This window comes from Staphylococcus sp. HL28, assembly GCF_021117155.1.
Taxonomy (GTDB): domain Bacteria; phylum Bacillota; class Bacilli; order Staphylococcales; family Staphylococcaceae; genus Staphylococcus; species Staphylococcus warneri.
This window is the reverse complement of sequence record NZ_CP088218.1, coordinates 115,344-173,014: the sequence shown is the minus strand read 5'-3', so window position 1 is coordinate 173,014 and position 57,671 is coordinate 115,344. Positions and strand designations below refer to the sequence as shown.

Below are 57,671 nucleotides of genomic sequence, written 5' to 3'. Positions count from 1 at the left end.
AACTAATATTAAGCAAATGTAAATAATTTGTAAAGATTTAATGGATCATTTCATGAATGATTACTCTTTTCGCTTAAAAAGATTTTGTGATATAGCATATTTCACCAATACACTACTTTAAGTCCTTTTTTAAAGTATTTTTTAAAATATCGTTGGCGATGAATTCCAGTTTTTGAAGTTTCAAATTCAAGTTTAGACATTGGGTTTTTCAAACTGTCTTTTAAAACTTTTTCTCCTTCTATGCTATTAGGTACCATATCCTTGACTCTCATAGTATGTTTTATACCCTCTTTAAGCCCTACATACCAATAGACATTCACCCTATGAGAAATCGTACGATGCATTTTCATAAAACTTAAAAATTCTGGATACCATAAGGAAGGTGAAATTAATATATAATTTCCAAAATAATAAGGCATTTTGTATAAAGCATATATTGAAACTAATGCACCAAAAGAAGCACCAGATATTCCCAAATCCTTATTATCTAATGATATTCTATATTGTTTACGTAAAATGGGTATTAGTTGTTGTGTAAGCCAAGCTAAATATTGATCCGCTTGACCTTCATTGTAGCGACTCCCTATTGTTGCTTCCCAAGGTGTAAAATCAACTGTACGTTTTTCGGATTCAACGCCAATAAATATTATATTTTTTTCTATCTTTTTAAATAAATAGTCTCCATCATGAACGATAAGCGCAGGATAGCGTTTATCTATATTCTTAAAATAATCTTTAGGAAGTTTTATAGTGATACAATAATGATCTACTTCAAACTTTTCTATCAATCGCTTCATTTTCATCCTCCATATTTAAAAAACACATTTTTTAAATAGTCAAAATATCTAATTGAATACGTTTACAATTATGCTATACTTGATAACGATTATCAATATCAATTATAGGAGTGTGCTATTTTATGAAAAGAATATTTATTGTCGTTTTATGTTTATTATTATTTTTAGCTTCGTGTGGAAATTGTAAACAAAACCAAGCTTCAAAAGATACGGGAAACAAGTCAAAAGACACTAATAAAGAGACAACATTCACTACAGATGATGGTAATAAAGTTAAAGTACCTCAAAATCCGAAAAGAATCGTAGTCTTACACCCTACATATGTCGGCGCTTTAGTTAAATTTGGACATAAACCTGTAGCTGTTCCAAAATTTATCGAACAAAATAAAGTACTTAATGATGTTACTAAAAATAGTAAAAAAATTGATAATACAAGTGTAGAGCAAGTTGCCAAAGAAAAACCAGATTTAATTATAACGACCGCAGAAGACAAAAATGTTAAAAAATTGGAAAAGATAGCGCCTACTGTTACATTTAATGCTAAAAAATCAAATTACAAAGATAATACTAGAAAGCTTGGCCAATTAGTCAATGAAGAAAGTAAAGCAAACAAATGGATCAAAGATTGGGATAAACAATTATCTAAAGATAAAAAAGAACTAGCACCTTTAATCAAAGGAAAAACTGCTTCTGTACTACAACAAACACCTAAGGGTATCATGGCATTTAGCGATCATATGGGTCGTGGAACTGAAATTATTTATCAAGGCTATGGTATGAAACAACCAAAAGCTTTAAAAGAAGCAACACAATCTGAATTTGCGACACCAATCAATCAAGAACAATTCCAAGATTTCATTGGAGATTTTGCAATTATCGCTCAACAAGGTGACAAAAAACCTCAATTCCAACAAACTGCAAATTGGAAAAATTTACCTGCAGTAAAAAAACATCATGTTATTACATTTGATGTTTCAGAAACACAATATAATGACCCTATTTCATTAGAAAAACAAAGAGATATTTTTTATAAAGCATTTAAAAATATGAAATAAACATAAGAAACATAATTAAAAGAGGTTATTTCTGATTTGGAAATAACCTCTTTTTCAATAATATTATACGTCGAGTCTTCTACTTGTTAATGCTTTAATCATTTCTGGATCGGCATGTGAGAAGAATTGACTATCGTTACTATCTAATGTTGCGATTTGTGCTTTATCTTCATCTGTTAGTTCAAAATCAAAAATATCTAAGTTTTGTTTCATTCTTTCTGGATTAACTGATTTTGCTAAGACAACAATGTCTCTTTCTACTAACCAACGTAGTACAACTTGTGCGATTGATTTACCGTATTTGTCACCAATATTTTGTAACGTTTCGTTACTAAATAAATTGTTTTTCCCTTCAGCAAATGGTGCCCAAGCTTCAACAAGTACACCTTCTTTTTGAAGTGATTGTACTTCATCTTCTTGTTGATGGAACGGATTAATTTCAATTTGGTTCACTTGAGGTTGCACTTTGTTATGAATACCTAGATCAACAACGCGATCAACACCAAAATTAGATACCCCAATCGCTTTGATTTTTCCATTTTCTTGTAGCTCTTCTAACGCTTTCCAAGATCCGTAAACATCATTATATGGTTGGTGAATTAATACTAAATCAATATAATCTAGTTGCAATCTTTCTAAAGAACGTTCGATTGATTTTAATGTATCTTCATAGTTTACATTTTCAATCCATACTTTTGTAGTAACAAATAATTCGCTTCTATCAATACCGGATGCTTTAATACCTTCGCCTACTTCTGTTTCATTCATATAACTTTGTGCTGTATCTATATGGCGGTAGCCTGCTTGAATCGCATTAACTACGGCGTCTTTTGTTTGTTCTTGTGGAATTTGAAACACACCAAATCCTAATGCTGGTATTTCAATTGTTTCGTTTAGTTTAATTGTTTTCATATGAAAACCTCCTACTATTTATAACGACACCTTACACTATAGAGACCACTCTATAGCAAATTTATTGTCTTTTATTTTCCCAAATCTTTTTCAAATTATATTCTTGAGCCGCTTCATCATTGATTTTGGCAATATGGTCATCATACGTTTCAATTTTATATTTTAATAATTCTCTTGTATTATGAATGGTCTTCAAATGTTCATCTAATTCTTCAAGTTGTTTGTTGAGTACTTCTTTCTGTTGGTTTTGAACCGTCTCATCTTTAGGTAACTGACCTAACCTACAAAATTCAACGAGCAATTCAATCGTTACACCAGCTTGTCTTAAATGCTTAACTAAGTATATCCAATTTAAATCTTTCATTTGATAAATGCGATATCCATTTTTATCACGTTCAACTGGTGGAATCACGCCTACCTTTTCATAGTATCTTAAAGTATCTTGAGAAATATCCATCAATTCGACAACTTCTTTTGTATTCATGACTACGACCTCCACTTCTGTTACAAACATTGTAAACCATAGAGTGTGCTCAATGGCAAACCTTTTTCATACAAATAGCCATATCATAGTGAATCGTATTCACTACAATATGGCTCAATCAATTTTATAAATCCAAGTCGAGTCTCTGACCCTTAAAATAATCTATCACGTAAGGATCGTGTGAGATGATAATCATTTGAATTTGTGTTAATTCCTTTAGCATGTTGAGAATCGTTTCTTCATTAATAATGTCTAAATTCGTAGTTGCTTCATCAAGTATTAATATTTGCGGCTCTATAATAAGTGCTTTAGCAATCCAAAGTCGTTGAAATTGGCCACCACTCAATGTACTTACACGTTGATCTAAAATCGACTGAGGTAAAATACATTGTTTAAGCACTGTCGTGATTCTCTCTTGATAAGTTGACGGATCAAAATGATAATTTTTTAACGGCGCTAATAAGATATCACGTACTCTTTTTCGATGATCTAATGTATTACTTTGATATTGTGGTACATATTGAATCTTTTTCATCCATCTTTTCGTTTGAGTGTCTGTTCTTGAAATGCCATTGTACTTGATTTGGCCAGTATAATCTAAATCTAATCCAGCTATTATTTTCGCTAAAGTAGACTTCCCGCTACCACTTTTTCCACATATCAGTAAATGATCTTCTGTTAAATCTAATGTTATATCTTTTAAAATTGGTTGCTGTTGAATACTTTTAGACAGTTGTTTGATTGTAAGCATATTGCTTTCTCCTATGCGCAATGTCGATTAATTTCTTCGTATAATCGTCTTTGGGATGTTGAAGTATCTCCTTAGTAGTACCATTTTCTATGAGATGACCTTCTTTCATAATACTAATATGTGTCGCAAAATCTTCTACTAAATTAAGATCATGTGTGATAAATATCATCGTCATCTGCTTTTCCTTCATTATCTTCGAAAGATAACGCATTACCTTTTGACTGTTTTTCTGATCGAGTGCACTTGTAGGTTCGTCTAAAACTAAACATTGAGGCTTGCTAATCAGTGCCATCATTAGCGCAACTCTTTGAGCCATACCACCACTCAATTCGAAGGGATAAGATTTTAATAAGCGTTGCGGCTCTTCTAAACCAAAGGCTGTCATCATTTCAATCAACTGCACGTGTCGCTCTGACTTAGTCAACTTCGATGATTGTGCTTGATATAACATATCAAAGTGTTTATCAAGGGTAATATTTTGAAACATGTTACTCGCTGTATCTTGAAACACTGCATCAACATTTGCCAAATTAATATCAATATGCCCTTGATATGATAATTCTGAAGAAGTCATATTTAATATTGTACGAATTAACAAGGACTTCCCACTACCACTTTCACCAATAACACAATGGAACGCACCTTTTTGAATATCTACAGAAATTGAATTTAATAATGTGCGCGCATTGTTAAAAACACTTAACCGATCGACACTCACAAAGTCTGTTATTTCATTATTTTGTTGTTGAGCATTTGAAATAATAAAGCATAACCTCCTAATAGTAGTCCTGGGAAGAAGAATAACCACGGCGCCGCACTAAAGTAACTCTTACCATCAAATAATATTGTCCCTAATTCAGGTGTGGGTGGTTTAATCCCTAGACCTAAAAAGGCTAACCCTGAAATGCTTAACATAATTTTACCTATATCTGCAGTAATTAAGGCTAGTACATTACTCATTAGATGAGGAATAGTATGCACCAATGTTGTTTTCATCTTAGAATTACCACTTAACACTGCATAAGTTATAAAAGGTTGTTTTTGTAAATCTCTAGTTAAATTTCTAAAGTAACGTAAGTATCGTCCTAACCATCCTATTGTGAGTGCAAATAGTAATCCTAGCATTGAATCACTCACTAAACTTAAAACAACTAAAGCAATAATAAAAGATGGGATAGCTAATAATAAATCCGCTAAAAACATACAACTTTTATCAAACCAACGTCCTTCTATACCTGCAATTAATCCTAGTATTAAACCTATACCAATACTTAACACAATAACTGTCATCGTTAATCCAACCGTCACGATACTTCCCTGGATAAGACGCAATAGAAAATCTCTACCTAACTGATCTGTTCCTAATAAATGATTGAAACTAGGTGGACGTAATCCTAACGATTCATTCAACTGTTGTGGTATCAAACTAACAACTATAGCTGCAATCATCATGAATATAAAACCTACTATTATATATACAGTTTTATATTTATTCATGATTACCCACCCTTTCTAAATTAGGTTGAGTTAACTGCTTGTGCTGAATTCGAGGTTCATTCTTGATCATAAGTATATCTCCCAAGTAATTCGTGACCATAATTGCGACAATCACTATCATGATAATACCTTGAATTACTGGATAATCACGTTGATTGATTGCAGTAATCAATAATTTGCCTATACCTGACATACTAAAGATCACCTCTAAGATAACAACCTTACCAAACAAATGAATCGTACTATTAATCATGATCGTTATTAATGGTGCGACAATATCTTTAATCTGCACATAGATTCGATGTTTTAGTTTAAAGCCACGTAATAAGGTTAATTGATATGCATCACTTTTAAGCGTACCTTCTATTAAATGTGCTGTCATTAGAATAATATGACAACCTTCTACTATAACTAGCACTGTAACAGGTAGCACAAAGTGTAACCACGTACTACTTCCTACAAAGGGCAACCACTGCAAGCGAATGCCAAAGTAATACACGAATAATATCGCTAACCAATATTCCGGCATTGAAGTTAAGATTTGAGCGATACTTCTGAGCATTAACCCCCATTTATGACCTGGATTGACGCCAACGACATAACCAATAGCGAATCCTAAAGGTAATAAAATAGCCGTTGCAACTACCATTAATATCAATGTAGGCGTTAATGATTGAATAATCATAGAAGTCACTGGCTCACTAGTACTAAAGCTATAACCAAGATCGCCTGTAAAAGCATGCGCAACCCAGTCTAGATACCTTAATATCATATGATGACCTAGACCTAGTTGATGTTGTGCTGCTTCTATATTTTCCTGGGAAATATGTGTGTACCCATGCCTCTGTAAATACAAGATGGCTGGATTTCCTGATGTCTTTTCCACTAACAGAAATATAATGAATGAACTCATAAATAAGTACAGCAATAATTTCAACGTACGTTTAAACATTTTACTGCTTAACTTTCAAATGTTTATAGTCGATAGGCGCATCAGTAAGACCTGAGAATTTAAACGATTCAATTTTATGACTCGTCACAAATGTTTCATTTGGATAAGCAATTGGCACACCATAATAACTACGATTAAAATGTTTAAAGATATCATCCATTGCCTGCTGTTGCTCATCATGGTTAATCTTTTTAGGATAAGCATCTAATTTCTGTGATAACACTTTATCGTTTGCAAGCACCCCTGATTTACCATCACTGTTTTTAAATACTGAATTCATAAAGTTATAAGGCATTAAGGCATCTGAGTATGTTCTATAGAAAATGAGATCAAAGTCTTTTTTCGTCCATAATGTGTCATAATACGATTGAGAATCTAATGTTTTAATCTTTAATTCGATACCTGCTTTTTTCAATTGATTTTGAACTTGTTCTGCTTTATCTTTCCAATTTGGAAATTCTGCAGTTTGAATGACAAGATTGAATGATAATGGTTTACCATCCTTTTCATAAATGTCGTTATGATTTTTCTGATAGCCTTCTTCTTTAAGAATTTTTTCAGTATCTTTAACATTATAGTTATGTTGTTGTTGGTTCTTATCATTTACAAATCGAACATCTCTTTGGAAAATGCCGCGCATATGTTGATCTGATAATTGATTTGTATTGATGGCTTTACTTATCGCTTCTCTTATTTTGGCATCTTTTAATGTCTTATGATCTGGATTAAAGGCCATAAAATGACTAACTGTACTTGGTCGGTCTTCTATTGTTAAGTCTTTATTTTTCTTATCTTGTTTTAATTGTTGGTCTGATAACATTCCTAATGAACCACCAGAAATATCTACAGAACCACTCTGTATAGCTGAATTTCTAGAATCACCATCTTCTATCGTTTGGAAAGATAAGTCGTATTTAACTGGATGCTCATGATTGTAATATTTATTTGGTTTCATTGTCGTTTTTTCCTTACCTGCTTTGTCTACAACGAATGCACCAGTACCAATTGCCTTCTTAAACTTGCCATCGACCTTGCCACCTTCAACCGCATGCGGACTCATAATACGCAACGGTCTCACTTGTGTTAGTTCATTCAATACCTGATTAGATGGTTGTTTCAATTTAATCTGTACTGTATGTGAATCTTTTACCACCACTTGATCTAATTGCTTTAATGTTTCAACAGTCGTTTCTTTATTCATCTTTTTAGCACGTTCAATTGAAAATTTAACTGCTTTAGCGTCTAGTTTAGACCCATCAGAGAATTTTACATTATCTTTCAAATGAAATTCATATTCTTTTCCTGAGTTATCAACTTTCCAATGATCTGCAAGACCTGCTTTGATACCTTTCTTCTTATCGTACTGAACAAGTGAATCATATACTGCACTATAAACCGGCATCGCAGCATCATAACCTTGTGCATCTAATTTATCTGCTTTAGCCTCTGTTGGTAATGACACATTAATATTGTGATCATCTTTAGTATGACTTGAACAACCCGCTAATAGTAACGTCGTTGTTGCAACTGATAATAATATTCGCTTTTTCACTATTTTGTTCCTTCTTTCAATGTAGCTTTAATTAAAAATGATTCTTCAAATAATGTACGTAAGTAGTCATTCGGAGATAAATAAAAATCACTATAGTTTGTAAGATCAATAACGTCAGGTACGCTTTCTTTTATCACTGCTACTTCAAAACCTTCTGCGACAAAGCTATCAACGATATGTTTTAATGAATGATCTTGAGATGGCGTCGCGCCATATTTATCGATAGTTTCTTTCATAAAATATCTACTTGGATTATTCGTATGATCTGCAAATGTGGCGTAATAAACACCCTTTTCTTTTAAAACTGCTTTTAAATCTCTTGCATGCTGAGGGACATCTTCAATTAGATATAACACTGACGTACTTATAGCTGTGTCAAACGTATATCCCGTTGTTTGAGGCTTATCCGTTAAAAAGTATTCGAGGGGGAGTTGTTCTTTTAATGTGTTTGCTTTTTCTAATGAGTTGTAAGCTAAATCAATACCCACTCCTGTATCAAATTCATATGTTTGATACAGTTGGCGTAAAAAGCCGCCCTGATTACAACCAAAATCTAAAATTGTTTGTCCCTTAATCTGTATTGGATCAAGCATGTGAATGATTCTTTGCCAAGACTCTTGATGGTCCCTTGCCATGTCATCATCTGTTTCTTCTCCCTTTTTCCACCAAATATCGTATGTATTTCCCATATTATTATCCTTAACCTTTCAAATCGTAATTATTTCGTTTTAAAGATTACTATAAAAAAGTAAATAATACAATATAAATTTATAGTCGCACTTAAATTAATTAAAAAAGCCTAACTGATCGCATGACAGCATATCAATTAGACTTAGAAGACTTATTAAGCTCATTTATCTTTAACGTACTACTATTAAGACAGATGTCAGTTTGACTTCAGACAAACCGAAGTGTGCCCTTATCAAACATCTTTCATTATATCTATTTATATTGAAATCGTCTTCACCCTATTTAATTGCAAAGTTATAAAAATAAGATTTCTCAAAAACATTTAACTTAATTTTAATTGCTTTCTAACTATAATTGTCGACAAAAATATTGCAAACACAACATTATTTAATTTAGCTCTATTCGTTACTAAAAAGTAACAAATTCATTTTCCAAATAATATTATTATTTATTATTCTTTATATGTGGTATATTTGTATTGTAATATTGAAGTTATATATTAGTGTATTATTACATTGAGACTAACCCATTCTTACAGAGCAACATTTAAAAGGAGTATGGTTCAATGTCAAAAAGACAAAGAAATTTAAAACACAGTTTAGAAGAAGAAAAGTCACGGGTTAAATTATATAAATCTGGTAAACACTGGATTAAATCAGGTATCAAAGAAATTAAACTCATGCAAATTATGGGATTACCTATATTTACTAATCACACAAGTGAAGATCCTGATGAAACAGAAGACAAAGGTAATTTCGTAAAAAGAAATGCTATAAAAGCTACAACCATAGCTGGTGGCGCTTTTACAGTGAACATGTTACATAATCATCAAGCTATGGCGGCTTCTGAATTACCTATAACTTCAGAACTTTCCACGCAAAGTGAAGCTGTTGCAAATCAAAATTCAACAGAACTTAAACATGCAAGCACCAACGAAAATCCTTCGAATAGCGAATCGGTTTCCTCAGAAAAAACACAAAGTTCAGAAAAAAATGACAAAGCTGATAGTACTCAATCTACAGATAGTCAAAGTGATCAATCAAACACACAATCAAGTGAGAGTGTGAAAGAGAAAACTGAACAACAAAGTGAATCCGATCAATCACATAACGACAACCACTCAGAACAATTATCCAAGCAAGATCAATCAGAACATAACAGTACGACATCTAGTGAAAGCGATAGTAAAGATGCTAAAAGTACGGCATCTTCAACTAACGATAAATCAACAGATACACAATCACATAAATCTACATCTACTTCACAAGATCATCAACAAAGTACGTCTAGTGAATCTAAAGTAGATACAAATGAAGGTCAGTCTCAAAAATCAACACAAAGTAAAGATAGTCAAACACCAAACAATGCTACAACTAGTGAATCATCATCTAATCAAAATAACATTGTTAAAAGTGAATCGATTACAAATCAAACATCCTATGTGAATGAAAGAATGACACATACTGCTTCTGAAAGTGTAGTCACAACACCCGTTGCAAGTGAGTCTACTAAACCAGCTAATACAACTAAAGTACGTGCGTTTAGTCGATTAGCGGTCAATCGTTTAGCAGCAACATCACCTACACCTATTGCACCTACAACATCACAAGTTGTTGTTGATAAAAACAACTTTACAGACCATTTCACTACAGTTGGTTCTGCAACTTTTGATAAAAACACTGGTATTGCTACACTGACACCTGATGTAGGTAGTCAAAAAGGTGCCATTTCACTAGGTACTAAAATTGACTCAAATAAGAGTTTCCATTTCACTGGTAAAGTTAACTTAGGAACGCGTTATGAAGGTTTTAGTCCTGATGGGGTTACTGGTGGAGATGGTATTGGATTTGCCTTTTCACCTGGTTCTGTAGGACAAATCGGTAAAGAAGGTGCTGCTTTAGGTATCGGTGGCTTAAATAATGCGTTCGGATTTAAACTAGATAGTTATCATAATACATCTCAACCGAACGCATCAGCCAGTGCCAATAAAGACCCTGCTAACGTATCAGGTGGTGGCGCATTTGGCGCATTTGTAACTACAAACTCAAGCGGTGTCGCATCAACATATACGGACAACACAAAAACAGCCAATGCAGCGAAATTAACCACACAACCTAATGGTACCTTCCAAGATTTCGTCATTGATTATAATGGTGATACAAAAGTAATGACAGTCACTTATGCTGGACAAACATGGACAAGAAATATCTCAGACTGGATTAAAGCAAGTAAGAACACAAACTTTTCATTATCTATGACTGCTTCAACAGGTAGTGCACGAAACTTACAACAAGTTCAAATTGATCAATTCACCTATACAGAAACTGCTACAGCACAAGTGCACTATGTTGACGCTGATACTGGGAAAGAAATCGTTCCACCTAAAACATTGGCTGGAGATGTTGATAATACAGTTAACATTGACGATCAACAAAGTACAATCACACCTAAAGGCTATCAATTAGTCAATGTAGATAGTACATATGCACCGACATACAATGCTACAAATAAAACTGTTAAGTTAACTAATGCTGGTCAAGCTATCACCATCTTCTATAAAGATGTTAAAGCGCCAACAATTAATATGACGAATCAAACTAAAGAAATTAATAGCCCTATTTCACCAATCACAGTGAATAGTACAGATAATGGTACCGGAACAGTTACTAATACTGTCACTGGACTACCTGCCGGATTATCTTATGATTCAACATCAAATACAATCACAGGTACACCAACTCAATTAGGCAATAATACTGTGACGGTTACTTCAGTAGACCAAGCAGGTAATTCATCATCATCTACTTTCACTATCAATGTCGTAGATACTACTAACCCTGTGATTGATATCGGTAATCAGTCTAATCAAGTGTTCACACCTATTAACAATGTCACTATCAATACAAGTGATAATAGTGGTTCAACGACTGACACAGTAACTGGGTTACCACCAGGATTAACATATGATCCATCTACTAAAACAGTAAGCGGTACACCATCACAATTAGGTAGTTATACTGTGACAGTTACTTCAAAAGATGCAAGTAACAATACAACAACTAAAACATTTACATGGAATATAGAACGTAACGCAGCTAGTGATTCACTATCCAACTCCGAAAGCACGTCTACTATAACTAGTACAAGTACCTCTAATAGTACATCAAATAGTAATAGTATTTCGGCTTCGAACAGTACAAGTACGTCATTGAGCGATTCGAAAAGCAACAGTTTAAGTGCATCGACTTCGACGAGCGCTTCGACTTCTGATAGTACAAGTGCATCATTAAGTGGTTCGCAAAGTGCAAGCACATCTGCAAGTACTAGTAGTAAATTAAGTGATAGCGCAAGTGCGTCAACAAGCGCCAGTGATTCTACTTCTTCTAGTACATCTGCAAGTGATAGTGCATCGACTTCTAGCAGTACAAGTGCGTCATTAAGTGGTTCTCAAAGCGCAAGCACATCTGCAAGTACTAGTAGTAAATTAAGTGATAGCACAAGTGCTTCGACGAGTGCGAGTGATTCTACTTCTTCTAGTACGTCTGCGAGTGATAGTGCATCGACTTCTAGCAGTACAAGTGCGTCATTAAGTGGTTCTCAAAGTGCAAGCACATCTGCAAGTACTAGTAGTAAATTAAGTGATAGCGCAAGTGCGTCAACAAGCGCCAGTGATTCTACTTCTTCTAGCACATCTGCAAGTGATAGTGCATCGACTTCTAGCAGTACAAGTGCGTCATTAAGTGGATCCGAAAGTACAAGCACTTCTACATCACTGAGCGGATCCGAAAGCACAAGTACATCCACTTCATCAAGTGATAGTACTTCAACGAGCGATTCAACGAGTATTTCGCTTTCTGATAGTTCGTCGACAAGTGGTAGTACATCATTGAGTGATTCTGAAAGCACTAGTACGTCGACTTCATTAAGTGACAGTATTTCAACAAGTGACTCAACTAGTATGTCACTTTCCGATAGCTCATCTACGAGTGGTAGTACGTCATTAAGCGACTCTGAAAGTACAAGTGCATCATCGTCATTAAGTGATTCCGAAAGTACTAGTACTTCTACTTCACTAAGCGGTTCTGAAAGTACAAGCACGTCTACAAGTGACTCAACGAGCACGTCGCTTTCTGATAGTTCATCTACGAGTGGTAGTACGTCATTAAGCGACTCTGAAAGTACAAGTGCATCATCGTCATTAAGTGATAGTACTTCAACTAGTGATTCAACGAGCACGTCGCTTTCTGACAGCTCATCTAATAGCGGTAGTACGTCATTGAGTGATTCTGAAAGTACAAGCACTTCAACTTCATTGAGTGACAGCACTTCGACAAGTGACTCAACAAGTACTTCACTTTCTGATAGTTCGTCAACAAGCGATAGTACTTCAACTAGTGATTCTCAAAGTACAAGTGCTTCATCATCATTAAGTGATAGCACTTCTACGAGCGACTCAACTAGCACATCACTTTCTGACAGTTCATCAACGAGTGGCAGTACTTCATTAAGCGATTCCGAAAGCACTAGTACATCTACTTCATTAAGTGACAGTACTTCAACTAGTGATTCAACAAGTACTTCACTTTCTGACAGTTCATCTACGAGCGATAGTACGTCATTAAGCGACTCTGAAAGTACAAGTGCATCATCGTCATTAAGTGATAGTACTTCTACGAGTGATTCGACTAGTACTTCACTTTCTGACAGTTCATCGACAAGTGGTAGTACGTCATTGAGTGATTCTGAAAGTACAAGCACGTCATCATCATTAAGTGACAGTACTTCTACTAGTGACTCAACTAGTACTTCACTTTCTGACAGTTCATCAACAAGCGGTAGTACGTCATTAAGCGATTCTCAAAGTACAAGTGCTTCAACTTCATTGAGTGATTCCGAAAGTACTAGTACGTCGACTTCACTAAGCGGATCCGAAAGCACAAGTACATCCACTTCATTAAGTGATAGTACTTCTACGAGCGATTCAACGAGTACTTCGCTTTCTGACAGCTCATCTACGAGTGGTAGTACGTCATTAAGCGATTCGCAAAGTACAAGTGCTTCTACTTCATTGAGTGACAGCACTTCGACAAGTGACTCAACAAGTACTTCACTTTCTGACAGTTCATCTATGAGTGGCAGTACTTCACTAAGTGATTCTGTTAGCACTAGTACGTCGACTTCAGAAAGTAGCAGTACTTCAACAAGTGATTCAGCTAGTACGTCTACGTCACTAAGCGGATCCGAAAGTACAAGCACTTCATCATCATTAAGTGATAGTATGTCGACTAGCGACTCAACGAGTACGTCGCTTTCTGATAGTTCATCTACAAGTAGCAGCACGTCATTAAGTGGTTCTGTTAGCACTAGTACTTCTACTTCACTAAGTGACAGTACTTCAACGAGCGGTTCAACTAGCACTTCGCTTTCTGACAGTTCATCTACGAGCGGTAGTACATCACTAAGTGATTCGCAAAGTACAAGTGCTTCTACTTCATTGAGTGACAGTACTTCGACAAGTGACTCAACTAGTACGTCTCTTTCCGATAGCTCATCGACGAGTGGTAGTACTTCATTAAGCGATTCCGAAAGCACTAGTACATCCACTTCATTAAGTGACAGTACTTCGACGAGTGATTCAACAAGTACTTCACTTTCTGATAGCTCATCTACAAGTGGTAGCACATCATTAAGTGATTCTGAAAGCACTAGTACTTCTACTTCGTTAAGTGACAGTACTTCAACTAGTGACTCAACTAGTACGTCACTTTCTGATAGTACGTCAACAAGCGGTAGTACGTCATTAAGTGATTCTCAAAGTACAAGTGCTTCAACTTCGATAAGTGATAGTACTTCAACGAGCGACTCAACTAGCACTTCACTTTCTGATAGCTCATCGACGAGTGGTAGTACTTCATTAAGCGATTCCGAAAGCACTAGTACATCCACTTCATTAAGTGACAGTACTTCGACGAGTGATTCAACAAGTACTTCACTTTCTGATAGCTCATCTACAAGTGGTAGCACATCATTAAGTGATTCTGAAAGCACTAGTACTTCTACTTCGTTAAGTGACAGTACTTCAACTAGTGACTCAACTAGTACGTCACTTTCTGATAGTACGTCAACAAGCGGTAGTACGTCATTAAGTGATTCTCAAAGTACAAGTGCTTCAACTTCGATAAGTGATAGTACTTCAACGAGCGACTCAACTAGCACTTCACTTTCTGATAGCTCATCGACGAGTGGTAGTACTTCATTAAGCGATTCCGAAAGCACTAGTACATCCACTTCATTAAGTGACAGTACTTCGACGAGTGATTCAACAAGTACTTCACTTTCTGATAGCTCATCTACAAGTGGTAGCACATCATTAAGTGATTCTGAAAGCACTAGTACTTCTACTTCGTTAAGTGACAGTACTTCAACTAGTGACTCAACTAGTACGTCACTTTCTGATAGTACGTCAACAAGCGGTAGTACGTCATTAAGTGATTCTCAAAGTACAAGTGCTTCAACTTCGATAAGTGATAGTACTTCAACGAGCGACTCAACTAGCACTTCACTTTCTGATAGCTCATCGACGAGTGGTAGTACTTCATTAAGTGATTCTCAAAGTACTAGTACTTCTACATCACTAAGTGGATCCGAAAGTGCAAGCACGTCATCATCATTAAGTGATAGCTCGTCTACAAGTGGCAGCACTTCATTGAGCGATTCTCAAAGTACAAGTGCTTCAACTTCGTTAAGTGACAGTACTTCAATGAGTAGTTCTGAAAGCACTAGTACTTCGACAAGTGATTCAACGAGTACTTCGCTTTCTGACAGTTCATCTATGAGTGGCAGTACTTCACTAAGTGGTTCTGTTAGCACTAGTACGTCGACTTCAGAAAGTAGCAGTACTTCTACTAGTGATTCAACGAGTACTTCAACGAGTACATCTACGTCACTGAGCGGATCCGAAAGTACAAGTACATCCACTTCATTAAGTGACAGTACTTCGACAAGCGACTCAACAAGTACTTCACTTTCTGATAGTTCATCTACAAGTGGCAGTACGTCATTAAGCGACTCTGTAAGTACAAGTACTTCGACTTCAGAAAGTAGCAGTACTTCAACAAGTGACTCAACGAGCACGTCGACATCTGATAGTGCAAGCATGTCTACTTCTGATAGTCAATCACATAGCCATACGAATAGTATTTCTATTAGTGATTCAACAAGTAGCAGTGACTCAAATAGTAATAGCACGTCAGATAGCGCTAGTGTAAGTACATCGGATACGCCAAGTCATAGTCACTCATTCAGTCAATCAGTAAGTAGCAGTGACTCAAACAGTCATAGCGCATCAATGTCTACGTCCGAAACACCAAGTGAAAGTACGTCTCATAGTCAGAGCATAAGCGCTTCTACAAGCGCTAGCACATCTCAATCTATGTCACATAGCATGAGTACATCATCTAGTGAATCAACTAACGTTTCACCAATGCATCCAACTTCTGAGGCACAACAACATGACAACAACAAACCTCATTCAGAAGCATTACCTGACACTGGTGAAGATGACAATCAATCTAAAGGTTTACTATCAGGATTATTATCATTAATTTTCGGTCTAGCTATATTTAGAAAATCTAGAAAAGACAAAAAAGATCGTAAAGAAGATAACAATAATTAATTAGAATAAAATAGAGGCAGAAGCATTGTTATTTCTAAAGTACTCAATTGATTACTCAAAAAATAATGGGTGCTTTTGCCTCTTTATAATCATTTAAAGAAAAGGATTAGTGTGGGAAATTGATGAATATTAAAAACATTAAAAATATCGAATATAAAATTTTATATAAACGTATTCTTTTCACTCTAATGATCATTTTCATATACATATTGGGTAGTAATATTAAAATTGCTGATATGAAATCATCAGCACAACATACGAATCAATTCCTTGATTTAGCTATTTCAAATGTCGGCGGAGATATTACAACACTCAACCTATTCTCATTGGGGTTAAGTCCTTGGCTTACTACGATGATTATTATGACGTTACTGACCTATCGAAATATGGAGAAAGGTCAAAAACAAACCCGACTAGAACGTAGCTATAAAGAACGTTTTTTCACTATTTTATTAGCATTAATTCAAGGCTATTTTATCTTAAGTGAGTACATTAATAAGGGTATGATTCATCACGCTAACTTCCCTTTAATGTTACTTGTCTTAGTAGCCGGAACAATGTTACTCGTGTGGTTAGCTGATCAAAATACTGTTTATGGTATCGCAGGTCCAACGCCTATCGTATTAGTTAGTATCATCAAATCTATGTTTCAAAATAAACATCTTCAATTGTTGGATGCCCAAACGATGGTGATTGGTGGAATTATGATATTAGTCGTTTTGATTCTTTTATTATTCATAGAAATGATTGAATATCGCATGATTTATAGAGATATTATGAATATCAGTACATCTAAAAAAGACACTTATGTATCTTGGAAATTAAACCCTGCTGGTAGTATTTCAATCATGTTTAACTTTTCATTGTTCTTCTTATTAGGTGTCTTAATACATTTAGTTGGAAGATGGATCACTGGAGATGCTCAATATCGACCCCCATTTTTAGAATTAGACAATCCGATTGGGGTATTGATATTCATCATCATGTTGATCATCTTAAACTATTATTTATCCCGAGTTATGTTGAATACGAAACGTATTGCTAAAGACTTTCAAAAGAGTGGGAATTATTTCGACGGCATTTATCCTGGTGATGATACAAGACATTATTTAGACCGTAGAGCAAAAAAAATTAGTGCAATCGGCGCCTTAATAATTGGTTTTATCATCAGTCTGCCGCTTATTAGTTCTATATTTATATCTGGTATTTATGATCAAATTTCAATTTTTACGCAGTTTATTATTTTAATTTACATTACGATAAATATTACAGAAACAATTAGAACATATTTATACTTTGATAAATATAAATCATTTTTAAACAAATATTGGTAAGGAGTAAGGTATGAAATATTTCGTTCCAGCTTGGTACAACAATGATCAATGGTGGCGTAATTTGAATCAACCATTTTATATAAAAAACGCAATGATAGAGTTTGATGATTCCATTAGTCTCATGTCGATGCATGAAAAAAATGACGAAGATTTTAAACTACTTCATTTAAGTTTTAATCCCAATTTACGCTTATTTCTGCATAAGTATGACTTATATGAAGCAAATATTTGGTCATTATTTGATGAAATTCAGGGATTCGAAGACATTCCACCTAGATCCTTTCAATTTGAAGACCTAGAGTGGCCTGATAACACTGAATTTTTCTATTCACCTTATTTAATACAGGCTATGAAAGCACATTACGTATCCAAAATTTATTTTAATCAAGACGGTTATTTAATTGTAGTGGACGATTTTGAACATGATATTCATCAGCGTCGTTATATCTTTGATGAACGTGGTTATTTGAGCGCTATCCGCTATTACAACGAACTCGGTCACGAACAATATCAAGATTATTTAACCGCTTCGGGTGATGTTGTTTTACGTGAAAACCTAGAGACCAATGTTGTTCAGGTTATGGCAGATCATGCGCACCATTTTCATTCCAAGACCTACGCATCAATGGTTGATTTAATTACAGAACGTTTGAACACATTTTGTAATCAACATATGGAAGCGAATGATAAACTGATTGTTTCATCACATATTGCTCATAACGGTATTTTTAATACGATTAGAGATGACATGCAAGTATATTACTCCATTTTTAGTAAACGTAATCGTACGATTGACCAATCATTGATTAAGAGTATGGCGCATAGCGACAAATGGCTTGTTGATACAAATGAAAATGAACATATCTTACACCAACTCATTGAAACACTGGATACTAAACCTGAAATATTGAGATTTACACCATTCGATACACAAATCTTAGAAAATCTAAGTAGCCAGTTAGATGAAACTTACATAGGTGTTTGGATTGATGGCCTTAATGATGATTATTTACAAATATTAATCAATGATTTAATCACTTATATTAAACGGCATCCATCGTATCGCCTAGTCATTTTAACGAAAAATAGCGCTACTCAATTACAACAATGGCTGTCTCAATTAATACAAAATGTCAATGAAACATTTAACGAAGAAGATGAGGAAGATTTAGCCAAATCAGAATTGATCCAAGCAAAATCAGCGGAAGACTTTGAAGAATTAGTACAAATTCAATCAGTGCCATTTGAATATGACGTATTAAAGGCATTGTCCCGACTAAGAATCGTCATTGACCTTAGTGATGAGCCGGATTTATTCTTACAAATTGCAAGTATCAGTGTCAGAATTCCACAAATTAATATCCATCAAAGTAGTTATGTCACTCATTTAGAAAATGGCTATTTAATTAATAGTTATGCGGATATTACGACTGCGTTAGATTATTTCTTAAGTACCTTGAAACATTGGAATGGTGCTTTTACATTTAATACCAATATGATTGAAGATTTAAGTTCAGGTCACATTATTGAACAACTTGACCATTTTTTAGAAGGTGATAACCATGCCACGTAAATTTAAAGTATTACAAATTGGTGGAACAGATTTAGAATATCTATTCAAGCATAAACCAGAAGTCGCTTGGGACTATTTTGATACACAATTATTTGAATTTGATAGTGGGTATATCGATAGTATTAAAGAGATTGTCGAGGAATCTGGACAGTTTGATTTATTATTTATACAAGCGAACCTGACAGATGCATTAACACAACTCTTGCATATTGTGAGTCATCCATATAATACACTTGTCGATGCACAATATTGGCCAAGTGGCTATGATGAACTTGATTTAGTGCAGAGGTATCTCATTCGTCCTATTCATTATGATACGACGGATGATCTTCATGATAAATTGATATCTATTTCATTTCCTGGGCAATACGGGGATAAGGTGAGTCCAGCTCGAACACATATCCAATCGCCAGCACATATCGAAGTGATTCATTATGGTAATAGAGAAATTCAATTGAAAGGTCATTTCGGTGATGAATTGATTCCGGTACTCAATTGGCAGCAAAACCTCGTATACGATAAAGATAAAGTGATTGAAGTTTGGCCCGAATTCCGAACTGAAGGCGATGTCACCTTAGAATATACGTTTCGATTAGTATCTTTAAATCCAGAAGAAGGCGTCCTTGAAAAGATTGTTCTAAATGAGGAAGAACTTGCCGAGCCACTTTATTTACAACGCAGACCCTATACAGCATACATTTCAACGTCAGTCAGTGTTAAAGGTAGTGGTACCGTTCATATCGGCGCCGTACATAAACGTTTATCACATATTGAATTCGGTCATTTATTACTCGGTAGTCATCGTTTTGTAGATGAAAATCGCGAAGAATTCTTTTATTACTTTAATCCTGGAGATTTCAAACCACCACTTAATGTTTACTTTAGTGGTTATCGTGAAGCTGAAGGGTTTGAAGCTTATTTTCTAATGAATCAATTAGGTGCGCCTTTCTTACTGATTAGTGATCCAAGAATTCAAGGTGGCGCATTTTACTTAGGCTCTGAAACGTATGAAAATGGCATTAAACAAGTCATTACTGATACACTAAACCAACTCGGTTTTAAGGAAGATGACTTGATACTATCAGGTTTATCTATGGGATCATTTGGTGCTTTATACTACGGTGCCCAATTAAACCCTAAAGGCATTAACGTTGGTAAACCTTTAGTCAATGTCGGTACTATAGCTAAAAATATGAAGTTATTGCGACCTAATGATTTCGAAACATCATTAGACATCGCCCTTTCACCCGAACATACAATGACCGAGTCATCACAAATTAACAACGATTTGAAGCATATTAAAGACTTAGACGACAAATTCTGGAATGTCTTTTCAAATAGTCATATTAGCGATACATCCATTGCTATTACTTATATGAAAAACGACGATTACGATCAGTCTGCATTCGAAGATTTGCTACCAGTATTAAGTCGACATCATGTCCATCTGATGAACAAAGCCGTACCAGGTCGACATAATGATGATACATCAACAGTTGTGAATTGGTTTATGAACTTTTATCATATTTTATTAAAAGATCATTTTGGGAGAGACAATCATGCAAAGTAATCAAACATTAGACGTAAGATGGCGCAAAGTGACACGTCATACCTATAAACATGGTGCAACAATACAATTTCACGATGACTACACATATTATGAAAATCAACTCATGCCATCAGGCTTGCAAATTAACTTATGGGAACCAGCCACTACATTTGATAAAGATGGCCATCCGCCTAAACTCCCTATGTTAAAGAGAGGTTATCGTTATGATATTCATCTAGATATTACTGCCATGCCAGCACAAAGTGTTTATGTCATTGTGACCTTTTATTTAAAAAATGGTAAAGCATTCGACCACTGTATGATTAAAGAAACTGATAGCTATTTTATTTATCCAAATGAGGCTTATAGTTATGATATTTGTCTGATGAACGCAGCATGTCATCATCTTATATTTAAGAAAATCACCTTAACTGAACGATATCTTGTTAAGGATAAAGATAAAGAGACCGCCGAATCTACCGAATCATCAACCAGTGACATATCAACGAGCACTGATGATATAACAGAGACACATTCAACAGAAGACAATCAACCACGTACACCACAGGAGAATGTTAACCTAGTCAATCAAATCATGAAAGCAACACGTCCAAAACGCGATCATGATTAAAATCCATTAATCAATCAGAAAGGAGGATAACTATGAATCTCAATGTGAATACCGCAATTAATCATATGAGGTTAAAAAAACTTTATAAAATATTAAATAAAATCAATCGTTACAGTGAAGACATGCGTCAATATTCAGATGAACAATTACAAGACAAAACCATAGACTTCAAACAGCAGTTGCAAAATGGTAACGCAACGTTAAATGATATTTTACCCGAAGCATATGCTGTTGTTCGTGAAGCGTCACGTCGCGTATTAGGTATGTATCACAAAGATGTACAGGTACTAGGCGCAATAGTGATGCATCAAGGAAATATTTCAGAGATGCAGACGGGTGAAGGTAAAACATTAACTGCCACATTACCCTTGTACTTAAATGCGCTAACAGGTAAGTCTGTCTTTTTAATCACTACAAATGATTATTTAGCGAAACGTGACTACGAAGAAATGAAACCTTTATATGAATGGTTAGGTCTTACAACATCACTGGGATTTGTAGAGAATCCTCAAGGACCTATATCCAATCAAGAAAAGCAGACGTTATATCATCACGATATTATTTACACAACCAATGGTAATTTAGGTTTTGACTATCTTATCGATAACTTAGCTGATACAAAAGAAAGCAAGTTCTTGCCGGAATTACACTATGCACTCATTGATGAAGTGGATTCTATTATCTTAGATGCAGCACAAACACCACTCGTCATTTCTGGTGCACCAAGAGTACAATCTAATTTATTTGAAATTGTAAAAGCCTTTGTAGCAACACTTAAAGAAGATCAAGATTTCAAAATGAAAAAGACAAAGCGTGAAATTTGGTTAACTGAACAAGGTATCGAAAAGGCCAATACATATTTTGATGTGCCTAATATCTATGATGCCCCCTACTTTGATTTAGTAAGGAATATTAATCTTGCATTACGTGCCACTTATTTATTTGATCTTAATTTAGATTACATTATTATGGACGGCGAAATCATGTTAATCGACCGTATCACTGGACGTATGTTACCAGGCACTAAAATGCAAGCCGGACTTAACCAAGCCTTAGAAGCTAAAGAGCATTTAGATATTTCAGATGATATGAGTGTCATGGCTACCATTACTTTCCAAAATCTCTTTATGCAATTTGAGCGTTTTTCTGGGATGACGGCGACAGGTAAGCTTGCAGAGAAAGAATTTTTCGACCTTTATTCAAAAATCGTTATTCAAATTCCAACGTCTAATCCTGTGATAAGACGAGATTTACCGGATAAGGTATTTGTGAACGATGATGATAAAAATGTCGCAATTTTAGATACAGTGATTGACTATCATCAAAAGCAACGTCCTGTATTATTAATTACACGTACAGCTGAAGCAGCGGAATACTTTTCAAGTGAATTATTTAATAGACATATCCCGAACAACTTGCTAATTGCACAAAATGTCGCTCGTGAAGCCCAAATGATTGCTGAGGCAGGTCAATTGAATGCCGTTACTGTAGCCACAAGTATGGCTGGTAGAGGTACAGATATTAAACTATCTAAAGAAGTTCACGAACTCGGTGGTCTAACAGTACTGATTAACGAGCACATGGAAAATAGTCGTATCGATAGACAATTAAGAGGACGTGCTGGTCGTCAAGGTGACCCAGGTCAATCTCAAATTTTCATTTCATTAGATGATTACTTAGTCCAACGTTGGAGCGATTCCAAGTTAAAAGACAATCCATCATTGATGAAACAAGATACAGCATACTTATCTGATAGCCCTACCTTTAATAATAAAATCAAACGTATTGTTAAAAAGGCACAACGTGTTTCTGAAGAAGAAGGCATGAAAGCACGTGAAACGGCAAATGAATTCGAGAAGAGCATTAGTACACAACGTCAATTAATCTATAGTGAACGTAACCGTATACTTAACAGTGAAAACTTAGATGCTTTAGACTTTGAAAGTATTGCTCGTGATGTCTTTAATCATCACTTTAAGACTGAAGGCAGTATGACAAGAGATCATATTATTCGCTATATCTATAAAAACTTGAGCTTTAGTTTTGTGGATGCTAATTTTGAATTTAATCATCAAAATCACGATGAAAATATTGAGTTTTTAATAACACAATTTAAAGACCAACTGGCTACTAATAAACAGAAAATTAGTGACAACGAGTTATATCAACAATTTTTAAGAAAAGCAGTACTCAAAGCCATCGATACATCCTGGATCGAGCAAGTAGACTATTTACAACAACTCAAAGCGAACGTCAATCAGCGTCAAAAAGGACAACGGAATTCTATATTTGAATACCATAAAGTGGCTTTAGACTCATTTAATGATATGGAACATGATATTAAACATCGTATGATTCGAAACTTATGTTTAAGTATCATTGATGAACAACAAAATGGTGATTTAACCATTCATTTCCCTTAAAAGGAGGGCTATTTATGACAATTTATAACATCAACTTTGGCATTGGTTGGGCAAGTAGTGGCGTAGAATATGCACAAAGTTATCGTGCACAAATGCTACGACATTTAAAAGAAGATGCAAAATTCATATTTTTAGACTTTATAGCGTCAGAAAATATACAAACCTTAACAGCTAACTTAGGGTTTCAAGACAACGAAGTCATTTGGTTATATCAATACTTTACAGATATCCCAATAGCACCAACTACATATACCATTGATCAACTCAAACACGATGTCGGAAATACAGTGACACGGACTGAAGTCGATCAACAAGGCAAGGTGCAACGTCTTTATTTAGACCATCAACCTCAAACATTTGTAACCTGTTATATGAAAAATACCGACCAACCCTATGTTGACCGCGCTGAATTTGTCGTTAATGGTATGCTAATTCGTAAAGATTTCTATAGCTACGTTCGTGTCTTCTCTGAATATTACGCACCATATGATAACTATGCCAAATTGTATATGCGTCAGTTCTACAATGAGAATGGCTCTATCGCCTATCAAGAGATCATAGATGGCGATGCACATTCCTATGTATTTAACGATGCACGTTTGGATAGTAAAGAAGCCTTTGTTGCTTACTTTATTCAGCAATTACATTTAACGCATAACGACATTGTCATATTAGATCGTGCCACTGATATCGGCCAAGCCGTCCTGCAAAATAAAGGCCAAAGTCATGTCGGTGTTGTGGTACATGCAGAACATTATAGTGACAATATCACAGATGGTACGCACATTTTATGGAACAATTATTATGAATATCAGTTTAATCACGCACCATATATTGATTTCTATATTGTAGCTACCGATTTACAAAATCAAATTCTGTCACAACAATTTGCGCAATATACAACATTTCAACCACGTATTAGAACAATACCTGTGGGAAGTCTCGACCAATTAACAATGCCAAGTGTAGAAAGACAACCATATTCTATCCTAACCGCTTCACGCTTAGCGTCTGAAAAACACGTCGATTGGATCGCACTAGCAGTTATTAAAGCCAAACAAGCCGTACCACAGCTATCATTTGATATCTATGGACACGGCCCAGAAAAAGATAAAATTCAGCAAATCATCAGTGAACATCATGCCGAAGACTACATTCAATTACGAGGTCACGTCAATCTTGATGAAATTTACACACAATATGAATTATTTGTATCTGCATCACAAAGTGAAGGCTTTGGCTTAACGCTTATGGAAGCAGTAGGTTCTGGCTTAGGTATGATTGGTTTCAATGTGAATTATGGGAACCCCACTTTCATCTCAGATGGTCAAAATGGTTACTTATTAGATAAACCGACTAAGGAAGAATCTATCGAGGAGATTACAGATCGTATGGCTAATAAAATAGTTCAATACTTTAACAATGGCCCTACATCTCCTCAGCAAGTTTCATATGATATTGCTACACCATTTAAGACAGCAGAAATGATTAACAAATGGCAGAATTTAGTCGACGAGGTGCTCTATGATTAATTTATTTGAATATTATAATCAACCGACTCAGTTATTACATCAAACACTTGAACAAGCAGATTATCATAACTTCACCATTTGTATTGAAGATGATGGTTTCCTACCAGATGAGGTGACGTCCCCTTATCAATTCTTTGCGGCTAATTTATTACATGATGACGATCAACCTAAATTCTTTAATGCTGTTGACGTCTCACCATTTTGGGAAATTAGTGGCAATGGACAATCAGCTCAAATTAAAGATATGGGACATATTAGAGGCGAAATACGTTACCGCCCGCATTATAAAACGCGCATAGTTAGTCATGTGCGTTGGTTCGACGATAAAGGGCGTTTACGTTCTGAAGATCATTATTCAAAACATGGCTTTAAATTTGCTGAAATGATTTATGATTTAGCTGGAAAAGCTATATTAAAGAAATATGTAACCCGAGAAGGTAAAGAAGTGATATATGAAAACTATGTCACAGGGGATTATGTATTAGACTGGCAAGGACAATCCTATTTCTTCCCTTCTAAAGTGGCGTTTATAACCTTCTATCTACAACAAATTCAAGTGGATTTATCTGAGATCATTATTAATTCTTTATCAACACCATTCTTAGTCTTACATCATATGAATACAGAAGGTAAAGGCTTATTATTCTGGCAAGAAAGTAGTAACGGTCATGTCCCAGGAAATATGTTGTCATTACTAGATGGTACATTACAACGTCAATTCTCTGTGATGATACCTGATTACAGAGAATATCATACTGTGGTGGCACAACTTAATTCTGAACAAGCATCGCATGTTTATCAAGCCGGTTATCTGTATGACTTTGATAAATCAAATCAATATTCAAACCATGCACTCATCCTGACAAACTCAGATGAAATACCGCAGCTTGAACATATTATAGTGGCCCACCCTAATATACAATTCCATATCGCTGCATTAACTGAAATGTCGTCCAAACTCATGGCGTACGATCAACATCAATACGTACATTTATATCCAGCAGCAACGAAAGATATATTTGCGGAACTATACCAACGCTGTGATATTTACCTCGACATTAATCAAGGCAACGAAATTGAAAATGCAGTAGCACGTGCATTTCATCATCAACACGTTATCTTAGCGTGGGATGAGGTTGCGCATCAGCGTCCATTTACTGCACCAGAAAACACATTTACATTAGAACAATTGAACCAGTTTAACCAAGTGTTACACGATATCACTACTAACCATCAACAGTTCGACTTACATCGTACTTACCAAGCTAGACATGCTAACCAACTTACAATTGACACATTCGTCAGTGTAATGCAACAGGCACTGTATGAATAAGTATATAAATAAAAAAAGCAATTTCTATCCCTTTCGAATAGAAATTGCTTTTTCTCATGTACATGATGAAATGAAAAAATTAATAGTTATCGATTTAATTGATATATTTCACATCATCAATCTTTTAAATCAACTGGTTATGATTGATTTAACTTGAATTGGAACTATTTTTTAAGTAGGTTCTAACCAATCATACTTAATACTTTAATAATTTTAAGCTAATTGATTCTTTCACGATCGCTATTATCCTTAGTTTCAAAACAAGCAAACACAATAAATACTATACTAAGTGGAGTAACAACAATTTGCATAACACCACTTAAATAATAACCAACCATAAATGGTTGGAAAAACCACGCTAAACCAAATGGAACTATAGCCCACCAAATAGATTTATTAGCATCTCTCATTCTTCTTGAACCCGCAGATATAATTGGAAGATACACTATAGTTAACACTAACTGACCTAAAAAACTATTTTGACCAGATATTAATATTGCTAATAATCCAAGTACGAAAGAGGCACCTGCTTGTATTAACATAAACCACCAAAACCCTCTACGTGATGTAACACCTTGGTAGTTAAAAATATGTTTCCAACCATCTAAAAATAGTTCCCATGGGTTCTTTTGATTTTTTACATAATTATTATTTTGAGGTTGAGTGTGGTAATTATTCTCCTGATATTGTTGATTAGAATTATCATTATTATTTACTGGTGTACCACAGTAACCACAAAATTTAGTATCACTTTCTAATTTACTTCCACAATTTGAACAATACATATCATTTTCTCTCTTTCCTTATTAAGTTTTAAATTATATTAATATCCTGCCTCAGCTTTTTCTCTAGCACTTCTAGCCTTCCAATCACTAAAGCTTTCATCTTCATCAGCGTAATTCCAACCAGCACCTCCACCACCAGCACCACTAGCTTTTTGTTCAGGAGTTAAATGTGTAATAGCATATTGGCTTCTTTTTGCTCCTAGATAATCTTGATACTCTTTACTATTTGTATCAATATTTTCATTATTTGCGTTACTATTATTTACATTATTATTTTGTGAATTAGTATTAGCTTGTTCTTGTGCTCCATGTTGATTGTTAGAAGTATTAGCAGTTTCTTCATTATTAGCATTTTGTTGAGAAGTTTCATTAGAATTATTCTCTGTAGAGTTATTTGTAGTTTTACCTTTTGATTTCTCTTTCTTATTATCTTTCTTTTTTTGTTCTTGTTTGTTTTTAGAATCTTTATCTTGGTCATTATCTTTTTGACCACAACCTGTTAATAATAAAGTAATTGCAATACTAGGTATTGCTATGTATTTAAATTTCATTTCTCCCCATCCTTTTTGTTTAATAATTAAATATTAACACAACTTAATAAAAAATTAGCAACAATTTTAAATAAAACTAGAAAAATTTTAAATAGTAGCTACAACTTTATGAAATATACGTACTTCAAAAATGAGTTAGATATCATTTAATAAAAATACTTACTATTGTTGAAAACAATAAGTGTGAATCACAAATTAATAGACTATGTTCAAATTAAAAAAAGCAATTTCTATCCACTTCGAATAGAAATTGCTTTTTGTATGTGTAAATTTATATTAAACACTTTAATCAATGACAATCTCCTTTTAACTCAATACGAGTATACTAAAACACATCATTCAAAAAATGCGTTTGAATATTGGATGACACCTGAAACATGATCTAAACTATTATCTTTTAATTCAATTGCCATCAATAACTCATCTGGTATTTCAAAAGGCGCTTGTATGCCCCAATGAGACGCTTTTTTGAAACCAAATTTCGGATAATATGCTTCGTGTCCCATAACGATGACTGATTCAAAATCAAGTTTCTCTGCGATGGTTAAAGCTTGTTGTATTAATTTTCGACCTACACCTTTATTTTGATATTCGGGTAAAACAGAGATAGGTGCTAATGCTAAAGATTCTACTTTCTTATCCTCGGTATCAATCCAAATTTTAGATAATAATATATGTCCTATGATTTTATCTTCATTTACAGCGACTAATGATAAATCTGGAACAAATACCTCTGACTTTCGTAATTTCGCAACCAATGTATGTTCACTTTGGTCACTATATGTTTCATTTTCAAATGCTCTGCGTACAACTTCTTCTGTATCTCTGTAATCTTCTTTTCTCTCTTGTCTGATTATGAAATTCATCCTATTCACCCCTAAACTTAGTCAGTACGCTTATATTCTATACAATTATTGTAATGAATTCTCTTATATTTTATAGCTAGTGTCGATTAAATCAGCTGGTTATGATTAATTTGACTTAGCTCGGAAATAATTTTTCTACTATCTGAATTTAACTTTTTCACATAGACGGTATTATGATTGGCTTCGAATTTCTGTACGATGGTATCAATCGCATTCACTGCTGAATCATCCCATAAATGTGCATGGTTGAAGTCTAATTCAATGACTGAGTGTTCCACATTAAAGTCAATTTGGTTCATCATAGAATCAATAGATACAAAGAAAATTTGTCCTTCAAAGTATACATGTAACGTCTCATCAAACGTCTCTGATGTTACATTCACATTAGAAATCTTAGTCGCGAAGAAGAGCGCGCTAAATACTACACCTACGATAACACCAATGGCTAAATTATGTGTCATCAATACAATAACAACTGTTAGAATCATTACAAAGGCATCCGTTTTGGGAGCATTTTTAATATATTTAAAGGAATGCCAGTCTACTGTTCCAATAGATACCATAACCATAATTCCCGCTAAAATAGGCATTGGAATTTGCACTACTAAATCCCCTAATACAATAATCATAAATATGAGTACTACACCTGCAGTTAATGTCGATAATCGACTTGTCGCACCAGATTTCACATTAATGACTGATTGTCCGATCATTGCACAACCACCCATACCACCGAAGAATCCTGTAATGATATTTGCGATCCCTTGACCACGAGATTCTTTATTTTTACTACTATATGTGTTTGTAAATTCATCTACAATTTTAGCTGTGAGTAAACTTTCTACTAACCCAACAATCGCCATCGAAACTGAAAATGGTAAGATGATTTGTAACGTTTCAAGTGTGTATGGTACTTGTGGAATAATAAAATGAGGTAATGCTTGCTTAATCGTACCTAAATCACCAACAGTATGCACATTAGCACCTGTAAACATATATAATGCTGTTAATAAAATGATCGCAATTAATGGTGCAGGAATTGCTTTAAAGAATCTAGGTACAATATATACGATTAACAAAGTAATCATGACATAAATGTAAGTCGCAATGGATATATTAAAAATATGCTCAATTTGAGATAGAAAGATCATAATACCTAATGCATTAACAAAGCCAATCATTACGGATTGTGGAATGAATTTCATCAGTCTTCCTACTTTTAAAATACCTAAGACAAGTTGAATCAAACCCATTAAAATCGTCGCTGCAAATAAATATTCCACACCGTGTTCCTTCACGAGTGGTGTCACAACAAGTGCCACTGCGCCTGTAGCACCTGAAATCATTGCCGGTCGTCCACCAACAATCGCTGTCACTGTCGCTATGATAAATGCCGCATATAAACCGATCATCGGGTCTACCCCCGCTATGATTGAAAAGGCAATTGCTTCTGGAATTAAAGCAAGTGCCACTACAATACCTGCTAGTATATTTTTCATCGGTTGGTTAAACCACTGAACTTTCCAACTATCTACCATGACATCCGCTCCTTTTCATACTATTTAAATTCAATATTGATAAAACACTCATTACGTCCCTATCATATTTAATATATGTATATACTTGCACTTTGCATACATATGCCATCACCACTTTTTCTCCAATAAAATAGAGCGAGTAAGAAACCCTTGTATCATTCAACTTGGTTTCATCACTCGCCCATGAAGGTGGTTATATTAGCATTTCGTTGTATTGTTATTTATTGACTATCCTACGTGCCACTCACTATATGACATATATCAATTGAATCGCGTTTTATTTGCCGAATTGAAACCTTACGCATTATAACATCATGAACGCTTAAATGGCAAAATTCATTTTAATACTTATCATCGACTTTCAATATACATCACGTCACATGAATCATGATTTTAGCTCTTCTTGATACGTCTGTCCAAATAATTGATAATGTACAAATTCGGTAACATCTGCTGAACTGACTAATATCAATATCGTATCATTACCGCCAACTGTCCCTAATACCTCATTTAAATTGAGCTGATCGATATAAAAGTTCACACTTTGCGCAAATCCTGGCGATGTTTTGACAATAAGGTAGTGATCTTTAATTGTGACCTTTTCGATCTCATCATTGTAAAAGGCTATGAGTTTCGCTTTCGCTTCGTTTTGAGCATTACCATTAAACTTTCGGTAACATCGATCATTATTGGCGGTAGGCATTTTATATATTTTCAACTCATTTAAGTCCCTACTAATCGTTGCCACACTATATTTGATACCAAAATGTTTATCAAGATAGTCGACAATTTCGGCTTTTGAACGTATATCATTGTCTTTCACAATTGTCGATATTAAATCCAATCGTTTACATTTTCTCATATCTATTTACTCCTTTATCTGCATATTTCACAAAATACAGACAAACGTCATCACACTTACCATATCAAATTTTATTCATACAATATGTGAAGTATTTCTCATTTATAACAATTTTTATAAAAAATTTTATATTGATGTATAAAAATCTTCTTAAAATATAGATAGATTTAACATTTATAGTTAATTAATCATGTATGACTAACCATACATTCAATCGAATAAAAAATCATATTATATTAATTATTTATTATCGTATTAACTTAATATACATATAGTTATAGGTTTTATGCGTTTATATTGCATAATCTATCATCAAATTGCATTGAATAAATATTTTATATGAGATATCGACATTTTTATTGTGAAAAGATTCTCAATATCTATGTTGAAAGCGCTTTATACTCTAGGTGTATTAAATCAAAGGAGGAAATAACAATGGAAAAAGGACCTATCCACGTAAACAGTGAAATCGGCAAATTAAAAACGGTATTACTTAAACGACCAGGTAAAGAATTAGAAAATTTAGTGCCTGATCATCTAAGTGGATTGCTATTTGACGATATTCCTTATTTGAAAGTTGCTCAAGAAGAGCATGACCATTTCGCGCAAGTACTTAGAGATGAGGGTGTCGAGGTTGTCTATTTAGAACACCTAGCTGCAGAAGCCATTGCAGATGCCTCAGTTCGCGAACAATTTATCGACGATATTTTAAAAGAATCACAAAAGACTGTCCTCGGTCATGAAAAAGAAATTAAAGAACTATTCGCGACATTAAATGATCAAGAACTTGTAGAAAAAATTATGGCTGGTGTACGTAAAGAAGAAATTCAATTAGAAACGAATCACCTCGTAGAATATATGGATGATCGCTATCCATTCTATCTCGATCCAATGCCAAACCTTTACTTCACTAGAGATCCTCAAGCATCTGTAGGTAGAGGAATGACTATCAACCGTATGTATTGGCGTGCCCGTCGTCGTGAATCTATCTTTATGACATATATTTTGAAATATCACCCAAGATTCAAAAACGACGATGTCCCAGTTTGGTTAGATAGAAATTCACCATTCAATATTGAGGGTGGCGATGAATTAATTCTATCTAAAGATGTACTTGCAGTTGGTATTTCTGAACGTAGCTCTGCACAAGCTATCGAACGCTTAGCAAGACAAATTTTATTCGATGATCAATCTACATTTACTAAAGTACTTGCTATCGAAATTCCAAACAGCCGTACATTTATGCATTTAGATACAGTATTTACCATGATTGACTACGACAAATTTACAATGCATGCTGCGATTTTCAAAGAAGAAGATAACATGAACATCTTCACCATTGAAAAAGATGAACAAGGCCAAGACATTAAAATTACACACTCAAACAAATTAAAAGAAACATTAGAAGATGCGCTTAACATCGACAATATTGAATTTATCCCAACAGGTAATGGTGACGTTATCGATGGTGCCCGTGAACAATGGAACGATGGTTCTAACACATTGACAATCCGACCAGGGGTTGTCGTAACGTACGACCGAAACTATGTATCTAACCAATTATTACGTGATAAAGGCATTAAAGTTATTGAAATTACAGGCAGTGAATTAGTACGTGGTCGTGGGGGCCCAAGATGTATGAGCCAACCATTATATAGAGAAGATATTTAATTCAGTAAACACATGCACTTTACTAATACATTTTAAAGAAATGAGGAATGAATCATGTCAGAAATTCAACAACCACTTAACTTAAAAGGTAGACATTTATTAAAAGAAGATGACTTTACGAAAAAAGAATTTAGCGATTTAATCGACTTCGCTATTACTTTAAAAGATTATAAACAAAAAGGGATTCCACATCGTTATTTAGATCATAAAAATATCGCCCTATTATTTGAAAAGAATTCTACACGTACACGTGCAGCTTTTACTGTTGCCTCTATTGATTTAGGTGCACATCCTGAATTCTTAGGAAAAAATGATATCCAATTAGGTAAAAAAGAATCTGTTGAAGACACAGCTAAAGTATTAGGAAGAATGTTTGATGGTATCGAATTCCGTGGATTCTCACAAGAGATGGTTGAAGACTTAGCTAAATATTCAGGTGTCCCTGTATGGAATGGTTTAACGGACGCGTGGCACCCAACACAAATGTTAGCTGACTACATGACAGTTAAAGAAAACTTTGGTCATTTAGATGGCATCAAACTTACTTATGTGGGTGACGGACGTAACAATGTGGCTAACTCACTACTTGTGGCTGGACCAATGCTTGGTGTAGACGTAACAATTTGTTCTCCTAAAGCACTTTTCCCATCTCAAGACTATGTTGATATTGCAGAAAGACGTGCCAAACAAGACGGTGGTTCAATCACAATTACAGATAATATTGACGAAGGTGTTAAAGATGCTGATGTTATCTACACTGACGTGTGGGTATCTATGGGTGAAGAAAGTGAGTTTGAATCACGTATTAAATTATTAAAAGACTATCAAGTTAATAGAGCTATGTTCGACAAAACTGGTAAAGATAGCACGATTTTCTTACATTGTTTACCAGCCTTCCATGATACAAATACCACATATGGTCAACAAATCAAAGATGACTATGGTTTATCTGAAATGGAAGTCACTGACGAGATATTTAGAAGCAAACATTCTAAAGTATTCGATCAAGCAGAAAACCGTATGCATACGATTAAAGCTGTAATGGCGGCTACGCTAGGATAGTTTGCAATTAAAAAGAAGATGCAGGTTTGGTTACGATACTCTCATATCACTGAACTCCTATATATGAATCACAACTGAACCTGCTCATTTATTCAAAGGAGACATGACATATGAGTGAATCAGATGGAAATAAACTAAGTAAAACCTCCTTGATTGGCCTCGTCATTGGTTCAATGATTGGTGGCGGTGCATTTAACATTATTTCTGATATGGGTAATCAAGCTGGTGGTTTAGCCATCATTATTGGTTGGATTATCACAGCAATTGGTATGATTTCCCTAGCCTTTGTCTTTCAGAATTTAACGAATGAAAGACAAGACTTAGATGGTGGTATCTATAGTTATGCACAAGCCGGGTTCGGTGATTTTATTGGATTTTCAAGTGCTTGGGGGTATTGGTTTGCAGCCTTCTTGGGCAACGTGGCCTATGCTACATTATTAATGTCAGCAGTCGGTAACTTCTTCCCGATCTTCAAAGGTGGCAATACCTTACCAAGTATTATCGTAGCTTCTATCCTTTTATGGGGTGTGCATTATCTCATCTTAAAAGGCGTAGAAACAGCTGCGTTTATTAATAGTATCGTTACTGTTGCCAAACTCATCCCTATCTTACTTGTCATCATATGTATGATTGCTGCGTTTAACTTTGAGACCTTTAAAGCTGGTTTATACGGTATGACAAGTGGTGATACTGGCATATTCAGTTGGGGTGATACATTAGGCCAAGTGAAAAGTACAATGCTTGTAACGGTCTGGGTATTCACAGGTATTGAAGGTGCAGTTGTCTTTTCAAGCCGTGCTAAAAGTAAAAAAGACGTTGGTACTGCGACTGTGATCGGTCTTATCTCTGTATTAGTCATCTATTTCTTAATGACTGTTCTCGCACAAGGTGTCATTCAACAGAATCACATTTCTGAACTATCTAACCCATCTATGGCTGCAGTCTTAGAACATATTGTAGGACATTGGGGTTCAGTACTAGTCAACATTGGTTTAATCATTTCTGTATTAGGTGCTTGGTTAGGATGGACATTACTCGCAGGTGAATTACCCTTCGTCGTCGCGAAAGATGGCCTATTCCCTAAATGGTTTGCAAAAGAAAATAAAAATAAAGCACCTGTCAATTCATTATTAATTACGAATATATTAGTACAAATCTTTTTAATCAGTATGTTATTCACAGAGAGTGCTTATCAATTCGCCTTTTCACTCGCATCCAGTGCGATCCTTATCCCATATATGTTTAGTGCTTTCTATCAAGTTAAATACACTTACTTAACGAAGGAACGTGCCACAACGAAACAATGGGTTATTGGTATTATCTCTTCTATTTACGCGATTTGGCTCGTTTATGCAGCGGGTATAGATTACTTACTATTAACCATGTTGCTCTATATCCCAGGCTTATTCGTTTACCAAACCGTCCAAAAAAATAACCGGAAACCTTTAAACAAGGTTGACTATATCTTCTTTGTATTAATCACAATTCTAGCAATCATCGGCATTTTCAGATTAATCACTGGTGCCGTAAATGTATTCTAATTAAGGAGTGAACGATATGGATAACAAAATCGTCATCGCGTTAGGCGGTAATGCCATACAAACTGATGATGGCTCAGCTGACGCACAAAGAAAAGCAATACGTTCGACAATGCAAGCACTCAAACCTTTATTTGATACTGATGCAGACATCGTTATCTCTCATGGTAATGGTCCACAAATTGGTACAATGTTAATCCAACAAGCTAAAGCAGATAGTCCACAAACCCCTGCCATGCCACTTGATGTTTGTGGTTCCATGACCCAAGGTATGATAGGATTCTGGATAGAGACAGAAGTCAATAGAGTACTTGCTGAAATTAAGAGTCCAAGACGTGCAGGTACAGTAATTACTCGTGTTGAGGTCGACGAACATGACCCCCGTATGTCTAACCCTACTAAACCGATTGGACCATTTTACACTAAAGAAGAAGCTGAGCAATTACAACAAGCCAATCCAGAATCAACTTATAAAGAAGATGCTGGACGTGGTTACCGTAAAGTGGTACCTTCACCTTTGCCAGTGTCTATTTTAGAGCATCAACTCATTAGTACATTAGTAGAGAATCAAAATATCATCATTGCATGTGGTGGCGGCGGCATACCAGTTATTAAGCGCAACGACACATATGAAGGTGTCGAAGCTGTAATAGATAAAGACTTTGCCAGTGAACGCTTAGCACAACTCATCGACGCTAATACTTTAATGATATTAACGAACGTAGAGCATGTATATATCAACTATAACGAGCCTAATCAAGAGGCTTTAACAAACGTTGACGTTGCAACGTTAAAACAATATGCCGAAGATGGTAAATTTGCCGAGGGTTCTATGCTTCCTAAAATCGAAGCTGCCATTGATTTTGTTGAAAGTGGTGAAGACCGACGCGCGATTATCACTAATTTAGATAATGCCTATGAAGCATTCAAAGGACATGTTGGCACACAAATTGAGCATTAATCACTAAGGTGGTGACTTTATGACAAACAACCAATCACGAGGCATTGCAATCGATAATTCAATAATCACAAATCATAGCGATCAGTGTCTTGAACGACTTGCCCAATTGATTCACATCCCTTCTGTTGCTTTACAACCTTACAAAAATGAATGTATTGTTAGACAATATAACAAAGGACAAGTCATTTACTATTCTTCTGACGAATTAACACATATTTACTATTTGATTGATGGTTATATATTAAGAGAACAATTTAGTATGAATGGTGATGTATACCGCATCTTAAACAAGGATGATAAATTATTCCCCATGCATAACCTCTTCCAAGAGAAGACGACGAATGAAATGTGTACAGCCATTACAGACTGTATCATGATTGCCGTTCCCATTGATCTTATTGAATATCTATGTAGAAACAATGACAAAGTGTTTATTAGAATTTACCAATTGTTATGTAACAATCAGAAACAACAAATTGAATATCATATGGCACTCAGTTCTAAAAGTGCAAAAGAACGCGTGATTAAAATATTAATTTATTTATGTCACATGATTGGTTATGATAACGAGGAATTTTATGAAATCAAATCATTTTTAACGATTCAAATGATTAGTGATCTTGCAAGTATTTCACGTGAAACAACTGGTCATATTATTCAAGAATTGAAAGAGCAAAATATTTTGCTTAAACACCATAAAAACTGGATTATCAGTAAGCAAATATTAGCGTAATCATTTTATCCCATAAACCCATACTCACCCCATCCCATGGTTAATCAGCATATGAAGACCTCCTTTTATTAACGTGACATGGTGATTAACCGCCTAAAGCTCGACAAAGATCAATGTAGCGATCGCTGTCGAGCTTTTTGATACACTTAACCAATAGCAAAAACCCCTTTACTACGGCGGATAGTAAAGGGGTCGGGGAAATTATTTATATGTCATCTATTGAATGATTTTAATTGTTAAAGGGAACTGTCACTAATGAATCTTTACATCTACTAATGCAGAATGCTTATTTTAAGAAATCTGGTTCTAAATATGGTGCACCGTTTGAGTAGTCATAGAAACCTTTACCTACACCACGGCCTAATTCACCTTTATCGATTTTACTTTGTAATAAATCAACGACTTTACCATCGATTTCATCGTTAGATTCTTGGTAAATAGCATTTAAAATGTGATACATCGTATTTAATCCAATGATATCTACAATAGCTAATGGACCATGAACCGCATGGAATCCGATCATCCATGTTTTATCAATTGTTTCAACATTTGCAATGTCTTTAACTAATAATTTAAGTCCAGCATGTAGTAATGGAATTAATAACGTATTTAAGATATATCCTGGTTGTTCTTTGTGAATTGGAATTACTACTAAGTGAATATCACGTGCAAATGCTAAGATTTTATTAAATGTGTCTTCTGTTGTTTTGCTTGCAACCATGACTTCACCAGTGTTTTTAAGCCATACACCATTTGAGAAGTGTAATGCCGCGAATTTTTCTGGACGACCAGTTAAGTCTTCAAAGTCACTTGGTCTTAATGTAGAAGAGTTTGTAACGATATACGCATCTTCATTTAAGACTTCGCTTAATTGTTTATAGAAATCTTTTTTAATATCAGTGTTTTCTGGTACAACTTCAATAACTAAATCTGCATCTTTTGTTGCTTCAGCTAAATCAGTATAGTAGCTAATATTTGATTCAAATTTGTCTACAGTTGCGTCATCTACATTCATATCTGATTTGTAATCTTGTTTAATTTGTTTTACACGGCCTTTAGCAGCTTCAATCGCGTCATCACTAATATCATAAAGTGACACGTTAAAGTCACCAGACGCAGTTTGGAATGCGATTTGACTGCCTAAGACACCGCCACCTGCTACAGTGATATTTTTAAATCCGTGTGTTAAATCTTTGATTTCTTTTGGATTATCAAAGAAGTTGTCACTCTTGAATTCAGGGTTTGGATAATTGTAGAAACCTTTACCTACAGATTTACCAAGACGACCTTCTTCTACCATACCTTCTAAGAATTTAAGGTAGTTTTTAGCCCATTCTGGTGAGTTTTCATCCATTTTTGATTTTCTGATATTTAAATGTGTCGCGATACCAACGATATCATTCATACCAAATGGTCCATGTTCATCGTTTGTCGCTTTCATCCATGTTTTATCGATCATTTTATAATCTGCAACTTCGTTACCTAGTAAGTAACCTGCTTGTGTTACTAAAGGTACAAGTAATGAATTTAAAATATAACCTGGTTGTTCTTTTTGTATTGGAAGTGGAACCATGCCGATTGCTTTCGCAAAGTCTAATACTTCATTAAAGATTTCATCTGAAGTATCTTCCGTACGCATCACTTCACCTGTATTACGTAACCAAATTTCATTAGCAAAGTGTAATGCTAAGAATTTTTCTGGTCTACCTGTGACATCTTTAAATTGACTTGGCGCAAATGTTGAAGAATTTGTTGCGAAAATTGTTTTTTCAGGTGCACTTTCACCTAATTGTTTATAGAAATCTGTTTTAATTGAAACAACTTCTGGAATTGCTTCAATAACAATGTCAGCATCTTTCGCTGCATCAGGAATACTAGTACTAAATTGGATTGATTGATACGCTTGTTCTACTTTCTCTTCAGTCGTATCTAAATCATCTAAATAACGTCCTTTTAAGATATTCAAACGTTCTTTAACTTTTTCTAAAGCCTCATCATTAATATCATATAACGTTACATTAAATCCGTGGAATGCACTTTGGAAAGCGATTTGGCTTCCTAGTACACCGCCACCTGCGACTACTACGTTTTTAAAATTCATCTCTAATGCCCCCATAATTCATATTGCTTACAATTCAAGTATACGCTTAAAATTTATTTATTTGAACTGAATGCCTTTGGATAATATATAAATAATTAAATGGAATTTGCAAGGTTATATAAGCGTATGTATATGGATGAAGAAATAGAATGAGAATGAGTCATTGAGGAGCTATCAGAAGATAGATTTGGATAGGTACAACTTGAAGATGTGTATCGCCTTTTACGTAGTTGAATATATAAAAGAGCTCCCTTCAACATAGGGATGATTGTGAGTACGTTGAAGAGAGCGTTGTGAGACGAAATATTTGTACAATATAATTAGCTATAAAAATGCGACCGATTGTCACTTCGATTAAATCATTGTTTTACGTCAGACGTAAGTTTAATAACTATCACTTTTTAGTTTTAACGGTAACTCCTATAATTATTAATAAGTAATTAATAAAAAAGATCATATAAATCAACCTATTTCCAATGTTACTTGCTATGCCCTGATCAGTCGATATTAATATTACATTTATAATAATTAATACGATGATGATCGACATATAGACTTTATTTTTAATAAGGATAGGATCAAACCTCCCTGTAATCTATTATGAAGTTAAAACTTATGATACACATCTCTTTTCGCTTTTTACCAAGTTGCTTCATTCATTTTAATGTGAAGGATATAAAATGATATTTTAAGATTGATATTTATCAATCATTTGTTCAAAATGAAATTTAATTTTTTGTACAGTTTGTTGTTGTTCCATTTTCACTGCAGCAATTCTATAAGTCCCATCAGATGTTTTAATTTTCGTTACTGCATCTGGCATAAATATGGTTGCTTGACCTGGATAACTTACATAGATAGCTTTTTTTACATCTTTATAATAGCCAATATATTTCTGATTACCTACATGTAATTCATATTGATCCCAACCTAATTGAATTAAGGTAATCTCCCTCATAAAAATCTGATTATGGAGATACTTAAAAAGTATGGCAGGTATAAAAAATCCTACAATACAACCTAAAATATTTATAAAAACTAGATCCACTAGAAATGCTAGATTAATAATTATCACCATCACTACCATTGCTAGGTAAATAAAAATGATACCAACTATCACCGGTAATATTAAAAATTTGTTATATTTCAAACGTTCATGATCAACAACCACTTGTTTACCACTTATAGTCCCTTGATAAATAGCATTCTTTATTTGCATATAAGTCCCTCATTTTAAACAGCTACAGATAATTTGAATATCTATGTAATGATACATTTAAATCCGAAATGTCTTCATTAAAATTATACAATTATTTCGTTTTTATATAAATGATATATTTAAATATTTTAGATGCGATTTCTTTATAAAATCAAAACCAACAAATACAAAACAATCAGCCAGTACAACAAAATCCTCAACAAGCACAAACAAATACAAATCCAACACAAGATAAGCAACTGCAAGATATAGAAAATTATGAAACTTATTTAAGAAGTAAAGATAATATGACCGAATCTGACTTTAAGAAATATAATGAGCTAGTTGGAGATAGACAACTACCTGGTGATATAGCACAACGCATTGGTCATAATGGCGTCGCATCTGATGATTTAGCAACAGAAAATGACGAATAAAATACATTAAAGAAAATCTGAATTTAGCTTTTGTCTTTAAATTTTAATTTAAGGTTTGTTTCCTATAGATAAGGGGACAAACTTTTTTATTTTGTTTTAATATAATGATCAAAACCAAAAAATCAAATAAATATAGAATTAAATTAAACTCAACATTTTTATATAGCTTAGACATTTACAAAATATTTAAAATTATCATTTTTTTATTTAGTGGTTTGTGTTAGAATTTAGTTGTAATTTTCAAAATATTTATAGATGGGGGATTTTTCATGAAAACAACTAAAATTTTAGGGGCAACAACATTAGCAGGTGCATTATTATTTACAGGAGTAAGTTCACATAATGCAAGTGCTGCTGAATCATCAGTAAATGCAAATAACGCTCAATCAGTAGCTACTCAAGTTTGGAAAGAAGATGGTTATAAGCCAGAACGTGTTAATTTCCAAAAAGCGGAAGATAAAGGGGACTATTATTTACTAGGTTATAATAATAAGTCAGGTGTAGGCGACGGTGCTGTTAGAGTATATAAAGATGGCACTGTAGAAACAGGAGAAGGTGTTTTAGCAACAGCTGATGACGGTAAATTTTATAAGAATGGTAAATATCAATTTGATAATTCAAACAATAATGAACAAGGTCAACAACAAGCAACTGATAACACAGTAACTACTCAAAATAATAACCAACAACAAGCAGTTCAAAATAATGCCACACAAGCACAAGAACTACCAGCTACTGGTGAAACAACAAACAATGGTCTAGTAGCATCAATTGCTACGGCATTATTAGCTATTGGTTCATTACTTACTTTCAAACGTTTTTCAAAAGAAAAATAGTTCTAATAATATGCAAAAAGAGTACAATTTTGTACTCTTTTTGTATATATTGACTTAATATTTACCTCTAGGATTATTAGGGTTCATATCAACTAATTCATCATGTATAGCTTTGTGATTTCTTTGTACTTTGTCATAACCTCTGTTGATATCATTAGTCAACTTCTCGATGTTATTGTTTGACTGTTGTATCCCTACATTAAGTTCATTTAATAACCTTTGTTGTTGCTGACCTTGATGATTGATAGCTTGAATAGTTGCTTTTTGATTGTTACTCATACTATTTAATGTATTTTGAATATCATTGATATGAGATTTCAATTCATTCATATTTTTTTGATCTCTATATACATTGATGATTTCTTTCCAACTGTCACCAAATCCAGCATTTAAAATTGCAAATAATGTAGATAAAATGTCTAAACTTCTAAACTCAGATGGAAGATATGTTTCTAATTTTTGCGCTTCAGTCTCAAAATGGGTATAAATTGATTGATAATCATTCCTTATTTTACTATCAATCCTTTTATGTTCAGATAAAATATATTGCTTATCACTTTCAAACTGTGCCTCACACCTAGCAATCTCTCTATTAAAGTAATCTTGATCTAGCGCTCTTGCTACAGTCCATTCTCTATATTTAGCTTTGTATATTCTTCTTTCAATAAATCCACCAACAAAACCTAATATCAAATCTACCATTTTATAAGTAACAAAACATAAAATAGTAGCTAGGATTTTGGAAATAAAATCGTTTCTATTTTATTAGGATTAAACATTAAAAACCTTAAAAATTATGTTCTAGTATTTTTAATCAGAACATTAGGAATATTAATTTCTCTATTTTGTACGCATATCTTTATCAATTTAGAACAATCAGCATCCTATTTTAAACCTTTTTATGCATCCGGATATTCTCTTTTTTAGGCATAGTTAGCCATGCGGTAATACTTATAACATTAGTTGTGTTATATGCTCTAAAACCCAAAAATAATACAAAAGCAATCAATAATTATAGATAAAATCAAGATATAGAATAAGTATTGTTGACACTGAACCCTGAACTGTATACTTAATAAAACACTATGTTCTAGATTACTAATTCTCTGTATTTTACAAGTGATAAGTTGACTAGATTTTATTGAATGCGATTTCAACACCTTTTCTCTTATTCTCTAATTTCAATTGTTCTACTTCTGATAGTTCTTCCAATCCCTTACTATAATCATATAGTTTACCGTCTTGTTGGTTAAACCTATACCTTTCTCTCTTCTCAATATCATTGACATCAAGTTTTCACTTGTTTTCTATTCCTAATATTTTATGCTTTCATAATTCTTTTGTCATATAATCAACTACTTTCATTTCAATCACTTTATTTTTAGTTGCTAATGAATAAACTACTCTTTTCATAGAAAAAACACCTTCGCATGATTCATTTTAATATGAATTCAACGAAAGTGTTTTTAAGTTATTTCCCAAATTTTGGGTCATTGCAGAGTCCCTTTTTATTATTGATTATTTCTTCTTTTTAATTGTTTTTGCTTTCTGTGACTTTTTATCATTTTGTTTTTCAAATGATTTTATATACTCGTCTGCAATTTTTGAATAATATTGATTTGAAAAATACATTTGAATGATAAGGAATAATGCATTGATGGACCAATATAGTCCTAAAGCAGATGCTGATGTGAATGAAATATAAATAATAAATATAGGTGAAATTACCATCATCATATAGCCCATTTGTCTTTGTTCTTGGGGCATGTTACCTAAACTTACTAGAGATTGGATAAAATACAAAATACCCGCAATGAGCGTTATATAAATATCTGGATTGGATAAATCAAACCATAAAAAGTGAGGATATTGTGATAAATGATTATGTACTGGCCATTTTAATGATGCATATAGACCAAATAATATTGGCATTTGAATAAGCATAGGTAGACAACCTAACATGCTTTTCATTGGATTAATATGGTATTTTTTATATACATCCATCATCTCTTTATTAGCATCCATTTTTTCTTCTTGTGTACGCGCACGTCGCACTTTTTCCTGAATAGGATCTAACTCTGGTTTAGCGATTTTCATTAGTTTTCTCATAAACTGACCATTTTTAGTTTGTGATAACATAAATGGCAACATTATTAATCTAATCGCTAATACGATAATAATAATAGCTAGACCATAATTATGATTAAGATGTTCTCCCATCCAATTTAAAAATAAATCCATTGGTTTAGCAAAAGTATTATAGAAAAACCCATTTCGATTTTCTGGTTTAGAATAGTTACAAGCTGATAAAAATACAGGTGCTAATAATACTAAAATCAAATATTTTAGTTTCATTTTTATGTATCCTTTCAACAAAAATAATTAAAAAAGCAACCATATAGGTTGCCTGTGAACATTACAATAAAGTGTGAAAAAATTACTAAAGTCATCTTACTAAAAAAAGAATTTAAATTAAAGTGAAAATATATAATTCTTACAAATTGACTATACATAATTATTAATTAGTTTAATCATGCTTAAATGGAGAACACCGACATCACAGTGCTTGTCCCTCTTTCACTAACTTCACTTAATCCCTTACCTAAATTTACGAGTAACTTATAATCATTTCTAATTTACCTTCAAATAAAATATCTTGATCTTCATTTGTAATGATAAAATGTCTACCTTTTTGTATATCGTATCTTTCATCATCTATAATCACACTACCTGTCCCATCGATGACTGAAACTAAGCAATAAGCATGTGGTTTATTGTAATTTAATTTACTATTAATTTCCCATTTTTCGACTGTAAAAAATTCGTTTGATACAAATTGAGTTACTGTCTGTCCTTGAACTTCACTTTTTTGAGGTACCATATTAGGGTTCTCTTGATTAATATTGATGACTGCTTTACTTTGTTCTAAATGCAAATCTCTTAAATGCCCATGTTTATCTTTACGATCATAATCATATATACGGTAAGTTGTATCAGAAGACTGCTGAGTTTCTAATATCAATATACCTGAACCAATAGCATGAACTGTCCCCGCAGGCACATAATAGAAGTCACCTGGTTTAACTTTCACCTTTTTAAATAATCGATCAAATTCTCGATTATTTATGCACTCAACCAAATCTTCTTTATTATCAACATTAATGCCGTAGATGATTTCTGCATCTTCTTTGGCATCTAAGATATACCAACATTCAGTTTTACCGTATTCACCTTCATACTTTTGAGCATAATCGTCATCGGGATGAACTTGTACCGATAACTTATCATTCGCATCTAGGATTTTGGTTAATAATGGAAATTTATCTCTTTTATCATTACCAAATAATGAACGATCAATTGACCATACTTCATCTAACGTTTTACCTTTATAATCACCATTTTCTATCACATTGGGACCATTGGGATGTGCTGAAATGGCCCAACATTCTCCAACATTATTGCTAGGTAAATGATAATTAAATGATTCTAATGCAGTGCCACCCCAAATTTTTTCCTGAAATACTGGTTTTAAAAATAATACCATGTTTTATTTCACCTCTATATCTCTTTTAATATGTCGTAAATATCGTCTTTTGATGGTGCATTAATTAGTGCTTCTCTTGTTTTGTCATCCATCAAACTTCTAGACAGTCTTTGTAGTAATTTCAAATGTGTATTATTACTGTCATTTGGTACGACAATCATAAAGAGTATTTTCGGAAGTGTTTCATCTAAACTAATCCAATCTACGCCTTCTTTATTTTGTAAAACGGCTACAGTAGGTTGTTTAACTGCATCAGATTTAGCATGAGGAATTGCCACATTCATACCAATGGCTGTTGTTGATTCCGCTTCTCTATTTAAAATTGCTTGTTTAACAACATCTTCATTGTTTATAAAGCGATGTTCTTTTAAATTTTTCACCATATAATCAATAGCTTCTTCTTTGGTTTTCACATTAGTGTTTATATTGATAACGTCTTTTTGAAATACGTTATCGTTATGTTCAACACTTTCATCCACTTTAGACTCTGAATGTTTGCTTTCTTGACTACTATTTGTACTTGTTTCTAAATGAGCATCTACTTGATTCTCTTCTACATCAGTTACAGGTGTATTTCTTTTTAAAATTAAAATTGTAATCATTGTTACCAAGCTACCGATAATAACTGCGATAAAGAACCAAATAATATGATCGATACCACCTAAAACAGCAACAATAGGACCACCATGCGCAACTCTATCTCCAACGCCACCCATAGCAGCAATGACTGCAGCAACCATTGCACCAATCATATTAGAAGGTATGATACGCAATGGATCTTGTGCAGCAAATGGTATAGCACCTTCAGTAATACCAAACAATCCCATAGTAAATGAGGCTTTCCCCATTTCTTGTTCAGCATGATTGAATTTATGTTTTTGAACAAATGTTGCTAACCCTAATCCAATTGGTGGTGTACAAACAGCAACTGCTACCATTCCCATCACAGCATAATTTCCTTCTGCAATTAGGGCAGATCCGAATAAGAAAGCTACTTTATTCACAGGACCTCCCATATCAAATGCAATCATTGCACCTATAATAAGGGCTAATATAATAATGTTAGCGCCCTGCATACCTTTCAACCATCCAGTCAACGCTGTAAATATACCAGAAATAGGCGCACCTATAAGGAATATAAAGATAAGTCCTACTACTAAAGATGCAAGTATTGGAATAATGATGATTGGCATAATAGGTGCCATTGCTTTAGGTACTCTAATATTTTTAATCCATTTAGCAACATATCCTGCTATGAAACCTGCCACAATACCACCTAAGAATCCTGCGCCAGCTTCACTACCGTACAAGCTTCCATCAGCCGCAATAGCACCACCAATCATACCTGGTACTAGACCTGGTTTATCAGCAATACTATATGCGATGTAACCTGCTAATATTGGAACCATAAAACCAAATGATAATTTACCTATATTCTCAATTGCTTTCCAAAATGAATCATCAGGAATTTTGAGACCTTCAGATGTAGGGTGTCCTCCTAAAGTTAAAGCGATTGCTATTAGTAAACCACCCACTACGATAAATGGAACCATGAATGATACACCATTCATTAAATGTTGATACACCATCTGAATACCGCTTTTTTGATCTTCTTCGTCATCCGAATCATTAGATTGTGTTGTTGCATTTTTATCGTGATAAATTTTAGCATCTTGATCTATTATTCTTTGTATTAAGGTTTCTGGATGATGGATGCCTTCTCTTACATTTTCATTAATCAATCTCTTTCCATTAAATCTTGATAAATCCACTTGTCTATCAGCTGCAATAATAATGCCATCAGCTTCTCTAATTTCCTTAGCAGTTAAAACGTTCTCTGCTCCTACGCCACCTTGTGTCTCAACTTTAATATCTACACCCATTTTCTTGGCTGCTTGTTCTAACTTCTCTTGAGCCATATAAGTATGAGCGATACCGTTTGGACAAGATGTTATTGCCAATATTTTCATCTTCTTCACGCTCCTTCACTTATAGTGTAAGCGTTGTCAGAAGGCCATAAAAAAAGATAATTACCGTTACTAGTGGTAATTATCCTTTGATTAGTTTTAATATTTTATTTTGAAAAGCTGTTTCTTCAAGATGTGCTAATTGATGAATATCTTCTTCATCTAATAAAGACAAGTTTTGCATCATTTGTTTCATCAAATGGATATCTGGTTTAGCAATTGCTAAGAAAAACACTAATTTTACCTTATGCTCTTTCCAATAAAATCCATTATTACTCTTAAATATAATAATATGTGAGTTTAATACCTTTGTAGGATCACCATGGGGCATTGTCATGCTATTACCAATATATGTTGAGGAGGCTTTTTCTCTATTTAATGCTGTTTCTATATATCCACTACTAATCGCTTTATAGTTATTCAAAATTTGATGCGCCATTTCAAACACACCTGGTATGGTTTGTATAAAATCATTGTTAACGATCGTAACAGGTATCTCATTTAATCCATTATTTTTAGATATCGGGTTTAATTTACCTTTAACGATTCGATTCAATTTAAATTGATCATCTTCTGAAAATAGTGGAGAAACTTTAATTACATCTAAATATTGTGGTAATTGCATATTAATATCATGCGTTGTGATAAGTATATCTATATTTTCAAATGCATCATTTTCAATATCTTCAAATCTTAGTATATCTATAACCTTAACATGCTGGTTAACTTTCGATATTTTGGTTTCTAATAATTGAGAAATACCTAATCCATAGTAACAACAAATGGCTATATTAACCTGTGATTCTTCATTTCGATCTATAGATGCTTGAAAATGTATCGTTAAAAATGCAATTTCATCTTCACTTAAATTGATTCCAGTATCTTTAGCAAGTTCATGGATAATATCGTATAATACGTTAAATACATATGGATAAAGTATTTTTATTTCACCTGTTAATGGATTATTTAAGTAAACTTCCTTCATAATTCTTAAATAGGTACGACTAAAATGTGCAAGTAAATTGTCCTTTAAAACATTATCCGAACCAAATTTAAGGTGCATCTTTTGTTCCATTTTTGTAATCAACTGCTGTATGTAACTTTCAATGAAAACTTTCTCAAAACCTAAATCAAATTTATTAAAATGATAACTAATAAAAAATGAGAATAAATGTACAGTTTGTGTATTTAAATGATATCCTAAGCGCTGATTGATGCCTTTTATAATTTCATTTGAAATAACTAGTGATTCATCATTAATATTCCATGATTCTTCTGATATGGATTGCCTTTTTAAAATTAATATTAGATGTATGACAAGTTGTTCAATTTGAAGATGTGACGTCCGAATATCATGGACGCTTAAGTTTGTTTCAATAATTTGTTTGATTATTTGTATATGAGCCTTGGGTAATTCATTTAATATCAAATCTTCCACTCGGTGATGTTGCTTTGATAATTGATTCAAATGTAAAATCGCATTATTAATATCTTTTTCATTACCTGTTACCCTAATACCTGTCTTTCTCTTGATAATGATATTAACTTCATATTTCTCACACCACATTTGAATTCTACTCATATAATCCAATATTTCTTTCTTAGACAATTGAAATTGTTCCATTAATTCACTTATTAATACTGATTTACTATACATGAGTAATTGGTATGCTATTTTAATCAACAACTTACCATCTTGATGTAAATAATTGCTCAGTTGATTATCAATGTCTTCGAGAGAATAACGTGTCGTATTTAAGAAATACCCTTTAGATTTAATATTCCCAATCACTTCTGGCATAAATTGATTATTAATGATTTTGATATCGGTTCTAGCTGTCCTATTTGAAATATTTAAATAAGACGCTATATCATCAGATTTTAGGTAATCACTTCGATTATTACGCAATAATTCTATAAGCTTAATTTGTCTTTCAATCATTAAAAAACCCCCTTTCATCTAAAATTCACTTGAAATAACGCTTTCAAATCATATTTTAGAATTAAAAGGAAGTTTCGGCAATTAAATGTACTATTGAGTAATTTAATGAAATGAGTAATTATAATTCATTGTATTTTGAATTATTATCTTTACTTTTATCTACAGGATACTTTTCTGCGTTTTTAACAAGTTTTCGCTCTATAATTTCATTGATATCGAAATCTAGATTATCGGCAAACATATAACTATATATTAAAATATCAGCCAATTCTTCTGCTAATCGTTCTCTTTTACTTTCGACAACATCTTCTGATGATTTCCATTGAAATAATTCTAATAACTCCGAAGCTTCTAGTGTTATAGACAACGCCAAATCCTTTTCATTATGAAATTGTCTCCAATTACGTTCATCTCTAAATTGATTAATTTTTTCCATAACACTGTTTTCAGTTCTCATTTCTATCATCCTTTCGAAGCTTCTTTAAGTGCATTTCTTAGTTCATCATCAACCGCATAAATATATAAACCATTGACGCCCCTTGTAAGCAGAACGTTCAATTCATTTCTTAATAATTCTTCGCCAAAATTTTTCATAGTATCATCAGAGAGTTTTCGGTTTTGTGTTACCTGTATATTTTTACTTTCGCTTTTATCATAAATTATCTTACCATTGCGATATTTCACTGATGGCCCAATAATTACACCAGCATAATTTAAATCAAATCCTTGAATTGTAAAAGTCGATCCTATTTCATTAATCGTTTGACTCTGTTCTGGCCATGCTAAATTTTTCTCACCTCTAGGACATTTTAATTGTAAGTTCCATGGTCTAGACCATTGTCCTATTTTAACTTCCCAAAATAATCCATCATTCGGTGATTTTCCATTTTTAAATTCCCAATCAAATGTCGCAAGCATTCTAGACAAACCTGATTCAATATTTTTAGATTTTCTTAAAATCGCTTTTTCTAATTCTGCTGGTGTGTCAAAAATTTTAATATCGTATCCTTTGCTATCTTGGGGAATAGGGTCAATTTTATGATCATCTATTAAATGTCTTAACCAATTCATTGTTTCAATGCTGCTATTGATTCTTAGTTGGTTCTTAAGTAGTAAATGATTATTTTGATCTTTAGAATACTGTATTAATTTATCTAGTGTATCAAATTCCCATATTTGTTGTTTACTTAATATCTGTTTTTTATCAAAGACTGCAACAACGACTTTAGCTCTTTTTTGAATATCTTTTAGATGTCCTTCTCCTCGATAAGACATTTTACCTTGCGTAAGCAGTAAATGTGCTTCATCAATAATAACAACATCCGCTTTATCTTTAACATCTCTATTCAAAATAAAACTAGTGGGTTTATTAATTATATTCTGATTTTTTCCTTCTAAACCAAGTTTATTAGCAATTTGCTTATATACCTTTAATTGTTGATCGTGATTAACCAATAGATGAATATCTAAATTCTTCATCTCATCTAAATCCATCATTTGCTTTAGCTCAAAAAACAATGTGCTCATTAATACAGTTTTACCAGAACCAGCTTCTCCTTCTACTAAAATCAATTGATTTTCTTCACTTTCACTTAAAATAGCATGTTCTATTTTATTTAAAATCTCATCTTTAACTGATTGTTGCTCATTCGTTAATTTATGAAATGGAGATGCTTTAAAAATCGCTGAGTCTTTAATTACACTTTCAATAGGAAAAAGTTTGCTATTCTCTTTATGTAATTGTTGCCAAATATTTGTGAATATTTCATCTAATTTTTCAGAAGTATAATATTCATTTTGCTGATTTGTTCTACTATTAAATATTGAAGTCACAGCATCTACACTAGACAAATACTGCATAAACTTGTTTTCTATATCTAAAGTTAAAGACTTATTAAAGAACGGATGTCCTATAACATACATCGAAGACGTATCAGAACTGTAAAATGATTTCCAATAGTCTTTAAGCTTCACATCATTTTTCAAATGTTGAATAGTTCTATTTTTGATATCCGTTGTTTCACCAACATACAAATTAAAGTGATCAGACTTATTTTTATCATTTATTATATAGACAGTGGGATATCTGAGTAAAAATTTGGAATCATCACTCTGTTGCCACTCGCCTAATGAATTGACTAGCTCTTCATTAGAATAACTAATATTTTTTATAATCGGCTTCCTCATGCTACTCATATATCCTCCAATCTACTTCATACCTAAAATTACAGAGTACTAAAACATTGCTGCATTTTATTAATTTCTGCCTCAGGTTTCACTCATACCTAAAATTACAGAGTACTAAAACCTAACTCATCCATTGAATCAAGAACTTCTGGTTTCACTCATACCTAAAATTACAGAGTACTAAAACGTCGGTTTTGTTAGTGATAAAGCCTAATTCGTTTCACTCATACCTAAAATTACAGAGTACTAAAACAACTAAATAAGTATGACCGTATTCTGCATAGTTTCACTCATACCTAAAATTACAGAGTACTAAAACACCTGAAGACGCTTTAACATTAGGTGTTTGGTTTCACTCATACCTAAAATTACAGAGTACTAAAACCTTGGTCGACAGGTTCGCCTACAATACCGTGTTTCACTCATACCTAAAATTACAGAGTACTAAAACATTCACCGGGTCTAATATTTCTCCATCTTTGTTTCACTCATACCTAAAATTACAGAGTACTAAAACGAGAACCTGTCCAACCGTTAGCGCCATACCGTTTCACTCATACCTAAAATTACAGAGTACTAAAACTCTCTTCGGTACGCCAAGTTCCCTCTTTTAGTTTCACTCATACCTAAAATTACAGAGTACTAAAACTCATGATGTGAATTCTCGATGTATAAATTAGTTTCACTCATACCTAAAATTACAGAGTACTAAAACATTTTCAACTCCTAAAATAAAAAGCCGACGGTTTCACTCATACCTAAAATTACAGAGTACTAAAACTAGATTTTACTGACGCAGATCATGCACATCGTTTCACTCATACCTAAAATTACAGAGTACTAAAACCTCTAGCGCAAAATTATAGTTAATTTTCTTTAACAAACTGTTCTAAATATTTAGCCATACTTAAGGGTAATTTCGTCTCATCTATATTCAATATAAATTCATGATTGCAATGTTGCATATATGAAACTCCTACATATAAATCAATTGAACTAAATAACATAATTTGAGCAATTTGATAATTAGAGATAATCGGTTTTATTTCAATTTTATCCTGGTAAGCTAATATAAATTGATTTAAACTCTGCTCTATTTCACTTCTTTCAAAATTTAATGGGGCATTCCAAAGTAGATTATCTACCAATTCAGATGATATTTTTTGATTATCACATCTAATATAGTTATTATATTTCCAATCCTCAGCTAAAAAATGCAATGACCCTGTTAATACTATAATATCAATTCCAAGTGATATTATTAACTCTTTCAAACGTATTTGTTCTTTTGGACTTAAATTTGCTTCAGGATACAAATATATTAATAGCAACTTGCCACCGTATTGTTTATTTAACTCCTCAACTAAAAGCGGTAATATTTGTTCGATTCTGACAATTAATTTAGAATAATCTTCATTTAAACTATACTCAAAGCTTAATAATTTAATAAATTGTTTGATATCAAATGCTTTTATCTTTAAAGGTAATTCTGTTTTATTAATCAAATTTAATAAATCTTCAAATAAAACATTAATGGATTCTATATAAGAACTACTTTCAATGTTTTCATAAAAATCACGTTGTAGCTTTTTGTTTATAATTGAATTGCTACTTAACAAAAACTCATTATCTATCGCTCTATTATCAATGATTATACTTTCATAAGAAAGTGGTGAAATTTCTTCTTGATTTAACATTTCCGCGATGGTCACATGACTTTTATTAGAATTTCTCTTTTTAAAATATTGATTGATGACATTCAACAAATCTTCTTCTATCGTTTCATACTCATTATAAATAGACGTATATTTACCAATATTTAATGTTATTGTGGGTAAACTTTCTGTTTTAATACACCATTGTAAATTTGTCATGATAATACCTCATTCAAAATATGATTGTTCGATTGTCACCTAATATTTCAATATTTTGATTTTCCTCGCCCAATAATATTTGCATATGTTCATATTGTTTTTCGGTAATAATCAAAGCCCTGACATGCCCTTCTGATGGTAAAAATGTATTTACACGTTTAATCGTTTGGTTCGCAGCGTCTTTATTTACAACACTTTTTATATAAATAGAGTATTGCATCATCAAAAATCCATCTTCAATTAACTTTTTCCTAAATTTACTATAAATCCTACGATGTTTTTTCGTTTCAGTTGGTAAATCAAACATTAATAATACTCTCATAAATCTATAACTCATAAAAACTATATTTACTTAATTTAGGAAATTTAACTCTATCAAGTTGTCCATCTTTAAAATAGTCAATGATAGATTGAATCATGATTTCAATTGCTCTAATTACAGTCTGCATTTTCCCATCAATTTCAATACGTGCATGTAATAAATTAATAATTTTTACCCGGTATTCTTTGGTTAAAAAGTCTTGGGGCGGGTGTTTTAAAAGAAATAAATCTACAATTGGTCTAAAAGGTTCAATCAAATCAGAAGCCAAATTAAAATGATTTCTCCCTCCTATGTGATGTATCCCAATTGCTGGAATTAAGCCCTTTGCAACAATCGTTCTTGCTATCGCTGAATTCAAAATAGTATATCCATAATTTAATACTGCATTCTCTATAATTTCTTCATTATCTCTAGTAAAGTCTTCAAAAAAACTATTAAAATAATATTTCGCTGCTTGTCCTTCAATATTATTTCTGTCAAAAAGAGTTACGGAATTTTTTAATTCTATCATCTTATCTACTCTCTCACTTTGAATTGATAAGTATTTCATGCATTCAATTTGATTTTGAATTTTATTTTCGATAATAATTTTCCATAATTCGCTTTTTCTAGCCTCATCCCATTTCAATTGTTCTTTCATTTGTGTATATTGGTTAAAATGTCCTGAAACAGGTTGTAATGTACATTCAGGCAGATGCTTTTGATTACAGAATATGACTAATATGTTGTAATCAGATAATTCAACTAGAAGTCTTGCCGTAATCGTTGTAGTTAAATCTTCTATTACTAAGGCAAATATATCGGATAATGGTATTTTAGTTTCTAAATCACCTTTCATGATTTTTAAACTATTTAAATTTAAAGACATATGGTTTACATCTGAAACATACACGATTCGCCAACTCATCATTAAAGACCTCGTTTAAATATTAATTGTGGTGCTTTTTCAGTACTATGCAAATACAAATTACCTAAAACATCTGTTGTAAATTTTTCAATTGATTCCGTCTTTTTACCAATTGTTTTCTTTATACGTGGTTCACCTTTAATATTATTTATCTCACAGTAATCTTTATATTTAATATCGTAATAATCTAATTCAATGATATTTCTGTCATCACTATTCACACCAATAATTTTGTACAAATCGCCATTTAGTTTAATCAAATCATTCTTATAAAAACTGGCAATAAATTGATCTGTATCTTTAATTTTTTTCTTTTCTTTTAATTCTTGATACTTATCTTTAGGGATATAATAATAATTATCTTTCTTAAATACATTTAAATAAGCAATTGTTACGAATTTATATCCTTTTTCAGTTAAATAAACATCAAACCTATAATTTTTAATTGATAATTTCACTAATTTTTTTGTAGAATTTTCGTATTTATTTGTTACATCTAAATGATTCCCTACTTTATTTCCTAAAAGCTTTATCTTTTTAACAATTGGACCATTATTTTTTTTACTATACTTTGTTAAATATTCTCCGGTCTCTTCATAATACTTAGCTAGCGGGTTTTTTTCATCAGAATACTGTTTCATTATAATTGATAATTTTTCAAAAGTTTTTGGATCATTTTGGTACATTAAAAATTTTTCTGGATTTTTATTAAACTGCTTTTTTAAATTAGTATTATCTTTCCCATAAATATCCGTAATAGTTTGAACAATGTAATCATGTTCGTCTTTCATTCTTGTAGAATATAAAGTGTCATTAATAAGTTGTCTATTCGGTTTCTTATCTACTCTATGAGAAAATTTATAATCTCTGTATTGTTTAATGTCTTCAACAAGCTTAGGTGTCTCAAACACGTTGTTATAATCTTCTTCTTTTTCAACTGTTACTTTTTTAGTATTATTTTCAATTGTTGGTTTTTCTAAAATTTTATTTGCATTTTGTAATTTTTTATTTTCTTTAAATAAAAAATCTGCATTTGCGATTATTAAAGCGTCTTCAGCATGATGTTTGTAACCATGATTTCTATATTTATCAAATCTCCATACTTTTCTTAAATGATTGGTAAAACTCCCATTAATTGTTTTAACTTTTACATCCATGTTATTAGCACTAAAATATGCTTTTAGATAGCTAGTAAGTTCTCTAGTCGCATATCTTGTATCTACTAAATTTCGATTGATAAATTCCTTTTGTACTTCTAATTTATTAATATCCCGTTCTTCCAATAAATAGTCTTTCTTTTTCTTAGAAATTCTATCTTTCGACTTACTTAAATTTAAGATATGTTGCTTAAATTGATTGTATGATAACTTTGCATCACTAGAATTAAGGTATTGGTATGGTGTTATATTACCTTTTTTACTATTTTCTATTTGTTTAACTAACACTTTATTATGAATTGAGTTATCAAATGCTACAGAACGAGGAATAATATGATCGACTTCATAATTTTGAGGATTATTTAACAAATCCATTAAAGCTATACTTTCTAATGAATACAAACATTTACCTTCTTGTTGATCATGTAATCTTATCTTCTCTACAATTCTTTTGGCATTTTGATTTCCAGTTTGGCCAATTATTTCATTTATTCTCTTACGAGTTGCTTCGTTTTTCTTTTGTAGGTTATTAATAAATTTTTTTCTATCATCACTATTATTTTCTCGAGCTAATTCTATAATGATATCTTCAGGTATACCGTATTTTTCAATCACTTTATTGATAACATTTATTGATTGAATAAAAGTCCTTTTCACTACAGGAGATAAAATAAAGTCGTTCACCATATCTTTTGGTATTTTATTTTGTTCGGATAAGTCGACTTTGTTCGGTTTAATGTTCAAATAATTAAAGATTTCCATCTGGTTTCTAGATGTTTGCCATAATTCTTCATTAATTAAATGAATACATTTTAATGACAAGCGATGTGTTCCGTTATATCCTATTAGTTTAGCTATTTCAGCTTTATCTTGTTCATTTAAGATTTCTGGTAATTTGTTTAGCTCTTCTTTTATGCTCTGCTCATCTTGATAGATTGTTAATATTTCAGCAATTTGGTCTAAAATAGCTTCATTTTCTAAAATACTTTTATCAAACACAATTGACTTTAGATCATGATATAATTTAAATTCTGTAAATTGCGGTGTCCCAGATTTTGTTATTCTATAACCTTTAATATCTTCTGGATTTACCCCTATTTCTTTAGCAATTTGTTTTAAAGTTGGCTTTTTCTTTTGTTTAAATACATTTTCAATAATATGATATTTTTCATGATATTCTAATTTTTCAGAATTATCTCTTTGTATTATGAGATTATTTAAATCATTTAATGCGTTAAATAAATCAGCAGAATATGCATATTTTACACTTCGTAATTCTTGGGGGAAATATGTGCAGTGTCCCATTAACATTTCATACCATTTCTTCAAATCACCATTCCATCCAAAAGGACTACCTTGTCCTGGTCCTTCAAAATACTCTCGACGTGTTTCAACTATTTCTTTATATTGGTTAATGAAATCTATATCTAAGTTGTGATAATCTTTTTGCACTTTAAGGAGTTGATCAATTTCCTTTAATATATCTGTTGTTTTGAACCTGTTTTTTTCTCCCCTTATTTGTCCTTCTTTTAATCTTTGTAACTGTACTTCACAAACATATTTATCTTTTAATAGTTTATTATTTCTATTAATCTGTTCCTTTGTAGATAACTCATTGGAGGCATCCTCATCTTCACTACTAACATTAATGTTGTGAATTCCCCTTCTTTTCGCTAAATGTAATAAAGCAATAGCAAGTTCATCTTTACTTAATATTTCACTTAGTCCTTTAACTCTAATTTGATAAGGATTATTTGATGTTGGTATTTGTTCTTTATTTATTAGGTCATATTCTGTGAGTAATAATTTTACTCGTTCTAATCTATGTATTCTTCGTCTTTTTAATCGTCTAGATCCTCTTTTACTTCTACGACCTTCATTATTATCTACGT

General features: G+C 33.0%; 43 protein-coding genes, 1 pseudogene and 1 CRISPR repeat array (1 of these 45 only partly in view). Of the genes and pseudogenes, 16 read left to right on the top strand and 28 right to left on the bottom strand.

Going from position 1 to position 57,671, the window contains the following annotated elements:
* Nucleotides 1-101: 101 nt before the first annotated feature.
* Entirely contained in the window at nucleotides 102-797 is a 696-nt protein-coding gene (locus LPC11_RS00735) for an alpha/beta hydrolase (protein WP_023374323.1), read from the bottom strand.
* Nucleotides 798-919: 122 nt separating this feature from the next.
* Here LPC11_RS00735 and LPC11_RS00730 point away from each other — a divergent pair, with 122 nt between their 5' ends.
* Nucleotides 920-1,852 carry an ABC transporter substrate-binding protein gene (locus LPC11_RS00730; RefSeq protein WP_231307301.1) on the top strand — a complete coding sequence of 311 codons (933 nt, stop codon included), beginning with the start codon at nucleotides 920-922 and terminating at the stop codon, nucleotides 1,850-1,852.
* A 63-nt stretch (nucleotides 1,853-1,915) separates the two neighbouring features.
* Here LPC11_RS00730 and LPC11_RS00725 read toward each other — a convergent pair whose 3' ends face one another.
* From LPC11_RS00725 to LPC11_RS00690, 8 genes are all read right to left on the bottom strand, one after another.
* Nucleotides 1,916-2,764, bottom strand: coding sequence for an aldo/keto reductase (locus tag LPC11_RS00725; RefSeq protein WP_002451438.1), 849 nt, complete (start codon nucleotides 2,762-2,764; stop codon nucleotides 1,916-1,918).
* Between the two features lie 61 nt (nucleotides 2,765-2,825).
* Nucleotides 2,826-3,248, bottom strand: coding sequence for a MerR family transcriptional regulator (locus LPC11_RS00720; protein WP_023374325.1), 423 nt, complete (start codon nucleotides 3,246-3,248; stop codon nucleotides 2,826-2,828).
* Between the two features lie 124 nt (nucleotides 3,249-3,372).
* Nucleotides 3,373-3,999 (bottom strand): ABC transporter ATP-binding protein, encoded by a 627-nt coding sequence (locus tag LPC11_RS00715; protein ID WP_023374326.1) that lies wholly within the window; start codon nucleotides 3,997-3,999, stop codon nucleotides 3,373-3,375.
* Nucleotides 3,974-4,717 carry an ATP-binding cassette domain-containing protein gene (locus LPC11_RS00710; RefSeq protein ID WP_023374327.1) on the bottom strand — a complete coding sequence of 248 codons (744 nt, stop codon included), beginning with the start codon at nucleotides 4,715-4,717 and terminating at the stop codon, nucleotides 3,974-3,976. Before LPC11_RS00710 ends, LPC11_RS00715 begins: the two co-directional genes overlap by 26 nt.
* Before the next feature lie 8 nt (nucleotides 4,718-4,725).
* The gene (locus LPC11_RS00705) at nucleotides 4,726-5,496 is read right to left on the bottom strand and encodes an ABC transporter permease (RefSeq protein ID WP_023374328.1); all 771 of its coding nucleotides are present in this window, start codon (nucleotides 5,494-5,496) and stop codon (nucleotides 4,726-4,728) included.
* Nucleotides 5,489-6,448 (bottom strand): ABC transporter permease, encoded by a 960-nt coding sequence (locus tag LPC11_RS00700; RefSeq protein WP_023374329.1) that lies wholly within the window; start codon nucleotides 6,446-6,448, stop codon nucleotides 5,489-5,491. The genes LPC11_RS00705 and LPC11_RS00700 overlap by 8 nt, the downstream gene beginning before the upstream one ends.
* Before the next feature lies 1 nt (nucleotide 6,449).
* Nucleotides 6,450-8,000 (bottom strand): ABC transporter substrate-binding protein, encoded by a 1,551-nt coding sequence (locus tag LPC11_RS00695; protein WP_023374330.1) that lies wholly within the window; start codon nucleotides 7,998-8,000, stop codon nucleotides 6,450-6,452.
* Nucleotides 8,000-8,689 (bottom strand): class I SAM-dependent methyltransferase, encoded by a 690-nt coding sequence (locus tag LPC11_RS00690; protein WP_023374331.1) that lies wholly within the window; start codon nucleotides 8,687-8,689, stop codon nucleotides 8,000-8,002. The genes LPC11_RS00695 and LPC11_RS00690 overlap by 1 nt, the downstream gene beginning before the upstream one ends.
* Before the next feature lie 566 nt (nucleotides 8,690-9,255).
* On the opposite strand from LPC11_RS00690, the gene LPC11_RS00685 reads away from it, so the two are divergent.
* The 8 genes from LPC11_RS00685 to gtfB all read left to right on the top strand — a co-directional run bounded on the left by LPC11_RS00685 (nucleotide 9,256) and on the right by gtfB (nucleotide 26,740).
* Nucleotides 9,256-16,365: a lectin-like domain-containing protein gene (locus tag LPC11_RS00685; protein ID WP_231307300.1), complete on the top strand. Its 7,110-nt coding sequence runs from the start codon at nucleotides 9,256-9,258 to the stop codon at nucleotides 16,363-16,365.
* Nucleotides 16,366-16,487: 122 nt separating this feature from the next.
* The gene (gene secY2, locus LPC11_RS00680; RefSeq protein ID WP_023374334.1) at nucleotides 16,488-17,699 is read left to right on the top strand and encodes an accessory Sec system protein translocase subunit SecY2; all 1,212 of its coding nucleotides are present in this window, start codon (nucleotides 16,488-16,490) and stop codon (nucleotides 17,697-17,699) included.
* A gap of 10 nt (nucleotides 17,700-17,709) precedes the next feature.
* Nucleotides 17,710-19,272, top strand: a complete 1,563-nt coding sequence (gene asp1 / locus LPC11_RS00675; RefSeq protein WP_023374335.1) for an accessory Sec system protein Asp1 — start codon at nucleotides 17,710-17,712, stop codon at nucleotides 19,270-19,272.
* Complete coding sequence (gene asp2, locus LPC11_RS00670; RefSeq protein ID WP_023374336.1) at nucleotides 19,262-20,842, top strand: accessory Sec system protein Asp2; 1,581 nt, start codon at nucleotides 19,262-19,264, stop codon at nucleotides 20,840-20,842. The genes asp1 and asp2 overlap by 11 nt, the downstream gene beginning before the upstream one ends.
* Entirely contained in the window at nucleotides 20,832-21,452 is a 621-nt protein-coding gene (asp3, locus tag LPC11_RS00665) for an accessory Sec system protein Asp3 (RefSeq protein ID WP_023374337.1), read from the top strand. The genes asp2 and asp3 overlap by 11 nt, the downstream gene beginning before the upstream one ends.
* Before the next feature lie 32 nt (nucleotides 21,453-21,484).
* Nucleotides 21,485-23,875, top strand: a complete 2,391-nt coding sequence (gene secA2, locus LPC11_RS00660) for an accessory Sec system translocase SecA2 (protein WP_107566287.1) — start codon at nucleotides 21,485-21,487, stop codon at nucleotides 23,873-23,875.
* A 14-nt stretch (nucleotides 23,876-23,889) separates the two neighbouring features.
* Nucleotides 23,890-25,407, top strand: coding sequence for an accessory Sec system glycosyltransferase GtfA (gtfA, locus tag LPC11_RS00655; RefSeq protein WP_023374339.1), 1,518 nt, complete (start codon nucleotides 23,890-23,892; stop codon nucleotides 25,405-25,407).
* A complete protein-coding gene (gtfB, locus tag LPC11_RS00650) occupies nucleotides 25,400-26,740 on the top strand; it encodes an accessory Sec system glycosylation chaperone GtfB (RefSeq protein ID WP_231307299.1) in 1,341 nt (446 codons plus the stop codon). The genes gtfA and gtfB overlap by 8 nt, the downstream gene beginning before the upstream one ends.
* 218 nt (nucleotides 26,741-26,958) lie before the next feature.
* Here gtfB and LPC11_RS00645 read toward each other — a convergent pair whose 3' ends face one another.
* The 5 genes from LPC11_RS00645 to LPC11_RS00625 form a co-directional block, all read right to left on the bottom strand.
* Entirely contained in the window at nucleotides 26,959-27,525 is a 567-nt protein-coding gene (locus tag LPC11_RS00645; RefSeq protein ID WP_023374342.1) for a DUF805 domain-containing protein, read from the bottom strand.
* A 38-nt stretch (nucleotides 27,526-27,563) separates the two neighbouring features.
* A complete protein-coding gene (locus LPC11_RS00640; RefSeq protein ID WP_023374343.1) occupies nucleotides 27,564-28,076 on the bottom strand; it encodes a hypothetical protein in 513 nt (170 codons plus the stop codon).
* A gap of 335 nt (nucleotides 28,077-28,411) precedes the next feature.
* Nucleotides 28,412-28,942, bottom strand: coding sequence for a GNAT family N-acetyltransferase (locus LPC11_RS00635; protein WP_023374344.1), 531 nt, complete (start codon nucleotides 28,940-28,942; stop codon nucleotides 28,412-28,414).
* Between the two features lie 86 nt (nucleotides 28,943-29,028).
* Nucleotides 29,029-30,480, bottom strand: a complete 1,452-nt coding sequence (locus LPC11_RS00630; RefSeq protein WP_023374345.1) for a SulP family inorganic anion transporter — start codon at nucleotides 30,478-30,480, stop codon at nucleotides 29,029-29,031.
* A gap of 385 nt (nucleotides 30,481-30,865) precedes the next feature.
* Entirely contained in the window at nucleotides 30,866-31,342 is a 477-nt protein-coding gene (locus LPC11_RS00625) for an arginine repressor (protein ID WP_023374346.1), read from the bottom strand.
* 435 nt (nucleotides 31,343-31,777) lie between these two features.
* On the opposite strand from LPC11_RS00625, the gene arcA reads away from it, so the two are divergent.
* The 5 genes from arcA (at nucleotide 31,778) to LPC11_RS00600 (ending at nucleotide 37,307) form a co-directional block, all read left to right on the top strand.
* Entirely contained in the window at nucleotides 31,778-33,013 is a 1,236-nt protein-coding gene (gene arcA, locus LPC11_RS00620) for an arginine deiminase (RefSeq protein WP_023374347.1), read from the top strand.
* 54 nt (nucleotides 33,014-33,067) lie between these two features.
* Complete coding sequence (argF, locus tag LPC11_RS00615; RefSeq protein WP_023374348.1) at nucleotides 33,068-34,075, top strand: ornithine carbamoyltransferase; 1,008 nt, start codon at nucleotides 33,068-33,070, stop codon at nucleotides 34,073-34,075.
* A 110-nt stretch (nucleotides 34,076-34,185) separates the two neighbouring features.
* Nucleotides 34,186-35,616 carry an arginine-ornithine antiporter gene (gene arcD, locus LPC11_RS00610; RefSeq protein ID WP_023374349.1) on the top strand — a complete coding sequence of 477 codons (1,431 nt, stop codon included), beginning with the start codon at nucleotides 34,186-34,188 and terminating at the stop codon, nucleotides 35,614-35,616.
* A 16-nt stretch (nucleotides 35,617-35,632) separates the two neighbouring features.
* Nucleotides 35,633-36,574 carry a carbamate kinase gene (arcC, locus tag LPC11_RS00605; protein WP_023374350.1) on the top strand — a complete coding sequence of 314 codons (942 nt, stop codon included), beginning with the start codon at nucleotides 35,633-35,635 and terminating at the stop codon, nucleotides 36,572-36,574.
* A 19-nt stretch (nucleotides 36,575-36,593) separates the two neighbouring features.
* Nucleotides 36,594-37,307: a Crp/Fnr family transcriptional regulator gene (locus LPC11_RS00600; RefSeq protein ID WP_023374351.1), complete on the top strand. Its 714-nt coding sequence runs from the start codon at nucleotides 36,594-36,596 to the stop codon at nucleotides 37,305-37,307.
* 286 nt (nucleotides 37,308-37,593) lie between these two features.
* On the opposite strand, the gene LPC11_RS00595 is transcribed toward LPC11_RS00600, so the two are convergent.
* Nucleotides 37,594-39,408 carry a 3-hydroxyacyl-CoA dehydrogenase gene (locus tag LPC11_RS00595; RefSeq protein ID WP_023374352.1) on the bottom strand — a complete coding sequence of 605 codons (1,815 nt, stop codon included), beginning with the start codon at nucleotides 39,406-39,408 and terminating at the stop codon, nucleotides 37,594-37,596.
* A 688-nt stretch (nucleotides 39,409-40,096) separates the two neighbouring features.
* Nucleotides 40,097-40,627 (bottom strand): hypothetical protein, encoded by a 531-nt coding sequence (locus LPC11_RS00590; protein ID WP_023374353.1) that lies wholly within the window; start codon nucleotides 40,625-40,627, stop codon nucleotides 40,097-40,099.
* Between the two features lie 287 nt (nucleotides 40,628-40,914).
* Here LPC11_RS00590 and LPC11_RS12550 point away from each other — a divergent pair, with 287 nt between their 5' ends.
* Nucleotides 40,915-41,043: a hypothetical protein gene (locus LPC11_RS12550; protein ID WP_255202528.1), complete on the top strand. Its 129-nt coding sequence runs from the start codon at nucleotides 40,915-40,917 to the stop codon at nucleotides 41,041-41,043.
* Between the two features lie 269 nt (nucleotides 41,044-41,312).
* Nucleotides 41,313-41,879 carry an LPXTG cell wall anchor domain-containing protein gene (locus tag LPC11_RS00585; protein ID WP_023374354.1) on the top strand — a complete coding sequence of 189 codons (567 nt, stop codon included), beginning with the start codon at nucleotides 41,313-41,315 and terminating at the stop codon, nucleotides 41,877-41,879.
* Nucleotides 41,880-41,933: 54 nt separating this feature from the next.
* On the opposite strand, the gene LPC11_RS00580 is transcribed toward LPC11_RS00585, so the two are convergent.
* The 12 genes and pseudogenes from LPC11_RS00580 to cas9 form a co-directional block, all read right to left on the bottom strand.
* Nucleotides 41,934-42,581, bottom strand: a complete 648-nt coding sequence (locus LPC11_RS00580) for a hypothetical protein (RefSeq protein WP_023374355.1) — start codon at nucleotides 42,579-42,581, stop codon at nucleotides 41,934-41,936.
* 465 nt (nucleotides 42,582-43,046) lie between these two features.
* Nucleotides 43,047-43,292, bottom strand: a pseudogene (locus tag LPC11_RS12575) (IS3 family transposase); the annotation flags it as partial.
* 105 nt (nucleotides 43,293-43,397) lie between these two features.
* Nucleotides 43,398-44,234: a membrane protein insertase YidC gene (gene yidC / locus LPC11_RS00575; RefSeq protein ID WP_023374356.1), complete on the bottom strand. Its 837-nt coding sequence runs from the start codon at nucleotides 44,232-44,234 to the stop codon at nucleotides 43,398-43,400.
* A 253-nt stretch (nucleotides 44,235-44,487) separates the two neighbouring features.
* Nucleotides 44,488-45,423 carry a mannose-6-phosphate isomerase, class I gene (gene manA / locus LPC11_RS00570; RefSeq protein WP_023374357.1) on the bottom strand — a complete coding sequence of 312 codons (936 nt, stop codon included), beginning with the start codon at nucleotides 45,421-45,423 and terminating at the stop codon, nucleotides 44,488-44,490.
* A 14-nt stretch (nucleotides 45,424-45,437) separates the two neighbouring features.
* Nucleotides 45,438-47,393 carry a fructose-specific PTS transporter subunit EIIC gene (locus LPC11_RS00565; RefSeq protein ID WP_107566516.1) on the bottom strand — a complete coding sequence of 652 codons (1,956 nt, stop codon included), beginning with the start codon at nucleotides 47,391-47,393 and terminating at the stop codon, nucleotides 45,438-45,440.
* A 79-nt stretch (nucleotides 47,394-47,472) separates the two neighbouring features.
* The gene (locus tag LPC11_RS00560; RefSeq protein WP_023374359.1) at nucleotides 47,473-49,332 is read right to left on the bottom strand and encodes a BglG family transcription antiterminator; all 1,860 of its coding nucleotides are present in this window, start codon (nucleotides 49,330-49,332) and stop codon (nucleotides 47,473-47,475) included.
* Between the two features lie 118 nt (nucleotides 49,333-49,450).
* Nucleotides 49,451-49,789: a nucleotide pyrophosphohydrolase gene (locus LPC11_RS00555; RefSeq protein WP_023374360.1), complete on the bottom strand. Its 339-nt coding sequence runs from the start codon at nucleotides 49,787-49,789 to the stop codon at nucleotides 49,451-49,453.
* 5 nt (nucleotides 49,790-49,794) lie between these two features.
* Nucleotides 49,795-51,528 carry a DNA/RNA helicase domain-containing protein gene (locus LPC11_RS00550; RefSeq protein WP_023374361.1) on the bottom strand — a complete coding sequence of 578 codons (1,734 nt, stop codon included), beginning with the start codon at nucleotides 51,526-51,528 and terminating at the stop codon, nucleotides 49,795-49,797.
* Nucleotides 51,529-51,538: 10 nt separating this feature from the next.
* Nucleotides 51,539-52,366: a CRISPR direct-repeat array (repeat unit 36 nt; unit sequence GTTTCACTCATACCTAAAATTACAGAGTACTAAAAC).
* 19 nt (nucleotides 52,367-52,385) lie between these two features.
* Nucleotides 52,386-53,393 (bottom strand): hypothetical protein, encoded by a 1,008-nt coding sequence (locus LPC11_RS00545; RefSeq protein ID WP_023374362.1) that lies wholly within the window; start codon nucleotides 53,391-53,393, stop codon nucleotides 52,386-52,388.
* 13 nt (nucleotides 53,394-53,406) lie between these two features.
* Nucleotides 53,407-53,715 carry a CRISPR-associated endonuclease Cas2 gene (gene cas2 / locus LPC11_RS00540; RefSeq protein ID WP_023374363.1) on the bottom strand — a complete coding sequence of 103 codons (309 nt, stop codon included), beginning with the start codon at nucleotides 53,713-53,715 and terminating at the stop codon, nucleotides 53,407-53,409.
* A 4-nt stretch (nucleotides 53,716-53,719) separates the two neighbouring features.
* Nucleotides 53,720-54,625, bottom strand: a complete 906-nt coding sequence (gene cas1 / locus LPC11_RS00535; RefSeq protein WP_226956354.1) for a type II CRISPR-associated endonuclease Cas1 — start codon at nucleotides 54,623-54,625, stop codon at nucleotides 53,720-53,722.
* Nucleotides 54,625-57,671, bottom strand: the 3' portion of a protein-coding gene (gene cas9, locus LPC11_RS00530; protein ID WP_231307298.1) for a type II CRISPR RNA-guided endonuclease Cas9. It continues 118 nt past the right edge of the window; only the last 3,047 of its 3,165 coding nucleotides appear in the window; the start codon falls outside the window, past its right edge; it ends in the stop codon at nucleotides 54,625-54,627. Before cas9 ends, cas1 begins: the two co-directional genes overlap by 1 nt.

What these genes read in the sequence shown, in the direction of transcription:
- LPC11_RS00735 (WP_023374323.1), bottom strand. Translation starts at nt 797, where the DNA reads ATGAAGCGATTGATAGAAAAGTTTGAAGTAGATCATTATTGTATCACT.
- LPC11_RS00730 (WP_231307301.1), top strand. Translation starts at nt 920, where the DNA reads ATGAAAAGAATATTTATTGTCGTTTTATGTTTATTATTATTTTTAGCT.
- LPC11_RS00725 (WP_002451438.1), bottom strand. Translation starts at nt 2,764, where the DNA reads ATGAAAACAATTAAACTAAACGAAACAATTGAAATACCAGCATTAGGA.
- LPC11_RS00720 (WP_023374325.1), bottom strand. Translation starts at nt 3,248, where the DNA reads ATGAATACAAAAGAAGTTGTCGAATTGATGGATATTTCTCAAGATACT.
- LPC11_RS00715 (WP_023374326.1), bottom strand. Translation starts at nt 3,999, where the DNA reads ATGCTTACAATCAAACAACTGTCTAAAAGTATTCAACAGCAACCAATT.
- LPC11_RS00705 (WP_023374328.1), bottom strand. Translation starts at nt 5,496, where the DNA reads ATGAATAAATATAAAACTGTATATATAATAGTAGGTTTTATATTCATG.
- LPC11_RS00700 (WP_023374329.1), bottom strand. Translation starts at nt 6,448, where the DNA reads ATGTTTAAACGTACGTTGAAATTATTGCTGTACTTATTTATGAGTTCA.
- LPC11_RS00690 (WP_023374331.1), bottom strand. Translation starts at nt 8,689, where the DNA reads ATGGGAAATACATACGATATTTGGTGGAAAAAGGGAGAAGAAACAGAT.
- LPC11_RS00685 (WP_231307300.1), top strand. Translation starts at nt 9,256, where the DNA reads ATGTCAAAAAGACAAAGAAATTTAAAACACAGTTTAGAAGAAGAAAAG.
- secY2 (WP_023374334.1), top strand. Translation starts at nt 16,488, where the DNA reads ATGAATATTAAAAACATTAAAAATATCGAATATAAAATTTTATATAAA.
- asp1 (WP_023374335.1), top strand. Translation starts at nt 17,710, where the DNA reads ATGAAATATTTCGTTCCAGCTTGGTACAACAATGATCAATGGTGGCGT.
- asp2 (WP_023374336.1), top strand. Translation starts at nt 19,262, where the DNA reads ATGCCACGTAAATTTAAAGTATTACAAATTGGTGGAACAGATTTAGAA.
- asp3 (WP_023374337.1), top strand. Translation starts at nt 20,832, where the DNA reads ATGCAAAGTAATCAAACATTAGACGTAAGATGGCGCAAAGTGACACGT.
- secA2 (WP_107566287.1), top strand. Translation starts at nt 21,485, where the DNA reads ATGAATCTCAATGTGAATACCGCAATTAATCATATGAGGTTAAAAAAA.
- gtfA (WP_023374339.1), top strand. Translation starts at nt 23,890, where the DNA reads ATGACAATTTATAACATCAACTTTGGCATTGGTTGGGCAAGTAGTGGC.
- gtfB (WP_231307299.1), top strand. Translation starts at nt 25,400, where the DNA reads ATGATTAATTTATTTGAATATTATAATCAACCGACTCAGTTATTACAT.
- LPC11_RS00645 (WP_023374342.1), bottom strand. Translation starts at nt 27,525, where the DNA reads ATGTATTGTTCAAATTGTGGAAGTAAATTAGAAAGTGATACTAAATTT.
- LPC11_RS00640 (WP_023374343.1), bottom strand. Translation starts at nt 28,076, where the DNA reads ATGAAATTTAAATACATAGCAATACCTAGTATTGCAATTACTTTATTA.
- LPC11_RS00635 (WP_023374344.1), bottom strand. Translation starts at nt 28,942, where the DNA reads ATGAATTTCATAATCAGACAAGAGAGAAAAGAAGATTACAGAGATACA.
- LPC11_RS00630 (WP_023374345.1), bottom strand. Translation starts at nt 30,480, where the DNA reads ATGGTAGATAGTTGGAAAGTTCAGTGGTTTAACCAACCGATGAAAAAT.
- LPC11_RS00625 (WP_023374346.1), bottom strand. Translation starts at nt 31,342, where the DNA reads ATGAGAAAATGTAAACGATTGGATTTAATATCGACAATTGTGAAAGAC.
- arcA (WP_023374347.1), top strand. Translation starts at nt 31,778, where the DNA reads ATGGAAAAAGGACCTATCCACGTAAACAGTGAAATCGGCAAATTAAAA.
- argF (WP_023374348.1), top strand. Translation starts at nt 33,068, where the DNA reads ATGTCAGAAATTCAACAACCACTTAACTTAAAAGGTAGACATTTATTA.
- arcD (WP_023374349.1), top strand. Translation starts at nt 34,186, where the DNA reads ATGAGTGAATCAGATGGAAATAAACTAAGTAAAACCTCCTTGATTGGC.
- arcC (WP_023374350.1), top strand. Translation starts at nt 35,633, where the DNA reads ATGGATAACAAAATCGTCATCGCGTTAGGCGGTAATGCCATACAAACT.
- LPC11_RS00600 (WP_023374351.1), top strand. Translation starts at nt 36,594, where the DNA reads ATGACAAACAACCAATCACGAGGCATTGCAATCGATAATTCAATAATC.
- LPC11_RS00595 (WP_023374352.1), bottom strand. Translation starts at nt 39,408, where the DNA reads ATGAATTTTAAAAACGTAGTAGTCGCAGGTGGCGGTGTACTAGGAAGC.
- LPC11_RS00590 (WP_023374353.1), bottom strand. Translation starts at nt 40,627, where the DNA reads ATGCAAATAAAGAATGCTATTTATCAAGGGACTATAAGTGGTAAACAA.
- LPC11_RS12550 (WP_255202528.1), top strand. Translation starts at nt 40,915, where the DNA reads ATGACCGAATCTGACTTTAAGAAATATAATGAGCTAGTTGGAGATAGA.
- LPC11_RS00585 (WP_023374354.1), top strand. Translation starts at nt 41,313, where the DNA reads ATGAAAACAACTAAAATTTTAGGGGCAACAACATTAGCAGGTGCATTA.
- LPC11_RS00580 (WP_023374355.1), bottom strand. Translation starts at nt 42,581, where the DNA reads ATGGTAGATTTGATATTAGGTTTTGTTGGTGGATTTATTGAAAGAAGA.
- yidC (WP_023374356.1), bottom strand. Translation starts at nt 44,234, where the DNA reads ATGAAACTAAAATATTTGATTTTAGTATTATTAGCACCTGTATTTTTA.
- manA (WP_023374357.1), bottom strand. Translation starts at nt 45,423, where the DNA reads ATGGTATTATTTTTAAAACCAGTATTTCAGGAAAAAATTTGGGGTGGC.
- LPC11_RS00565 (WP_107566516.1), bottom strand. Translation starts at nt 47,393, where the DNA reads ATGAAAATATTGGCAATAACATCTTGTCCAAACGGTATCGCTCATACT.
- LPC11_RS00560 (WP_023374359.1), bottom strand. Translation starts at nt 49,332, where the DNA reads ATGATTGAAAGACAAATTAAGCTTATAGAATTATTGCGTAATAATCGA.
- LPC11_RS00555 (WP_023374360.1), bottom strand. Translation starts at nt 49,789, where the DNA reads ATGAGAACTGAAAACAGTGTTATGGAAAAAATTAATCAATTTAGAGAT.
- LPC11_RS00550 (WP_023374361.1), bottom strand. Translation starts at nt 51,528, where the DNA reads ATGAGTAGCATGAGGAAGCCGATTATAAAAAATATTAGTTATTCTAAT.
- LPC11_RS00545 (WP_023374362.1), bottom strand. Translation starts at nt 53,393, where the DNA reads ATGACAAATTTACAATGGTGTATTAAAACAGAAAGTTTACCCACAATA.
- cas2 (WP_023374363.1), bottom strand. Translation starts at nt 53,715, where the DNA reads ATGAGAGTATTATTAATGTTTGATTTACCAACTGAAACGAAAAAACAT.
- cas1 (WP_226956354.1), bottom strand. Translation starts at nt 54,625, where the DNA reads ATGATGAGTTGGCGAATCGTGTATGTTTCAGATGTAAACCATATGTCT.